A 57671-nucleotide genomic window follows, 5' to 3' on the forward strand; every position below is an offset into this window, starting at 1 on the left:
CGGCCGCCGAAAAATCCTCAATTCGCCCTGTCGTCCACGTCGGCATAAGTGGGGAATTTTACTTCGGCGCTAATGGGGAAAATTCACCCGGCATTGACAGCCGGAAACACCCTCCAGAAGAGGCGATCCCGCTAGAAGTACGGATGTCGCCGCCCCTTGCGCAATTGTCTTACGCAGATGCTCGGGTGTCCTGAGACCACCGGTGTGCTTCCGAAGTCCGGTGGCGATCGCTCCGGGGTTGAGAGCATTCGACGTGATGCCATCGTTGGCCCACTGCCTCGCAATACCGATAGTCATCAGGATGCAGGCCGTTTTCGACTGTGCGTAGGCAAGCAGCGGATCGTAGGGAATGGAATTGAAATCCGGGAACTGGCGCACAAAAACTATCGTCAAGTCAAACACGGACGATCGCATACGCCGCAATAACATCAATGCTTGACGCAGTGAATAGGCAACTGCAGCATTCTGAGAGGACTAAGGTTCAGAGTTATCCAATACGGGGAACGTATCAGGTGAAACAAGCAATTCAGAGTTTGATCGAGGGATACCGTGACGCTGCTGTAAGTCTCGAACTTGAATCGGACCAGCCCAGTTGGGAAACTGACAAAAGCAATCTTCTGTTTGGTATAGAGCGGATGGCTAATGCGGCGCGGTTAATCGAGAAGTTAACCGGTGTGAAGGTCGATTGGCAGAGCGACGTCGAATATGTGATCCGGCACAGTGGCTGGATGTTCACGCATGGACAAATCGCGTACTCCGATAAGCTTGCAGATAAGGAGTATTCACTGCGAGTTGCGACGGAGGGGATGCGGATAGATCATTGCGGCGAGCAAAGGCTGATGCAAGGCCATATTGTCGCGTGACGCAAAGTCGTCGGCAATTTCGGTCTTTGCTGACATCACAACAACCCAGTGGTGAGCGACGCCGACCCCGGTGCACAGCGTGCCGACCAGTGGCGTTTGGGCTCACTCGCCACGCAAGAACAGAAATAACGGCCAGTCGCTCTGGACGGCTAGATCTCTGGCTGACAAAAAGAAGCCATCGCGCGATGGCGGGGCAATGGCGCTGATCCAGAGTGGGCACACGACGTCGAACGCGTGCCAAGGTTCCGTGCCGGCTGACGTTTTTTCAATTCACCACTCGTCTGGCTGTGCTCTGCCTTGGCGGCGCATATCGACCTATGGAAACGAGATATTGAGCTATCTCGAAAATCAGGTGATCCCGTCGACCGTACTTCTCGCCGATAGCTAGGATCTGCGGCTCTGTGGCAATATAATCCTCCGGCGACAAATCGGCATCGCCAAGGAGGAAGCCAGTTCCTCCCATTACGGCGACGATATCGCACCCGATGTCAGCGACGTCCTGGACAAAGTTCGGGATCTGATCTTCGGTCATCGTCTTCATGAGCAACTCCTTCGGGTAGAGCGCGGTTACTATGGCCATGCCATCAGGGTTTGCCAAGTCACACATCTGTGGTTACTGCAGGCAGGCCGCCGCGGCGACGAGTGGGTCTATGTTGGATCGGTCGGTGCCGGCCACACCCTGTTAGAGTGTGGAGAGCCAAGAGAGCTTCAGGGGCTCTAAGCCCTCCACGCGCCGAGAAGGCTAAGGGAGACTGTCTCGGCGATAGAGAATTCACTGCGCACAATAATGTTCCATCGTCCGGAGATGGCAGCGTCTAAGCGAAGCGATGGTGGCAAGCCTACTTAAGAATTCGCACCGCGCGGAATACAAGCCCCAGCCGGCGGCGGCGACGAAGGCGGACTGGCGGCGCATAGCCGAGGGCGACTAGGGTGTGTTCACGCTTTGTCGTACCGATCCAGCAGCATTCTGATTTGACTGTTTTGCTCACGAAGCTTGGCACTCAATTGTTTCCGGAGCTCCTCGATCTCGTCGTCGAGAACGGATGCGCGTTCAGCGGCGGTTGGTTCCAGGGACTTAGTTGCCTCTTCCCCCGCGCGCGGCGCAACTGCTTTGGCACGATCCTTCGGACTAGGTGCGGATCTGATTTTCTCGATGGCTTCACCAGACGTATCGAACCCGTCGACGGTTGGCTTTGCCGGAGCGATCGAGCTCTTCGACGTCTCATCTGGCAGTTCAACGTTTTCTGCGGGCGTGTCGCGGCTTTCGCTTACGCTCGCATTCGGCGACGGTTCTGTGGGTCGGATCTTGGTCCGACTCCCTAGCGGCGCCTTGTCTTCTTCGACCGTGGATTCTTCGGCGTGAGCAGTTATCGAAGTGGCGGCTGTAGTCGCCGGCTGATCCGATGACGTTTCGTCCAGTTCCTCGGGTGGAGGTAACGCGCGACCTTCTGGCGCTTGTTCCTCGTCCGCCCTGGTGCGCGAGGCGAAGCTCTTCAACACCTGCCATGGTGATCGCATCGGCACTTACCCCCGACTCGTTATCGTCGGTGGATTGTACCGAGCAGGTAGCGGGGCTTGCAATGCAAGTCCCGCCCTAAGTGATAGTCAGCGTCACGATTTATATCGGAGACTGCCGGCGCCTCAGACTGTTCCAAGCTTTTTGCGAAGCTCAGCGTTCTCAGCGCGCAGCTTCTCGGACAGTTCCTTGCGCAGCTTCTGGTTTTCTTCTTCCAGCTTCAGCAGTTCCGAGAAACCATCAACCGCTGCAGCAGTGGCTTCCGCCTTGCGCGGCCCGCCGCTCTTGCCTGGCTGGGTCTTCGCAACGACGGCAGGCTTCTTCGACGCAGCCGGCGACTTGGCGGTCGGTGCGCTGGTCGCAGCTTCGCTGGCGTCAGCTTTCTTTTTGCCTGGGCCACGCGTTTTCTTCACTGCTACGCTAACTGACGCACTGGCAACAGATTCCCCGGCAGCTTTGGACTTGCGCGGGGCGCGGGTTTTCTTTTCCCTGGACGCCGCAGACTTATCCGCTGGCGCGGTTTCAGCTGTAGGGGACATACTGGTTTCGTCAGCCATCATTGTAATCCTTGAGATCGATTGAATTGTTTGCGACCGTCTCTAGTCTCTGCCAGTATGGATCAAATATGGTTTCCAACTCATTGACGAAGAAACTATGCACTTTCGCTCCCTTTTTGCCAGTGCTGAGCATCAAACGAAGCGCGTTATTCTGTGCTGTCAGAAAAGCAGGGTCTTCTGTCCAACAGCTTGTCCTCGCCCTCTGCGGGAGTTGACCTTCGCTGTCACGAGACAAGAAGTAGAGAGGGCCGCAAACCGTTCAGTTTGCGGCCCTGTTGTTTACTGCGTGGCCCTGCTAAGCTCGGCGAGGCGGTCGTTGATCAGTAGCATCGATACGCGCAGCGCGGCGGCCGCGTCGTCGTCCGGAAGCTGCCATGCCGCAGCTACGAGCTCCGGCTTGCTGTCTTTCGTCACCTTGGCCGCGAGCGCATTCAGCAATTCTGCTTCGACCTTCGGATCCTCGGCGACCTTCGACAGTTTCAAAAGCTGCTCCGCGGAAAGTCGGGGCAGATATTCCGCGCCACTTGAAGAGCGCGTATCGACGAGCGCCGCCGCCACTTCCTTGCCGCGGGCGTCGATCAGTTTGTCGAAGGCGCTTGGGCCAGAACTCGTGGCGACCAGAGCTTCGGCCGGTAGCCACCAGTTCGGGCTTTTGAGACCTGTGGAGCGTGCTTTATCCCAAGCCTCCGTCGCGTTGCCGTCGACGGACAGAACGAAGGCTAGATAGCGAGACATTACCTGTGATGGATCGCGGGCTGCCGTGGCTGAGTTTGCAACGACCTCCACCTGCTTCGCTTTCTTCGCGTAGACAACGGCGCCCATGATACCGTCGAGGCCGTTCTTCCACCCGTCCGTCTGCGAAACGATGGCGACGGTCTGGTCGAGAACTGTCTCGTCGCTCGAGCCGGTCGCTCCCAGTATCAGAGTTCGGGCCATGCTTTGGGCCAACGCGCTCGAGTCTCCGCCTAGACGAGCGATCGGTTCGCAAGCTTTGACCAGCGGGACGATCAAATCGTCTCGCTTTGCCGCAACCACGATATTGATGGAGTTTTCGCAAAGCGAGACCGCCGGGTGACCACCAGGATCGGAAGTTACCGCCACCTGCGTGAGCGGGACGATCTTTTCGAGGCCCTTTCCGGTATCAACCTGCTCGCGCGCGATCTGAAGGAGCGGCGTGGGGTAGGAGGAGAGACGATCTAGCAGTCCAAGGGCCGCATCCTTGTCGTCTGTGTTCTCAACGGCTGTCTTGACCACGAGGAATGGTGAATCGATGACGGCCGTGGCGGTGGACGCCTGCAAGACCTTCAGGCGTTCCTTGGCCGACAGCGCCCAAGTCCCGGCCTTCATCAGGGCCGTATTGAACGCTTCGATTTCCGGCTCCTTTACTTGCGCCAAGACCGCTTTCTCCTGCTCGGGGCCAAGCGAGGCGATTTCAGCCAGAAGCTCGTTGCGCTTGCTCGGTTCGACATAAGAGGCCAAGGACAGAAGAGCTTCGGTCGGCGGCGGGTTCTCCCTGAAGTTATAGAGGCCAGAAAGCATTCTGCCAGCTAGATTGCTTTGTTCCTGTCCGTCCTTCGTGTCCTTGACGATCCGGGAGATCAGGGTCTCGTGTGTTTTGAGACTGAGCGTGTTGGTGAACTTCGACATAAACCTCTGAAGCGCCAGCGGGTCCTGAAGGGCTGGCGCCTTGAGGAAGATGTCATAGATGACGGTGGTTTCCGCATCTGACCTTCCTGGGATGATTTCCTTTGCGAGGTCCGCTGCAAAGTCCGGATACCCACCGGAAAACTCTTTCTGGACGTTCGGAACCCCTAGCGCCTGCCCGACGCTGACGATGGCGCTATCCGCCTCCGCCTGCTTGCCCAGGAACTGAAGCCGCGTGATGAGACTGACCGCGGTGTCGAGGCTTCTGTTGTTCTTGGTCTTCATCAATTCCGGGATGGCGGCGACGATGATCCCGGTCACGCACGCATCGGTCTTAAGTGCGGCGCAGACGCCTCTGCTTGCCTGCAGCCGTTCGATCTCCTTGGTGAGATCGGGGAAGGACAGCGTTCCGATCTTCTCGCCGGATGCGACCTTTACGGAGACCTGCGTGGTCTTGAGGTCGTCGGTTCCGAGCTTCTTGATCTTATCGGAGGCGGAGAGATATGCCTGATACTTGTCCCAGTCCCCTTTCTGAGCCGCGCCTTGTATTTCGTTGGCGGCGTCGACGAACAGCGCGTTCGCATCTTTCTCGGGGTCGCTGCAGGCAGACAGGCCTGCGAGCGTCATGCCTGCAATTAAAAGACGAATCAATTTCATAATATTCCCCTCTAGTGCCGGTGGCGGGAGGCAAATATCACAAAAAGTAAAACCTGAGAATGTTCTTTTCGATTACATGCTAAACGTCGAGATGTATTTCGGGCAGCAGCTTTTTATCCACCTGCGACCTCCCCTAAAAGTAAGTATAGGGCGACAAACCTGGACGCAGCAGTTCGGTATCGGACAGGTACGACGCCTACGTGCCAATAACGTGGTTCTTATTGGTCGCTTCCTCTTAACAAGTGGACACGCCGAGATCGCCCCATACAGAGTCCTCAGTTCCTGTCGCGAATGGTGACAAGCGTCTGAGTGTAGGCCGGCTTTGCAGAGCGTTGCCGGCCTCGATCGTTGCCGGAGACGCCCTGCAATCTGACTTCGTCATATTCCCCGGCCCCAGAACTGAAAGCAATCTGCGCGAGACAGATGTCTTTCAGCCGATCGCAAATGCTTATTTCAAGCGCTTTGACGCTTTGTGACTGCCGAGATGAGCACGGCAAGCACGATCCCGCATAGGAGGCCGATTCCGCCCGTCAACCCGAGATGTGCGAAGACCATCGACTTGGGCTCAGCGTCGAGAGGATGACTACTTGTAATGACGGACAGGGGAATTTGCATACCGAGCAGTGTTGGCCGGGTGACGATACCCACTGCAATACCGATTACAGTGCAAACTGCAACAATCAAGGCATTCATTGTCAGGACCTTTCTTTTCATCCATCGCTGTTGATTGAAACTCGATGGGCTTGCTTGATGAGAAATCCAGAGCAACATTTCGGCGCTCTGGCGCGTTTCATACCGGAAGTGAATTCTTGATCTTCGGCGCCGCAGAGATCTGTCTCGTCGGCGCCGGCTGAACTTTAGATGCGCGCGCCTACGGCAAGAAGTTGCTCGAGGTTATGCTTCTCGATGCCCTGTTTGATGAAAGCGGCCATTGGCTTCGTTCCATCGCGACGGCTCGCGTTGATGTCGGCCCCCATCGAGACCAGAAGCTTCACCATCGCGAGATCTTCATCGCGATTGATGCTAATGCCCCATAACTTGTCGTCCATAATGTCGACGATCGTTGATGGCGGAACAGACGGCACCTTTGCAAGCATGGCGGTGGCGATCTGGAAATCTCTGCTCTGTCCTGACCTGACGCGGTCCAGCGCAAGCGCCCAAACAGGAACGAGTTCGTTGCGGGCCTGGTAGGCTCCCATCAGAGCCGCGCTCGGCCCATTGTCAACGCAGCCATACTGCGAAATCAAGCCGTACCCTTTCTGGCGGGAATCTGTTATCGGTCCCGTGCCGTCGACAGCTTCGCCTACCAACCCTGGCCCTCTTCCAATGAAGGGAACGGCAATGTTGGGATTAGCGCCGATGTCGAGCAACCACTTTATGTATTCGAAGTTTCTCGCCACCGCCGCGTAGTACATTGGGGGTAGGCCAAGGCAATCGCGCTTGTTGGGATTGGCTCGCACCTGCTCCGCAAACTTCGCATCGTTTTGATACTGCGCTCCTGAGCTGTCCATCAGCATCACCAGCTGCGCGTAGTTGCCCGTGATCAGAACTCGGTTGCTCCCGTCGGATGGCAACCAGAAGCTACCCCACCAAGCGTCGTTTTTCGTTGCGTGCTTATATCCCGGCGAATCTATCCATATTGGAACCGTGATGTCATTACCCGCAAGCCCGAGGAGAAATCCGCGAGCCGTTCCTGCGGTATTGGCGCAACGACGGATAGATTCATCGATCTTCGAGATTGCAACACCTTTATCAAGCACCCCGGCGTCGATGAAAGATTTGACCGATGCAAACTTGTTGCTGTCTTCCGAGCAGACGGCGTCTTTCACGGTATCGAGCAGTGCTACGTTCGCAGAGGCTGCGCTTTGAACCGGGACGGCATTCGCCGCAGCGGCAGGGACCTGTGGTGCCGCTGGCTCTACATAAGCCTGGGCTGCTTGGCCTTGGCCAGACGCGACCACGAGCGGATTGGCGACATTCGCAGCAACTGGCTCCTGATAGGCGGCAGCCTGGACGCTCGGCAGAGCCGGCTCTGCATATGCGGCGGCATTTTGACCAACAGGAGCCTGCGCGTTTGCTTGTGGCATCTCCGGTTCAGCGAACGCCTGAGCAGCAACTGGCCGGGCTCCGGCCGAGCCCGCGGCCCGAGCGACCATTCCTCGATCGATCTGGCCGTTTGTACTTTCATAAAGAGCGGCAATCTCGGCTTCGGAAATCTTGCCGGTTGGCCGACGACCGATCTTACTCTGAAAGTTTGCGATCGCCTGTCTGGTTCTGGCGCCGAAAGAACCATCCGGGACGCCTGCGTCAAACCCAAGCAGATTGAGACGCCTCTGAATCTCGGCCCGAAACGCTTTTCTTTCCGCCGCTTCGTTTTCTACCGTGAATACCTGCTGCTGACTGCGGTATACATCCTGCGGCTGACGTTGTTGCTGCTGATTTTGGTTCTGGACGCCTTGAGCAACCCCCGCAGCGATTACACCGAAAATTCCCCGTACCAAATCGTCATTTGCCTGTGCGCCTGAGAACGCAAGGCAAGTCAAAATGGAAAGTGCCGAAAGAACTGTAGACTTCAGTCTCATTAGTACCGCCCCTTGCTACAAAAACCTCGCAGCCTGCCCCATTCCACTGGATGCACGCCACCGTTTCGCCGCAATCTTTACAACCATAGAGCGGAAATTCAATACTTCCTTCGAAAGCTATTGCGCTTAACCTTACCAACAAGAAATTTTTCAAAACGAATAACGTTTTTCCATATATGGAGACAAAGAAGTAGAGCCTGCATAGCCTGGGATCAGATGTCTATTCTAAATTCTATTTTAGCTGTTTGATCGCCATTTACCTCTGTCAGAAAGGTAGTCAGCGAGTACGAAATTCTACGGGATTATCAACTATCAAGAAACAGCTGACTGCTTTAGCATGGCAAGTGCGCGCGGGAAGCAAACGTCGCCTCGGCTTACTGGGGGACGGCATCCCGATCATCGTGCGAGACAACCGAGATTTCGCCCCTCAAGGTTGAGGTGTCGGGGAAAAACGCGAGTGACCGATCTGTAGGTTGATTTGTTCTTCTCCCGGCGTCACCATTGCGGCCACTAGATCAATTTCGATGGAGCGCCGCCGTGCACAAGCAATCGTTGGAGCACAATGATCGTGTCTCAGACCACGGACAGTTTCGTCTCCAGCTCAGAGAAGACGCATTAATTATCGGGCCAGGCTGGCTCAGCTTCCGCGATAAGTCCCATGTCTCGGCTAGAGATGTCGATCAGTCCCAAGATGACCGGGCCCGGTTCAGACTTATCCCACGGTGCAACGTCCGTGCGTTTGGCGGCAAGGGTGCCGTCTAGCGAGTTGTACCTATTTCCCGCGGTACAATCCGCTTCGATAGTGAGCTGATTGTCTTTGGCGGCAATACCTACCGCGCCATCCCCGGATCGAAAATGAGTATGGCGACCACGCCCTCCCCCGAACCCAAAACGATTGCTCGGTTACGGCCCGGCTCGAAACCTAAAGGTTGTTGAAGGCTATACGCTGCCGTCGATCTTATCAAAACGCGACGCCGTCCTTGTGCGTCCAGACGATGATGTTCGCCGGGCCGGTCTCGTCCTCCAGCATGATGAACATGGTTTCCTTTGCGCTGCCCGGCTTCTGTCTGGCCAGGACGAGATCCGCAATCATATGGAAGCGGCCATCTTTCGCATTCATCGGGGCCGCGCACGTCACAATCCGGCGGGCCTGCAATTCCTTGCGGAGGAATGCGACCGGATGCCAGCGGAGGGTTAACCCGGCATGGGCGTAGCGCTGTGTAGCGCTTAGGTATTCGATTGCCCCGAAACCTAATCAGTTGGGGTTGCTAGTATGGGATTTACCTCCGTCCCTAGACGGTAATGCATTGATCTAGCTGAGGTACTTTGCTTAAATTACGTGAAGGGTACGGGGAATTGCCAGACATGAGAAAGACTGCGATCACGGCGATCTTAGCGGCAGTGGTGGTGTTTTCTGCATCAGCAGCCGCTGCGATGGAAATTGAAATGGAAAGAGGGAACGCAACCTCGAAGATACTCGTCACCGGAACCATCGCGGATGGCGATGCCAAGAAGTTTGAAGCCTATTGGGACGAGAACGCCTACGATTCCTTCAACTTCATAATTTCCCTGGACAGCCCAGGTGGAAGTCTGCTGGACGGCTTAGAAATTGGGCAATTCATACGCAAACAGGGTGCTCACACCGAGGTGCGGAGGTATTCTGGTGAAGTTCCTGGGCAGTATCGACAGGAACTACCAGGTGCACAGTGTTATTCGGCGTGTGCCTTGGCATTTATGGGTGGGATAGAACGCGAAATCCCCGATGACGCTCGAATCGGCTTCCATCAGTTTTACGGTGGCACATTTGCAAGCTCATCCGCGGCGATGCAGCAAACTCAGTTGATATCGTCCGCCATTGCGGGGTACCTGCGAAACATGGGGGCGAAACCCGAGCTATTCGAACTTTTGTCGAACAAATCGCCGAACAGCATGTTCATTCCTACCCAAGCGGAAATCGCGGCCCTCAACATCGTCCAGCAGCCCGGCTTTCACGCGTTCCGTTTGATGCCCAAGGACGGGCTGATCGTGGCGACAGCGGTCGATGAGCAGAATCCTGGCGCTCTTGAACGGGTCTACGAAATCGAGACGCTGTGCTGGAAGCGGCGTCCGATTGTCAACCTCTATGCGAGATCGGAGAAGCAGGGGCTTCCCCCTGAAATGGCTGCGAGGTCGACGACCCACATTGACGGTTTTCGGATCGATACGACCTCAGGCACCTTTGAGTACGGTTCGGACCATCTCAAGCTGTATCCTAACTCGAAGCTTCTTGCCTCGCTTATCATCGATTCCAAAGTGGCACGCGCACTGGGAAGCGGCAGCGGGATGGTGGTTGTAAACAGCTACACCGCGTCAGGGGTGCTTATGGGTGGGCGGATAGAAGCTCCAGCAGGTGGAGACCCAGCAATATTGGCAAGCTTCCGCGACTGCCTGTAATAGAGGCACAATTGGAAACCTAATGATGAAAATCGCGTGCTTAGGCTGGGGGTCGCTCTATTGGAATCCTGGCGACCTCCCTCTCCGCTCGGAATGGCATCTGGACGGCCCGCCGATCCGAGTCGAGTTTATTCGCCAATCCGGAAACGAGCACGGGCGCATCACGCTGGTCATCCATCCTCCGGCCGATGTCGTCACCTCCCTGTGGGCCGAGATGGATTCCGAGGATCCTGACGCTGCGAAGGAACTCCTCCGTCAGAGGGAAGGACGCCCTCACCGACATCACATCGGTCTCTGGCGTGCTGAGAGGCCGGAACCAGGATCGTTGCCCGGACTGTCGGAATGGGCGTCGGCCCAAAAGGTAGACGCCGTCATCTGGACGGACCTGCCGCCGAAGTTTCAGGGCGAGGAAGGTCGAATCCCATCTGTCGACGAGGTCGTCGCCTATCTCCAAGGGCTACCCGCCGAGCCGCAGCAGAGGGCCTTCGAATACATCCGGAAGGCACCCGCGCAGATCGACACGGCATATCGGCGGGAACTCGCCCACCGCCTTCCACACACGGCCGGTGAGTAGCGGACCTCGTCACCTCCATTAGATTTGTGGCATTCCCGCATACTAGGTTGAAGCCGCTCAGCCGATCGCGACCGCCGCTACTGCATACTAGGTTGATGCCGATACGCGGATCGGTCGGTTCAACGTCAAACGCTATTGCGGCCATTCGTTTTTCGCCTGACCATTTCTCCATAGGAAGAGAGAAAAGGGTGGGCTTTTGACGGATCTCAATCACCGCATAATCGTCAGTCGCGGCATCGGGGCAGCTGATCTGGGGCATCGTGACGAACATGCTTCGCGGGTTTCGGCTTTTCAGTCGATGCTCGAGGCAGCGGTTGTGGGCACGACCATGGAGGGCCATGACCGCGACTTCTACCGTGCCGCTGCGGAAGACATTCTTGCTCTCCTGACGCCCGATTGGGTCTCGCGCAAGATGATGTCCGCCTCAGCGCGCTCGGGCCTGTCGGAAGACGCGCATCTTGCCTAAGCGGAAGCGCGAGCGCTTTCCAGTCTATCGCTGTGACAAGCTACCGACGTTCATGAACGCCGGAAAGGAAGAACTTGTTCTGGCGATGCTCCGCCGTTGGCGTGGAGCCGCCGTGCAGACTGCGGCAATCCAATGGCGCTGCTTCTTCGAGCAGGGGCGCTTCGACCCGTTCTTCGATCCGGCAACCGCGTACCGGAAGGCGGGCGTCGCCGTCCGGGCCGCGCTCCTTGTGCAGATCGGAGCTCATTACGGGCTGGACAGCGGAGCGGGCAAGCCGGGAGCAACGCGGCGGTACCCGAAAATGGCGCCTGGTCTCGTCGATCCTTTAGCGGAGTTGAAATCGGAACTGGGCGCCGCACAGGTGCAGATGGTGCGAGAGCAGGTGCTCGGATCGTTGAATAGTTACGTTTCAAACCGTGGCAACGACTTCAAGCAGATCGTTTTTGGGTCCAGCGTCGGTGAGACAACGAGACACATGCTCTTTGTCATCAACAAGGCGCGCGCCTGGTTCGACTTGTCTCGGAAGCTCGTCGGCGGCGGCGTCGAGATACCTGCATCCGCGCGGCGCCTCGCCCGCAAGATCATGTCGCATGTCATGAGCCGACATCGCTCCCCGCGGATGACCAGCATCAACATGCTCGTCGACCAGCGGATCGCGAAGCTGTCGGAAGCGACGGCGGCCACCGGTCACGACATGTGGCTGCGGATGTCGGTCGCCAAGGGCATGAAGATCGACATCCCTCTCAAAGGATTCGAACACTTCGATCAGCGACGCGGGACCCGTGCCAAATCCTTCCAGATCATCAAGGATCGGAACGACTGCAAGATCTATGTCGGTGTGATGACGGATGTGGCCGAATCCTTTGAGGCCTCGCGCGAATACTATGCAGCGACCGTGAAGACAGACGCCGTCGCGCTGGACTTTGGCCTCAATACGATGTTCGCGACCGACCAGGGCGACCTGCTCGGCAGAGGATTCAAGGCTAAACTGCAGGCGATGGACCGGGTCGTATCCGGGATCGCCAAGCACGTGCAGAGATCGGGGCAGAAGCCGCGTTCGTCGAAGCGCTACTGCGCGTGGGTCGCAAAGGTCCGTGGCTTTATCACCACCGAGATCAATCGGGTCATCAATCGGCTGATCGAGGTGCATCGCCCATCGAAGCTCTATCTTGAAAAGCTGAACTTTCAGTCTCCCGGCATGTCGGCGCGGATGAATGGACTGATCCAGAATTGCGGCCGCGCCATCCTAAGGACGAAGCTTGCGGCCATCAGCCAAGAATTCGGCATCGAGGCGACCGAAGTCGCTTCTGCCTACACCAGCCAGACCTGTTCGTGCTGCGGCTATACCGACAAGCGCAACAGGTTGGCCCAGAAATTCCAATGCCGCTTCTGCGGCAGCAGAATGCACGCGGACGTCAACGCGTCGAGGAATGTCGGATCGGAACGTTTCCGGTTCTTTGGTTCTCCGACGTCTGGCTTTCGCCAAAGGATCCTCGACACGCTGGTGAGCCAGCATGTCGAGCGATATTCATGGGAGCGTGGCGCCCCGCCCGACCCGAGAAAGTCAAACCCCTATTTTGCGGGGCAGACGATCGCGGCGAGGTTATCGCTTCAAGAGGTTGCCCAACCTCGGAGAGGCGAAGCTGCAAATGAGAACGAAGAGCTCTCTTCAACCTTATCTGCGGCATAGCCAAAACACTAATTCAGGGCCTCAGAGGTCGCCACAACTGGAGGACGCGCGGATCCTCTTCTCAAGCGCAGCGCTTTCCCTCAGTCCCGACGAACTTAGTCTGATTGACGGTTACGAGTCGACGGCAAGCGGTAAAGTGTTATGCAGACCGTGCGTCCGATGGTTGCACATGAAAGACATTCTAAGTATACGCCGAAAAAGCGAAACCCTGGGAGGAGCGACACAAGTCCGCCTGTCCCAGGGCCCTAACAGTTTCACGGACGTTCCAATTTCTCGGACGCGATGCACGTGATCACAGACCAGAAACTAGAGTAGCTATGGCAGAGAGTCAAGACGCCTACACTTACACCGCAAAAGGTCTCGCCGATCTGGAGACCAGTATCTCCCCGAGGCGCTTCTTCACATACCTCGATCACGCTCAGCGCAATCGCGAGGGGGCGGTAGGCTGGTACCTCCACAACGCGCGACTTTCAAAAGCAATTCGATTCCCACTGGAGGTCGTTGAAATCACGATCCGCAATCGCACTCACATGGCTCTCACCGAGAGATGGGGCGACAATTGGCCAAAGTCAAAAGGTTTTCGCAAAGCCGCCGCTGAGAAGACTTTGGATCGTTTAAAAGAAGTCTATGGAAAATATGGCGAGGGTGCCGCCGTCGACCGGGTTGTCGCCTCGTTGTCGTTTGGTTTCTGGCCCGTCCTTTATAAGGATCGCTATCGCGAGACGCTCTGGCGTGGAAGGCTTGAGAAGTTCTATCCGAATCTGCCAGCGGAAAAAAGCCTTGAGGAAAACCTCTCCGAGATGGATCGGATACTTGGGCTAGCTCTCGAAGTCCGCAATAGGATCGGTCATCTCGAACCCATTTTTAAGCGTGCCCTCTCTCCTGAGCATTCGGAATTCCTAACTCTCGTCGGCTACGCGTGCCGCACTACCTCTGGGTGGCTGAGGCAACACAGCACGCTGCAGACCGTGCTTCGAGAGGGGCCGCTCGTCATGCGTGAACCTTTTTTCCTTCGAAAGGCGCATAAGTCATTTAAAACGATCGCGGCAACGATCCCGGTAAGCGATGCGTCGCGGACGCTGATTGAGGGCGAGAATGGGTTCATCCTTGTCGAAACTGACGTAGGGCCGGTCGTGGTTGACAGTTCCAGGATCGGAAACTGGGTAATGACGAAGTCGGCCGACGGGATCGTCGATCTGGATGGAACCGCTGTTGCCGAGGTGGCAGCGATCGGCGCGGCGACACCGCTAGTCGCGAGGCGAGCCACGCTGAGCGAGCTCTTTGCTGCGACATCTGCGTCTGGCAGTCGGTATGCGATCATCACCGAGGCCGGTAAACTCGGCGAGAAAATTTTGGGTATCGTAGACCTGAAAAGTCTGAACGCTTGACGAAATCTATGATCGAGTGCCGGATCGGAAAGTAAGAGCGATCTATTCATTCGGTAGACACTCTCAACCCCGCCTTTACCGAACCGACTTCCTTATCTTAAATACTACCCAGAGGACCCACTGCTTCGATGTGGCAGTCCATTTCGAGGCAGTGCATGGCAAACACCGAATACCGCGACGCCGTTCGAATCCTTTTCCTTCTGGTAGAGGGTTCGGTCGAAAACCCTGAGATCACACCCGCCGGCTATCCGCGGCGCTTTGAAGGCGAAACCCGCCTTCAAGCCTTGGACTTCTGGATCCGCTACCCCGATTACCTTGCAGATGAATTGCTGGCCCAGTATCTCGAATCCAGCGAGGTGGCTCTGCTGGAAGCCGCTCGCGGGATCTTTGATGACAACGAGCCCTCTGAGAAGGCGATCCCGATGCTGCGCCGCTACTTCGGCGCATACGAGCCATTGGACACCGTGCTGTCAATCCTGGCCGTCGCAGGACTAGTTCGGCCGGTGACCGTGCATCATCCGACCGCAAACCCGCGACATTTTCTTTTGAGCGAGGCCGGGATCGAGCTTGCTGGCAGGATCGCAAGAGAGCACTCCATCTTTGGGTGGTATGCCGCGCGTGCCAAGCTCGTGCTGAAAGTCGCGAAGGGCCGCGGCGGATCCGCCTTGAAAGAACGACAGCACCAGCAAAAAGAATATCACGAAGCGCAGCTCCACGATCTCATTCCGACGATTGCCGATCGCGTCCGTGCCCGACTAGAGGAAATCAAAGCATGACCGCGATCACACGCGACCAATGGGTCTCACAGATTGCCGAGAAGACCGCCAGGAGTGTCGAAGAGGTGGGGTCTCTGCTCAAGCGGCACGGTATTGAACCGCGTTTAACGCACGCAATTCCGAGGCGCCTCAGGCTGGTCAGCCTCAAGTTCGACGGCACAAAGACGGGCGAGTACGAGAGGCCTGTCATCGAGTTTTTGCGCGAGGACATGGGCGTCGGTCTTCACGCGTTCGTCTCCTCAAAGAACTTCAAAGGCAAGACTTCGCTTCTCAGGATAATTCGCTGGGCGTTGACGGGGACCCGCACCCTCCCCTCGGACATGAACGGCTGGTTCCGCACGCTGTCGTTGCGATTCAACATCGATAGCGACGAGTTCGAAGTCCGTCTCGAGGACGCCGAGCGCAGCATCGGCAAGCTCCTAAAGTTTGCGCGCAATAAAGAATTTGTCGTCGCCCAATTCGAAGATTCGAAGACCTTCGCCGAGGCCATGGACAGCTTCTTCTTGCAAGAGCTCGGTCTCGAGCCGCTCGACGTGATCGCGGAGCAGGAGGACGGCTCCGGAAGGGACCAACGGCACGGCTGGAACTGGTTGTTCGGAGCGATGTGGTTCGAGCCGGATCCCTCCACGGTTTTCGGCGGCTCGGACATCACCCATGGCAAGCCTACGCGCATGATGCAGATGTATCTGGGCCTCCCATGGATAATGACGCGGGCCTCGCTGATGGAGGCAAGGAAACGTGAGCAGATCGACAGTGACCAAAAGGCTAAGGCCCAGAAACAAGTTTCCGAGGCGGCCCGGACGCGTCTCAACGACCTTATCAAAAACCGGTCAAAAATAGTAGCCAACCAGTCGAAGGAGCGGCCCGTCGCCGATGTGCAGAGGGCGGTGTCGGACGCGCTGACGAAGTTCATGGCCGCCGCCGAGAAGGTGCGCAAGAACATCATCCTGACCAACGAGATCGACGGTCAGCGCCGCGCCGCTGAAGATGCGGTCACCACGACGTCGCGCGAACTGAGCGCGTTCCTGGAAAGCCAGGCCGCCGGTCATATCTTCCGTCGTCTCAATCCGGTGTCATGCCCTAGCTGCGAGGAGGTCTACGATGAAGACGTCCGCGCGGTCAGGCAGGACCATCATGATTGCATCGTCTGTGGCCGAGCAGAACCTCGCCAACCAGACGACTCCGCAGGCGTCGAGGCCAATCTTCGCGAAGCCGTTAAGATCGCCAAGGATGAGGCAAAGAAGCTTCGTTCTCGGCTCGCCGATTTCACGCGCAAGAAAACGGAGGCCGAAGCCGAACGGGACCGGTATGATCAGGAGTCGCGGCGACTAGAGCAGGAGATGAAGGAAATTCAGTCTCGTCCGGACGGACAGATGGAATTGCTGAGGCTGGACGCTCAGATTGAAGAGCTGGAGAAGATGGCAGGTGCGGCGCCGATCACTGCGGCCCCGGACATCGGGCTTCTCGACGCTGCCATCGCGGCGACCGAAAAGATGTACAAGGAGGAGCAAACCGACGTGCTCGGCCGAGTGTCGGCACTGACGGCCACGTTCGCCCAAACCTTCGGAGTTACCGACCTCCGAGAAGTGAAGTTGAAAGGCAACACGACGATGGATGTCATCTTCGTTGGCGGGCCGAAGACCTTCAGCAAATGTACGTCGGGGGAGAAAACCCGGCTGAAACTCGCAGCAACCCTTGCGATGATTCACGTAGCCGAGGAAAGCGGCATCGGTAGACATCCCGGCGTTCTACTTTTGGATTCAGTTGGGAGCGCCGAAGTCGTCAACGAAGACGTCTCTCAGATCATCGAAGGCCTTGCCAGACTGTCGGAATCCTTGCCGACGGTGCAGGTCTTCCTTGCGGGGATCGAGAACGATGCCATCCTTAGTCATGTTCCTTGCGACAACGTCGTCAAGAATCGAGCGGACGGTTATTTGTGGTAGGCGGTGATGCAGTACGACGAGATCATGGAAGGTCTTCTCTCCCACCAGGAGACGCCGACCGTTGACCGGTTCGGGGGGCTTGATAGGCTCTTGTCGGACGGCGCACGCGTCGGCGCGTCCATGTTCTCGGACATCATCGTTGAGATGGTGCTACCATTTCGCGACGAACGTCCTGCAGATGTCGACGAGTTTCTAGCCGACATTCTGATCGTCATCGACCGCGGCCCTGAGCTGAATACGATTTCGAACCGAATGCTAGCATTGCACTTCGACGACCCGGCGGTCGAGACGAAAGTCTTCAAACGTCTCTTGGGGACAGCTATCGACTGCGGCAGACCGACGGTGCTGCGAAACGCGGCATTAAAGGGTGCCCTTGCCTTTGCACGTGAAGATGCAATACGGCTTGCCAGGTTGGTTGCGGATCTGTCGGAAGTGTCGCCGAACGACGAGCCCACTTTCCTTGCCCATGCCGCGAGGATCGCTGGAGTCCTTCATGGCAAGACACGCAATGCAGCGCTCTCAAATTTCTTGCATGTCCTTGGAAACGTCTCCGATGTAGCCGATCAAGTTCAGTTCGAACTGGGACTGTTGTCACTGCAACAGGCGATCGAAGCCGAAGACACTGCGACCGTCCTGCTTCATCTCACCGATGCTCGACAGGCATTCGACCGCGCCGTTACCTTAAGGGATTCCCGGCACGACGCTCGATCATACCAACTGGCGATTGATCTCCTGATGCAGTTTCACAGGCGGCAGATCCCCGAGAACATTGAGGTGCGCCTTAAGGAGCTACGTGCTACCGCGTTCGCTTATTCGTCGTACTCGCTCATGAGCAGAAGCGATCCGATCCTTGGGTCGATCGCCAGCCAGGTAGCGGCCCTGACCTCGCTTGCCGGCAGCTTGGCCACTCTTACAAGCAGGCTTGACGAAGACGTCTGGCTCGAAGCAGTGGAGATCATCGAAGAGCATCTTTTGTTCGCATACGAGGCGAACCAATCTGTCTTTGCCGGCCGTCCTGGGCGCGGCGTGGACTGCGTGATCAGGCCTACCCTCGAACCACGTCTTTTCGGCAACCGAAATCATGTGCAGCAGTTGTCGGCATGGCTGCGCCGGCATGCATCGAAATTCGACGCCGAGCTAACCGGCGATCTCGCTAGGGCCGTCGAGGCCGCCTACTCGGGAGGAGCTGATTTCCCTACGGTCGCGGAACCCAGATACCCACTGGATTCCGCGCTTCGAGAAAGGGTTCGATCCACTAGCCAACTAGCGTACGAAGATCTTGTCGCCACGGCGTTGAAAAGCTTGCACGTGCACCAATCGGAGAACGCTGGCATTGCTGTTCGCCGCATGCTTGAGACAGTGGATAGCGATTTCGCCACTGTCGAAGACTACGCGTCGGCCGTGGTCCGTGGCCATTTTCTTGCACTCGTCCTTGGGGTCGCAAATTTCCTTGCACAGAAGCTCGACAGCTCGGTGGAGCTCGACCGTTTCTCCGAATATCTCTTCGAGCGGGGGAAGCCGCTCCCTCATGAGAAAGATCTACAACAAGACTTTCTGCGACATGCCCGCTCGGCGGGACTTCCTGTGTCCGACGAACGGAGGGGTATAGCTGGCGGACGAGCGGATGTCGTTTACACGGCGGACGGGGTAGCAATCGTCATTGAAGTTAAGCGTGAGCTTGTCGACGCATCGTTCAGCAACCTTCTCGCGTCCTACGGCGAGCAGACTGTCATTTATCAGGCGACGAACGTCAAACTAGGCGTCATGCTGGTCCTCGATCTTTCCAAGAAGAACAGCAGGCTGGCCCACATGGACACGTGGTATGAGACGCGCATTGGCGATTTACTCAATGATGGGACCGAGCGAGCGGTCCTGATTGTCAAGGTTCCTGGACGGCGGGAGACGCCCAGCACTGCCACGAAGGCTTCGAAGGCCGAACAGGGAAAGCGCCGGATTGTCGACAGGTGATCTGTAGGCGCGCCACTCGTTGAGACCCGTCTGAAGGTGGCGAGGACCAACCAATGCGGACCTTTCCGGATCCGGCCCCAATGATCAATATCCGTAACTGCTGTCTTCGTCCTTGGCTTGGAAGTGCGCCTCTAGCAGGTCTGCAGCGTTTCCCTCGCCTACCATCCGCTTTCCAACGTAGCAGCGCCACTGGTCGACACCCTTTGGTAGAACCAGTCGAATGTCCCGCTCACGACCATCCTCGAACATGAGGACGAGACTGCCACGGCGGTCGCGGTTGAACATAACCTCGGTAAAGTCGACCATGCTGCTCATGAAGCTATCGATGTGTGGCCATGCTTCATCGAAGCGTTCGTCGTAAATGCACTTGTCTGCCGTGGCACCATAAGTTCCGTGGTCACGAATGCTTTCGATAATGTCGTCGACCGCCTCCTCGCTGGTGGCGTAATCATGACACACGACGCCGAACGATCCGTAGTCGTCGAGCCTCAGCCATCCATTGTTGCCGACCTCTTCCGCATCAAGAAATATGCGACAGAGTTGGGCGTCCTTCCAGGTTGTGTCAGTGTTCTCATCTTCCAAAAATTCGAAGCGAACCGCCACGCAAGATAACGACTCCTCGTCGGCCGTCCTGAAGATGATCTGCATCGAGTCGTCATCGTCCCAGTCCAACACGGGCGTCAGCTTTAGTTCAGCCAGTGTCGGACCAAGGCGGCGTCGCAGCTCACGAACGACGTTTCGGAATCGAGGACGGACCTCGTTGATGGTGATGTGATTTGGCATCGGTGTTCTCCATGTCTGGAGCAACATGGTTGAGCGAGCCGACGCTAGGCACCACGCGCCGGCGCATGAAAGCCTTTGGCGACACAGGTAACCGTCCTATGGAAAAGGGTGATCAAGTTCGCCGCTGACGAGTGATGTCATCGACCTCTTCCTCCGGCCCTGGCGTTGTCGCAGTTCTCGAACGCATTGCGGAGCCTCGGGCGAACTTCTGTTATTGTGATGTGTTTCGGCATCTCCATGTTGAGAACAAACGGTGGAGCGGGCCGACGGTAGGCGCCATGCGCCGGCACCGCGCGCGCACTATGAGACCGGCTGTCAACGCCCATGATCCGATGATCACTTGTGAGGGAGAAAACCGGCATCCAGACAGCCGCGTTCGCGCAGCACCCTCTGGTAGCGAAGTACCTCTCGCCAAAACGTTTTCGGGTAGTCCGGGTTGCCGCCGGCGAATGGCCACTCCAAGCTTGGAAAGTGCAGGAGGGTTTTCGATGATCGTGAATTCGTCGGGCGTATATCAAGGCGCCACGAATAGGGGCGTAGCGCATATACAGCAATGGATCCGCAGCAGCCGGGAAGGTGTAGCTCATACTCTTCGAAACGCAGCTAAAGAGTTCGATGAGGATCTGTCTGATATCATGACGTGCTCTAACACGGCGTACGAAAAGCAGTGGGAGCACTTCTCAGCGCTCCGAGCGACGGGCGTATGTGTGCAGCGCGACGAAATCGTTTATAGTTCGGCTCTCATCGGATTAATCGTCATCGTATTCGTTTTCGTGTACGGGATCTTTCCAGACGAATATCGCGGTTATGCGAGTGGCGTCGCATGGTGTGTTCTCACATGCGTCGCGACAAGTGGCATTGTCGCCTGGGCCGGAATAGCTTGGCGATATTTGGCGTCGCGCGAGTTGGGTTACGCGGATTTATTCACCGCCAATAACATGCTGAGCGCCAAAGCGTGGGGCTTCAACGAAGACGCAATTTATGTTTTGAAAAGGGCGGACCAATCCGAAGTGGCGCGGGTAACGCGGATTGGTATGACGCGCATTCGAACTTTCGAGGAAGACGAGAGCGTTCTTGGAAGACGACTGCGACTGATTGAAATTGACGGAACTTGCCATGACATGTACGACCCCATCGGAAGTGGTACGGCTCAACTTTTGCAAAGCGTCATCGAGAGATCATCGGGGAATTGGTGGCGAAACTCATCTGAGCCTGCTCAGTCCGCTTAGGACTGCGTGGGTCAAAAGTTGGCGTCAGAGGTCCAATTGACTAAACTACTCAGTTGCCAAAGAAGTCCTGATGCGATCGCGCTCAAGACTATCGCTATTATGAACCACAAGACGTGTTTTGCGGCTGATGGCTTTGGGGACATCGGGCGCGGCATCACGCCATCTTCTTGGTAGGTCCGGACGACCGTGCTTTTGAAGATGCTGAGCTCTTTGAATGCCTTTTGCAGAGCCCAGCGTGCAAAAAACGCGGTAGGAATCAGGATGATTACGGCCGTATACGGACTCATGTGACGCTTTCTTTCGATGTCTCCAGATGCGTAATCGAAGGCGGTTAACAAAATTGCCGATACCTTGTCGGTTTGGCAGGGGACACTTTTCTTGCGGAGATCGCGTGTCTCGCGGCGCGACCTCGTCCAAATTCACTGGGGAACCGCCGTCCGCGGCGAATCTGCTATGACGGTCACGACAGACATGATCACTGAGTCATCCGCGCGGTTCATCGGTACCGGACCCGAGGTCAGTCTCTACACGATGGAATTCATGACACCTGAACTGCTTTTCCTGCATCGCATGCGGCAACTCGCAATCTTGGTGGACTCCAGTTCTGAGATTGACGTCCTCGATCAAGCTTGGATCCTACGCAGCTTGTTGGTGGATCAACATCCGCTCGCCCTGACAGTGAACACGAGTAAAATCGTCTTAGAGTTCGAGGTTGGGTTGTTCACGGTGCAACCAGACGAACACGATCAGTTGCTTATCCTAGAGGACGGGCTTGATCCGCAGTCCCGGCGGCCAGATGCGCCTTCAGCTAGACTCGACACCCAGGGTTTCCTGAACCACGTGGTGCTTTATCTGAACGGCAAGGCGTACGACATCCGCCACACCATCAAGCTTCCTGCCAATGTGTTTGGCGGAGTCCATCACGACCCGCATCCAAGGCCCCACTTCCAAGAAACGGCAAAGGCGTCGCAGGGGATCGGCCTAGGTGGACATCCTTTGAGCGTTGGACAGCTCAAAGCGATCACTAGAGTAACATTGCGGGCTATGAGCCCCCTTGTAGAAGGCGTGAAAGCCAGATCGTAGGGACAACACAATTGCTTCAAACAAAATCAAGGCCTTTGTGATTTGAGTGAGATTCAAGCTACCCCAAGGATGCATCTCTGTGACGTTTGACCTCAATGCGAGCCTCCGAGAAATCGAAAAGGTCGCCGGCGAGCTTTCAAGCATGCCGACGAATTTCCTGGGCCCGGTGGGTGCCACCATTCCTGACATCGAGTGGTTCGCTCTAGCCGCGATCAAGAAAACGGCCTCGCTCAGCCACGCATTCTGCTCGCTAATCAGGGCAAAAAATACACTATCGGCAGCCGAGCTCGTCAGGCTGCAACTCGATACGGCCCTGCGAATGTTCGGGCTAACCCTCATCTCTGATTTGGAAGCGGCCGGAAGGCATTTGATGAACGATGGAAGCTACCGCAAGCTGCGCTCACACGATAATCAACCTTTGACCGACGCGTATCTTCATCGAAAGCTAAATGAGCGGTATCCGGGTTTGACGGAGGCCTATGAGGATGCATCCGCCTTCGTTCACCTAACCGGGTTACACATCAAAACTGGCCTTTGGCCCAGACCCGGATCGCCCACACTCTACTTCGACCTCTCAGGGACGGATGACAGTCGGCCGGACGAGTGGTTCGCCGATCTGGTAGACGCGTTCGATCAGGCCACGAAGTTGACCGCCGACCTAACATCTTCGTTCATCCGTGCGCGGCGCGTCGCTCGAGTGCCAGCTTGAATGAGACAACTGCTTGCCGCTGCCGGCGGCCGGACGCTTGGAGCGCGGAGATGGCACGAAGATGTTCAGCCTAAGCGGTGTCAGCCTTGAAGACGCGGAAGCCTTCTCGTGCCGCCCCGCGAAGCCGGGCAATGATCAGTTAACCACCAACCCGACCATCTTCCTCTCGTCCACCCGATGTTAATGAAGACTGGTCAAACCAGCTGAGCCAAAAAAAGCGGAGGTCTGCCTGTGCTTTATCAGATGAACGGCCCATTTCCCGCGTCCGACGTGCTCTCGATCGAGGAGCGAACGAGGCCGGGTCATCCTTCGTTCGCGAACCTGCGAGCGACGCGCCTCGAGAAGTGGAAGCGCCGGCCGGACCTGAGCGGTCCGGGCATCTACGGTCTCTTCTGCAAAGGCATCCTTTATTACGTCGGCATCTACACCGGGTCGAAGAAGACTACGTTCACTGGGTCGGCCCTTGATCGTTGGGACATGCACCTGACCTTCTTCTCACTGCGATCGTCGGAGGTCTCCTTCGTTGCGCGCAGTATGCAAAAGATCCTCAAGCTGGATGGGGCGCCTGCAGACGAATATGCGAGCCTTCTTGGCGGCCGGCATCTCTCGCTCGACGAAATCTCGGCCTCGCCTTCGCCGTTCATCGTGCCGAAGCATGCTAGCTGCACCTATAGCAAGGCGCTGTTCGCTACGCGGAACTGGGACGTTTTCGCGCCTGGAAACGAAAGGTCGATGATGGACGACGTCAGTTTCATGTATGCACGTATCCTGCCTGAGGCCGATACCCTGCTGACTGGTGCGGACGCCTATGCCCGGTACTGGTGGGCGAAGTACGAATGGATACAGGCTCGTGAGACGCGCCTCGTCAAAGCGCTGCAGCCTATCTGCAACAGCGCGACCCGCAAGTTCCGAACCGATGTCACGATGGAAGACTTTCGTGCGGCCGTCGAGCTAGAGATGAGTTCCCCGTTGGCGCCGTTCGACGCGGACAGGATGATGTCGAAATTACGCAGGAGCGTTAGGCCAACCAGCGATATTCGCGCGGCCGCGTAGCGCCAGCTTGTCTCCGCCTCTGCGGCAGGTGGACCTTCTTTCCGAAGACGAGAAATTAACAGAGTCGCAAACTGAACAGCTTGCGGCCCTGTTGTCTCGCGGCGACCAATGCTTCGGCCGGCTGCCACCAGTTCGGGCTTTTGATGCCTGCAGAGCGTGTCCTGTCACAAACCTCCGTCGCTTGAGTGTCAGGCGCAATTGCCTCTGTCCCCCCTTAGCCTAAATTGCGTTGTCGAAACCGCATATGATCATACGTAGACTTCGGCATTCACAGTGGTTGTGAAGGAGAGCCTGTCACAAAGACGTTCTCTTGTTGCGAGCATCAGCCGGCATTTAATTTGCGATTTTTTTACCGTTTGGGTTTGCGACCTCGAAAGGACCTGTGTCGTATGCACCTCTCGAAACAGGACAGATCGCATGACCAAAATCGACATGAATGCTAAAGCGCTTTCCGACGCCCGTAAGCGGATCTTGAAGATCCAGGAGGCGATGACGGCCCGCGTCCTAGAGATGGCCGCCGAAGTAGAAAAGCTCATGGCGATCGTTCCTGTTGCCGAAGCCAAGCACTTCCTGAAGGCGCGCTGTAACTTGCCAGCAAGAGAGCTGTCCAGCTACGTCGGATTCGCGCACACCCTCAAAGGATCGGAGGAGGTTCTGCGCAAAAGCCGTGCTTCCTTCCCGGTGGTGAAGGCCCTTGTCGCAGCCGATGCCGAAACCAGACGGGAAGTCATCGAGCGCATGCAGATCGGTGCTCAGGTAGACACCAAGGACGTTGCAGCCATCCGCAGACGCCTTGCGGAAGCAAAGCTCTCGGTCTCCGATATCCAGACGGCTGTGAACAAGAAGATCGTAGCTACCGCGGCGCAGACTCACGTGAAGGCGACCATCACGTCGTTCGAACGCCGGGTCTCCTCTTTTTCAGAAGAGCTCAGGCTTCATTGCAAGAAGGGCAGTTCTTCATCCGCAGTTGTGCAGACCGGGCTCCGTCACGAGGCAGGAAATTTGCTTGCGCAGTTCACTTCTCTGTTCGGAGATGAACTGCCTGCTGTTTCAAGCTTCAAATCGAGGTCGTCAGGTTACTGGATGGCACGCGCACATGAAGTTTTGAGGGACTTCGCAAATGGCACGCTTACCGAGATTGGTCCGCAGCACACGAGCTCTTTGCAGGTGGTCTCGGGGAAAAGCAGGATTTTGTTTGACGGGCGCTGGCGCAAGGCTCTGACCGCGCCCCCGAAGGCGTTTGCTCCACGTGTGATCGAGCTGTGTGCTGGTGCCGGTGGTCTGGCTCTTGGGCTTGAGCGCGCAGGGTTTGAGCACGTCGCACTTATCGAACGCGACAAGCACGCTGCGGCGACGCTTCGCAAGAACCGTCCGGACTGGAACGTAATCGAAGCCGACATCCGGCAGATTGATTACACCCAGTACAGAACAGACAATATCGACCTGCTGGCTGGCGGTCTTCCGTGCACGCCGTTTAGCACTGTCGGCGAAAAGAAGGGAAAGCTCGACGAGAACGATCTCCTGATGGAGGGCGTGCGGGCGGTATACGAGATCAGACCCAAGGCATTTCTTTTCGAGAACGTTGAAGGGCTGCTGCATGCCCGCCATGCGGACTACGTGGCCGCTTTGCTTCAGAAGCTGGCTAAGGCCGGCTATGAAACTACGATAAATCGTATCAACACACGCGATTACGGCGTTGCGCAGGATCGCTCGCGGATCATGATCGTTGGTTTTCAGAAGAACCTGGACTCGCATTTTGTGATGCCGCCGAAATTCCCGCAACTTGCCAAGAACATGGGCGACGTCCTCGCGGACCTCATGGGCGCCAACGGTTGGACGGGCGCTGATGCGTGGGTCCGGATGATGAGAGAGCGGCCTGAGCAGGATCGATTTGGCAGATCACTTGGTACTGGCGCATTGTCGGACACTATTCGGAAATACCAGGGAAGTCCTCAGGAGGGCGAAGCGCGGCGCGCAAAGAAGAACGGGGTCTCATACGCGCCGCCCGCAAAGTCAGCGCCCACGAACGAAGATGCCGCCAAGCCGGGCTTTTTGCCCGGACTTACAACCCGTATGCGCGCGAGACTGCAGGACTTTCCAGATAACTGGCACTTTACGGGCGGACTTCAGAGCGTCACCGATCAAATCGGTAATGCGGTTGCTCCGGCGGTGGGCCACGCAATGGGGCTGGCATTGTCTTCGGCCCTTAAAGACTGGCAGTTCGATTGGTCTGCGATCTTCGAACCTGTGAAGAGTGGCAACCGGCAGCGGGTTGATGCGCCATCAATAGCTGCCGAGCTCAACTTGACGGCTAGTAATCCGAAGGTGGACTTGGCAGGCGCTCTTACCGCCGCTGAAGCGTAGAAGGACGGCACCTCTCCTTTCATCAGTAGATGCGCCGTCCTTTTCTGAGCCCCGAGCCCAAGATTTATTTGTGTAGTCGGGTGACTATATCGTCTGACAGCACGAAGTCTGCGATCGGGGTCTTTGCAACGACGCGGTCTTTCAGAATAGCACGAGCTGTATCAACGATGATCAGCCACGCCCCTGCCATGATGACCGTATCCTTCAAGACCAGCCGCCCGGCGCCTGATAGGTACGGGAAACCATGTTGGGCGTCGCCAAGAGCTGGGACCCAGGCTTCGGGCGTGGTGATGAGAAAGGAAAGCGTCACGATGGGCGTCGCGAAAGAGAGGGCCGCTCCGGCAAGGCCGCCCCATTTAGAAAAGAAGCCGGAGAGCGTCAAAGCCGCGATGATCAGTTCAACAGTCCCCAGTCCGTCGGAGAATTGGTAAGTGTGATTTTCCGTCTGCCAAGCACGCTCTTCCGGCTTCAGTTCGCCTTCTTTGGTCAGATGCTGCTTGTACTCTTCAGGGTGGGCGTAGAAGAACGACATGACAGGGCTGTTTGCGACGAACGGCGTGATGCTGTCGGCCTCATAGGGTACGAACTTCAATAGTCCGATCCAAATGAAGACGATGGCGATGGCGATACGGGTTGCGCCGATGCCGATCCGGCTCGATCTGGAGCTGGCAATCAGTCCGAGGGTATTTGTCAGAATTGCATTCATTGCTGTTGTCCTTGATAGACGAGTGGTCGAGGGCGATCAGCCCCGATGCAGCGATCATCTGCCGTCGGGGACAAATGTTGAACGCTCATCCGTCTCAGCTTTTGGCTCCATCGTATCAATGAGCAAAATATAAACAGGTGTGAAATGGACGTCTTGAGTGAGTTGATCGGTCTCGCGCGTCTGCGCCCTGCTGTGGACGTCCACTGTTTACTAGGAGGACGATTTAGTGTGGGCCACGAGCCGACAAGTAGGGGTGTCATGCCTTTTCATCTTGTCCTCGGCGGCGAGTGCGTCATCGAGCTTGAAGGCGGACGGCGGGTCGAGCTTCAATCCGGCGACATCCTATTACTGACCAGGGGAAGCGCCCATAGTATTGTGAATCGCCATCCAAGCGGCGCGACAACAAATCTCGTGATTGAGGCCGGCCCCTTGATGCAGCGTCGAACAGTTGGCGTCGCCGCGGACGTAGATCTCCTCTGCGGTCATTTTGACTACGATGCCAAGGCAAGCGGGCTTTTGCTCGACACACTACCCGACGTCGTTCGAGTTTCACTTACAGGCCAGCAGTCCGACGTACGGCTTGCTTCGATCGTGGGTATTCTAAAGGACGAGACAGCTAGAGACCTGCCGGGATCGCTGACGATCATGGCCTCTATGTCACTTGCTCTTCTAGCTATGGCCCTTCGCAACGCCGGCCCAGACGTGGCCGGACTTCCCGGCCTTATGAAAGACTTTCGCCTATCAAAGGCGGTCAGCGCCATGCTGCAAGATGCATCCCGACCATGGACCCTAGAAGAGCTTGCCGACATATCGGCGATTTCGAGGGCCACATTCGCCAGGCATTTCAGAGCTGCGTCTGGCATGACTGTCGGCGAATTTTTGACGGAGTTCCGAATGACAAAGGCGGCGGACCTTCTTACGCGGGGATCCTACCCCGTCGCCGAGGTGGCGGAAGCCGTCGGATACGATTCAGAGGCCGCGTTCGGGCGTGCTTTTCGACGAAGCCGAGGCACGACCCCTAGCAAGTTCAGGCACAGTGCCGCTGGCAGCCGATCCTAGGATCCAGCTGGCAGCTTCGCAACAATAGTGGTTGCTAATGAATGTTAAGCCGCACAAGCAGGGCGCAAAAGCAGCCCTGCTTGTGCGGCTCGCTTGAGCTGTGAAGTCTACTTCCCGCTCTCTTCTTCAGTAATAGCGGCAAAAAAAGATTTCACGCTTTCGGTGGTGATGGCAGAGGGAATGCTTACCCTCTCGCCATCGCAAATCAGCACGCCGGTGTTCTTGTCGGTCCGGCAGAGCAATTTCTTGAACTCCTTGACGGGAGGCGTCTTGAGCAAAGGCTGGGCAGGGTCGATCGTGCCAGTAACGCAGTTAGGGCACCCTTTGTTTTGTAACAACGCCGCTATCGCGTTCTGGACATCTGGATCCAACCCGGCGATCCCTTTGCTTTGTAGATTTTCAAACGCGTCTCGGTTCATCGGCATGACTGTCACAGCCTCCTGCGCAGAAAGCGATCTGGGGCCAAGCACAGCCAAGACTGCCAGAACGAATAGCCCCCTCATTTAGATCTCCTTGAGGCTGGAGATCGGAGCGTATCCCAAGAGCTTGTGATAGCCATCGGTTTCGATCGCCGCTACTTTCACACCGCCTGTTGATCCGGGGCTCGCCTGATTTCCGCCAAGGCAATAGATGTAGCTTCCTCCGCCGGCCTTGAATTTTTCTATCACGCTCGGATGAGCTTTGTATTTTTGTGCGTCGACGTCTTTCGGGTCAACGTAGTAGGCGACGTGTCCCTGGTAATTTGGCGCATCGCCGTTACCACCGTTCCGCTTGAAAACAGCAACGTCGCCGGTTTTAGGGCTGTGGCCGGCTTTGACCAATTTTCGAAAACTTGCGGAAGCAGCGCTATCTGTACCCCGCTTACCTGAAACCCACAGCGTGTAGTTCAGAAAAGCAGCACACCATGCGACTTGGTCACCACTAGGTAGAAGCTGCGTAAAGGCGAAGAAATTGACTATCATAGGGTTCGCTGCACCGCTGACTGGCCATTCCTCCCGATAGAGGCGCTTCATCGATTTCCCAGTTGCGTTGTCTTTGACGTCGGTTGCACTCAAATCAGGTAACTCACTATAGTAGTTAGCGACGTCGATAGGAGCCTTGTTTTGTGGGGCTTTTAGCATCAACCGAAAGGCCTTAGCGATATCCTCACCTCGGGTAGCATTGTCTCCAGTCGGACTCGTTACGGACTCCATTTCAGGCGTCGGCGGCCTAAAGTTTGACAGCGGATCAAGATTAGGCGCTTCTTGCGCACTTGCTTGCAAGGACAGCGCCAGAACTGGTGTGGAAACGATAAATCCTCTTCTGCTAATCATGCTTCTCTCCCTCCGAGATTTTGCAGGCATGCATGTGGATCAAGGATTGGCCACCGACTGACAGCTTCTGGGCGTCAGGGGCCGAACATCTGTAGGCCCGGTCATAGATTTGCGCGCTCACATTGTCGTTTTGCCAAAGGACGCTGCAGTTAGAACTCGGCTCCGAACCCTCAGAATATACGAAGAAGGTGACCGACGGGGCGACATCTGACTTTCCAAACGGAGCGACACTGACCGTAGCTGTGCCTTCAATTTGTTTCAGACCGTCGACACAGTCTCGTGCTCTCAGCACCGGTTTCGTTCCGCTCGAAACGTTGCTGCTAAAAACCTTCCTTTCGTCATCGAGCCATGTGCGAAACCTCGAAAGGTTCATCGATACGAAAAAGTGCGAAGACGAGCTGTCGCAAGCGAGTTCGTTTCCGATAAGCGAACTTGCGAGGCCAACAAGTGTAATCCCTCCGCCCTTCCTCAGCTGCAAAATAGCTCCACCGGAATCTCCTTTGCAGGGCGCTGCCTTACCGGATTTAAACGACGTTGCCGTGTAGCTAAAACATTGTGTTGCCGCCCATGCCGGCGCGCAGTCGACGGCTTTCGGCAGATATGAAACCGTTGGAAAGTTGTCATATCGGCCGGCATGAACTGGGTTAGACGAAGCTGTATTGCTTGATACATCTGTTCGCCCGAAGCCCACCAAGGCCAGAGGTGGCACTGTAGCGTCTTCACCAGCAATTTCGATTTCCGGGACCGGTATACGCGCGTCGACGGGAACAAGTGCGAGGTCGGCGATTGTCCGTTCGGGGCCATCGACCTTATCTAGCGCCGCCAAGTTGAACTCGGGGTGGACGATTGGTTGTCCCGCCACTTTAAGCGTTCCATACCAGGGACTAAATACTTCTCCGCGAAATTGGCTGGCGGCAGGTGCACATGCTGAGGCATCAGGCATTCCCGGACATAGGCAATGTGCAGCAGTCAAAAATACGCCTTGCCCTATAAAGATTCCTGAACACTCCACCTTTTGTTGGACAACAAGCGCGGCACTAAACGGGAACTTGGCGGAGGAGAACAACACACCACGCGACTCCCCCGTGTTGTTCGGCCAATCTTCACCAATGATGTGGCTGATCTTTTGGGAATAACCTTGCAGATCTTGCCATTGAATCCGGACATCAGGTGGCGCCTCTCCCCCGTTGGCCGCCGACCAAGATTGAAAGAGACAAAAAGCAGCTGCAAGGGATAACGCGCGCTTCACGTCAAACCGCTCCAAGCAAGTTTGTTTAGGCTAGACCCAAAACATACCATAGCTCGCATCTCAGAAAAACTACCACTATAGGATGACTCAGGATTTTGACTGCGCAGCATCGCCGATGCGATACCGAGACTTCGCAGGGTTCCAAATTCTGCGCTACGGTCGGCCGCCTTCGTGCTCGATGCGCTCAGATTGGTGCCGCATTCTTCTCAGCGATTGCTGATCTTTCGGCGTGTTTTTGGCTTCATGCCCCCCAGAATAGTAAGCAGCTCGTCAAGAGTCGGTTCACAGATGAGCTCGGCGAAGTCGTCAACCGACATGATTACACAATGACGACCTTCGAGCTGGAAGACCTGTGGCGTTCCCCGCCCGGCAGCAACAGCGATGAAGAGCAGTCGATTGCGAGCTTGCCTAGAGACAACACCTGACCACATGCCCCAATCAAGACTTGGAGAGCCGCGTCCATCCTACCATTTTCAGGTCGTGCTCGTAGCGCTACGATTTCGGTCCTCCAGTCACGACCCATGATTTCCCCCGAAAGATAGGAACATTACGCGGGCGGTCTCACCGTCTACCGAACCCTTATCGACAAGAATGGACGCGAGCGCTTCGACGAAGGGCCGATTGTTTGTGACGATGGTGATAGCATTCGCCAACTGCGCGCCTAGGATCACCTCGACCTGTCGGCTGACGGCGGGCGTAGTGCGCCGCAAATGTTCAAGCTCATGCGGATTTTTGGCAGCGAAGTAGTTCAAGGAGCTTCCCATGCCGTAGAGAGCAACCATCGTGGTCGCGAGATCGGCAGCATGGTGCAAATCTCCACCAGAGCCACCTGCACCATTCATATGCGCCCCGAACACCACTCTCTCGGCAGCCATGCCAGCAAGATCCACGGCGATCATCGTCAGATAATAGTCGTTCGTCATGAGACGATCGCCGCCATCGAAATGGGCGGCCCCTCCGATCCCGATTTTTCCGATGCTCTCCATCAACACCACTCCAGTCAGCGCGCCGTAGTCTAGCGCGAGCCCGACGACGACATGACCAGCCTCATGGATAGCGATGCGGCGGCGAAGTTCTCCATCGATCGGCTTCTCTGTAGGAAGACAAGAGAGGGCATTTTCTAGCCAGCCCTCACTACCTCCTCCTCGTCTTACTTTTCGCCGCGTGTCCCGCGCTAACTGAGCAAGGTCTGCTCCGGTGAAACCGGCAGTCTTCCACGCAACCTGATCAAGCTCTTCGACATTCAACTTCCCACCGAAATGGGTCGACAGTATCCCCCTTCGCGCAGCGAAATCCGGGGAGGCAAGTCTATAGTGCCTGCCCAGCCGCCCTGGACGTAGCAACGCTGGATCAATGCGGTCAGGGTTGTTGCAGGCGCCGACAACCACGACGCCTTTCCGCCGGTACGCTCCGTCTAGGCATTCCAGCAAAGCAGCAACGACCTCGGTACAATACTGGATATGGTCGCCAGAAAACTTGGACCGATCTCCGATGCTGTCGAACTCGTCCAGCAGGAGGACACACGGGGCCTGCTCAGCAGCAAGCCTGAAAGTCGACCTCATCGCTGCGAGAGTATCGCCCAAGTGCCCTGCGGCCTGCCACTGCGCCAGAGACGACGCATTAAAGGCGCAGTCGCAACTACGAGCGAGTGACCGAGAGAAGAGCGTCTTTCCCAACCCCGGCGCGCTACTCAAAAGAATGCCGGCATCGACGTCTTCCCACGCCAGCTTCCCATCCTTCCACTCCGCTAAGTCAGCCTTCAGGTCCCGCGCCCACTCGGCAGCCTCTCCATATCCACTCAGCTCTTCGAGCAGAGGGACATTTGTGTCCATTCCGCTCCATCGCACGGCCTCTAACCTGTTCAAGACATCGGCATGCGCCCGTCCGGGGCGAAGCGCTGAAAGCACATTAGAAATCGGATAAGCCAGCATTTGTGCGGCCTTGTCGTGGTCAAGCACGGCGTCATGGTTGGTCTTGACCGCCTCGACGAGCATCTCTGCATCCATCGAAACGATCGGAACGATCTTGTCAGCCGATGCAACGATGAACGCCGGTAACGCGTCCTCCTTTAGAAGAAAGATGAGAACGCGCTTGCTAAGACGGAGTACGACCTTGATGTCGGCATGATCTCGGCGCCCCCGTTCGCTAATGATCTCGCTGCCCATTTCGACGTCAGCGAGGGCCTCTTCGGTCTTCTTTAAATGGTTAAATGCACGTTCGAGATCCTTTCGAGCGTCAGCTGGGATCACGAGCGCCAAAGTGAATGGTGCCCCTTCGAATACTGGAGGGTGGGCTTTTAGCGCGCTCTTCAGGGCAATAGCCCAAGCGCTCGTCGCGAAACCGAAGGGAAGTTTATCAATTGAGTAGCGATCCATCGTCACTGTCTCCCAAACACGCGAACGGTGGTGTGCGGAGCGATAAGTTCTAAGTCGAGGTCGATCGTCACCCAGCGACGGAGAATTAGCGAGGATAGTCCGGCCATCGGGCTTATCTCACGAAACACCGACAGGCACTCTGCCACGGTTGCCGATCCTTCCTGCTCGAGCGCCGCCAACAGACGTATTCTGTCACCTAGCGGAGTCTGGTAGTTGGCATACCTGAGGAGGTCTTTTGCATTCTGCAGGCGGTGACCGCCTCTGATCTCGTTTGCTGTAACGAACTGATGATAGAAACGGCGGCAAGCGGCCGCCTCTGTGACCTCAGGATCGCCTTCGCCGTCAACTACGTGATAGTAGACGTCACGCCCATCGCCGTAACTTGCCATGAGATCGACCGGCGGCCCCTCCCAGCCAACGGCCGAAAGGACTTCGTCCATGCCATATGGTCTGCAACACCATCCCCGGACATCGTCGTCGACGTCCAACAGACAAGCCAAGTCCCGGCTGAGCTGATTCCGGAAGAATGTAGGACTCGAGCACCTAACTTTGCCGTAAGGGTGGTAGCGCTCTACAGGAAGATGGGCTGAATTACGGGCCTCACGACCCATCGCATTCGAAGGATTCATCGTCGTTCTCCACAGCAATCACCAAGGTTTCGCCGCGTTCGCGGCGAGACATTCAGCGTTGTTGTGGTTGTCGACGGGTCCTAATCATGCGAGAACAAATACAGAACTAAAAAACGGGCGTCAAGGCGCCTTCCCAAGATTCTCCTCTATGGTTCCCAGCCGAACAGACGAACGCTCCTGCAGCTCAGCTTATGGAACGGTTCTCCCGGCGGGTGCACGGAATTGATCATAAAATCATTGGAGCAGCACTTTGCAGGTAATTCCTCAGACCAGAACCGCTGGACTCAATATCTTTCTCGTATAGCTTCCAAATACGGCACGCTGATTCCAGCAGACCAGTCATCTTCAGGCGCGACAGAACTTACTCGTGACAACTCCCCCAGGCCGAAAAGAAGGTATCGCTGATCTACTGGGCCTTCTGCGAGAAGCGCGAACATCCGCACGTCAGCCGCCGCCTCCCACAAACTCTAAATTGCTTGAGCTACTCCAAGCGGTATCGGAAGTACGTCGACCAAGGGTCGCCGCGCTGGCGCTTGCCGCCGAGCCCCAAATCGATGTCGAGGCCTACCGCGGCTTCCTAGCTGCACTCCGAAGTGCTTTGGCTACAGTGTCGCATGATGGCCAACTCCTAAATGTCTGGAAAATCGCCGGGCTGAAAAGAAACGAGGTTCGGACCTCGTCCGTACTTGGCTGGATACTCGATCCCCGTGGCTCCCATGGCTTTGGTCCTGCCGTCCTTCACGCACTCGTAGACCGGGCCCGTAGCAAACCGGGCGCAGCGGAGGCCATCCATCGCGTGGATCTCGGCAGACGCTATCATGTCGCTGTGGAACATTCAGCGTTCGAGGAACGCGACAATAGGGTCGATCTGGCAATAACAGGCTCGAACTGCGTGATATTCATAGAGGTGAAGATCGATGCGCGCGAGGGCAAAGATCAATTGGCCCGCTACGCCGCGTTGGCCCGGCGCAAAGCGACCGCTTTGCACAAGCCCGTGGCTGCGGTGCTTTATCTCAGCCAAGCTTCACATCCAGATGTCCCTGATGGAATCGTGGCTATTACCTGGAAGGATGTTGCAGCCGCAATCATCGCCGCAACTTCAGGGATTTCCGAGCGGACGCTCTCCGCACAATTGCTGCGTCAATTCGCATCGCACGTTGAGACACTACACTAGGGAAAACCATGTTTACGAGTGAATTGGACAAGCTCTTAGTACTTCATGTTGGGGATCTGGATGAAGGCGTAAGACGGTTCGAAGCCCTGCAGTTGAAAATCTCGGCCGCGGTCGACAAGGTCATCCAAGAGTGGGCGGAAAGCAACGGATGGGTGAGTTCCAAAGGCAAGTGGGAGGACGGAGAAGCCTTCGTCTGTCCGCCGGATTGGGTCGACGCCGATGGGACCGAATTGGCGTGGTTCGCCCTCGACTACGGTTCGGGTGATCTGGATGATTGGAAATCTGGGAACGACTATTTCTGGGTTACTCGACTCTGCGCGGAGGGCGCCGGGCAGCTTGGAATGCGATTTGGTCAAGATGAATTTCGCAAGACGGCGTGGAAGAAATTCCTTCAACGGAATGGCTCGAAGTTAGCTGACACGAGATTTATCTTCGATGACGAGCCGAGCTTTTTCCTACCGGTCAAAGTTGAGAAGCAAACGCTTGCCGACGGGGCCGAGGAAGAGAACTTCGAAGCAGCCATGGCTCCCTTCGTCGAAGCTTTCGATTACATCAAATCGATAGTTGCGAGGTTCGATGAACTACGGGACCTCATGGCCGCAGAGACCTGAGGATGTAGAAGCTCGGCTCGGCGTGATCAAAGGTCTCTTCATGAAGGACGTCGGCTTAACCCGGTTTTGCCGACCTTAGTCACGCCCAGCCTTCGTCTCGCCAAAACAACATGACAACATCCGCACATGCAGAACCTTAACGCTTCGCCTTCAGTCAGGCGACGAATGCAGCGCACCGTTGGGCGGGACAACCCCTTCGAAAAAGAAATCCGCTCCTGCCTTAACAAGGAAGGCCTTCGATTTCGCATTCACTATCCGCTTCCTGGGCTGAAACGCACGAGTTGCGACATAGCGTTTCCTGGTTTGACGACGGCGATCTTCCTTGACGGCTGTTTCTGGCACTCGTGCCCCGATCACCCGCCGGCAGTCAAGAAAAACGCTGACTTCTGGCTCGCAAAATTGAAGCGCAATCGCGAGCGAGACGAGCGAACCACCCGAGCCTTGACTGACTCGGGTTGGCTCGTCTTGCGCTTCTGGCAGCATGAAAACACTGACAGCATCGTTCAAGCGATAATGTCCGCGGTTTCGGCCAGACGTTCGTCACTGCTTTCCCGCTCTAAGTCGCTCGATAACGTGTAGTGGTCTGCGCGCAAGCTCGAAACTGTCGACCGCAGTGAAGCGGTGATCGAGTTTCAAGGATTGGAACAGCGCTTCCCTGTTCCAAAGCGGATGCACCACAACCCCCCAACGGCTTTGTTTCGCGTCGAGTGAAAAGACCGGGATATCCGGACGCCCGGTTGCCGACGCAACGGCGTTTCCAGGAATGAACGTTTGAGTCTCGTTCGCCAGGATCCACGCGTTGGCCGACCAGTCTTCAAGTTCGAAATAGGTGTAGTTTCTGTCGAAACCGCACTCGTAAGCCGGATCCATCAGGGCTCTGAGATATGAGAGGCCCAGTCGCCAGTCGAGCAAGCCATGGAAGTTCCTGTTGTTATACCGCTGGAGACAACGATAGCACGATGACCCGCAGGTGACCCTGTGGTCTCCTTCTGCGACGGTGTTGCGCGGCCAGCGATTTGGATCTTCCACGATACTTCGCAGCAGCTCGGCCACCGGTATCTGTCGCTCTCCGAGCAAGTGGCGGCAAAACCCCGAGCCGTTAGGTAAAGCGTCAGAGATTTGAAGGTACGGGAGGGGCCTTCCTTCGTAGTTCATTATATTGGGTGACAGCGCGTCGAATTCCTCAGGAGCGATATCGAGATCAAACGCTGCGCGCTGCACCAAAATCTCCGTTGCGGAAACCGCCGCGGCGCGCACGCTTGTCCTCCATGGCGCACGCGGATTTCTAGTAAAGAGCCCGACATCCATATCGAGCAATCGCAAATTTGAGTTCACTCTCACGGGACCAATCTGCAACGAATTGGTGACTTTCGGCGAAGCGAGCCAAGCCGAAACTTCGTCGCCGTTGACTCTGTAACGTGCGGCATCGTCTTCCTCCAAGACGTCGGACGCGATAGCCTGCCCAGCTAGTTTGACCATGGGTTTGAAGGTCTTGAACCAGTCGATTTTTTGCGCGGTCATGTCCACTGCCGGCTCTACAGTGAAGCCGGAAAAATCGGATTCCTCCCTAAACCCTGGGTTCACGAGGTATATTTCCGCCCTCTCGGCGAAATTGACGTTGAGATTTTCGGAGTTGACCTTCCGGTCGGGCGTCCCGAGGCTAGCAAGCGTGATACGCTGACCTACACGTGACCGAAGATTTTCGTTGGTTGGCCGAAACTCGGTTCGATAGGCCGTCGGGACGATGCACCTTATCCCGGCTTCAACGAACTCAGTCTCACAGAATCTGCACCGGTCGGCCTCCGCGGATACTCTGTTCCACGCGCCGCATGCTTCGCAGAAGCGGAGATGGAAGTCCTGCTTGCACCAGTCGTTGTGCGGATCCATCGGCACTCCGAAATCCGTGAGGTGCTCGTCGGGATCCCTCAACGTTCCCGTAAAGCCGATGCATCGATGCCGCAGCTTCTCACGAGTCCTGACGCTTCCCGGCGCAAAATCGAAGATCGCCATGTCCTGATCGCGAGAGACCGCGTCCCACTCCGCCGCACCACTCCCCTTCTTCTCGGTGAGCTCGATGTAGAGGCTACGGGACCGCGTCGGCATGCCGTAGAGCGGAACCAAGCCCCGTTCGGCCAAGGCTGCAGCCAGGCCCGTTCTTAGATCAGAAAACTCTTCCCGCAGTTCCTCGATATCCTGGATGACATTATCGACAGTTACGGAATCGAGGATTTCGTTCACAGCACAGCGTGATACGTCCGCCAACATCGCGGCCATCTGCAACCTGTCGTCATTAACGCGGTCGAGCGCGTCTTCGAGACGGTCCCGCCAATTTTTCGACGCATCGAAATATTCGTTGCAGTACAGGAACTCACCGTGAATATCGCCTGGAATGACGTTGTCTCCGGCCCAGTCGTCACCGGATTCCATACGTAGAAGCTTGAACGCCTTTACGAGCCAAAACTTCCGCAGAAGTCGTGATGGAATATCGACGAGCTTGGTCGTTATGAAAGGCGGCGGCGGCGCTGCCCCAGTGATTTCGATCGGATTGTGAAAGTAGTGAATATCGTGACTTTTGCTTCGGCACACAGTCAGGACGGTCGAGAATGCCTGGCCTCGACGCCCAGCTCGACCGACGCGCTGCTGATAGTTGAAGCGCTGCGGTGGCATGTTACCTTGGTAGACGGCTTGCAGGGATCCGATATCGACGCCTACCTCCATCGTGGTGGTCACCGATAGCAGGTCGGCGGAATCGAAAAGCTTTCGCCATTCGAAATCCTCCGGCGACTCGTCGTCTCGTTTGACAAAAACTTCTTTGAATTGCTGGAGCCGCTCGGCCGGATCTTGTGTTTGTCCGGTCAGCTCCTCGCACTTGAGCCGGAAGAGTTCCTCTCCATTATTTACCGAGCGCATCACGCGGCGCCCAAGGAAATTCCCCTTCGTGATCTCTTCAGCAACGAGAGCGGCGGCACGGGTCAGCTTGTCCCCGCATCTGGTACAATAGGAAAACCCTTCATGCAGGTGGACCCTGCCGCATCTGTGGCAACGCCACGCAGCCGCCTTAGGGTCTGCAGCACGGAAGTACAGACGGCTGATGTCGATTGAGCCATTTCCGCGAGCCTGCTTTAATGCGTGGTGGAGACGATCGAGAAACGCGTCGCATTCCTCCTTTGGATTTTGAAGGATCTTCTTAAGCAATTTAGCGAGCCGGCTATCACCTCGCCCAATCATATCGTGGCCGCTACGCCAATCGACACGTATGTTTTGCTGGAATAGATTTGGAACGATACGGTAAGCGTCCGCGAAAATACGGAGCATAGCATCGTCCCTCGATTTTTCGGAGCTGTACTCTTCTCCCGGAGGAAAAAAGCTAGGCCAGCCTAGCCCGGTTTCTTCGAGGGCGAAGTACGTTTTAGAGAAAAGCAGATCGGTTGCTTCGGGCGGCTGCCCCTTCTGGATCCTCTTCCGCGCCCAGTCGATCTCGTTCATCACCTCGAGCGGAACATCAACCTTCCAATTGACGTCGCCATCCGACGTCTTATCGAAGAACCTGTACCAAGGTCTCCCACCAACACGTGTCTTTCGAGTGTCGGCTCCCTCCACCGGAGTGGATCCGATCGACATCAAAGACGATAGGATCGGCCTGACGTCCTTCTGTGGGATGTTTCGCTGAAATTCGAACAGCTCATCGAGAGGTACACTGGCCGGGAACGAAGACGCGGCTTTCCGACGCCGAAGTGCCGTCATGGCAGCGGAAACGTCCCTCGTGTCTTCGCCGACTTCTACCAATCTCAAGAGCTCGGCCTTGAGAGCGTCGTACTCTGCTTCGTGAGCGGCAGTGTACGTGTATTCGCGCGAAATTTTTGTCGCCGCCGAGATGAGTATCTCGCGTCGCAAGTCGCGTTGGTGCTGAACCTCGACTTCCAGCGCGAGGTTGGCGGCGTCTTCGCGGCTGTCGGAGAAAGCTACGAGTTTGCCGTCGCCGCCCTGGGATTTCAAAGATGCGACCAGTTCCGTCGCCAGGAGTTGCGACGTTTTCCCAAAACCGGTGCGGAAACTTCGCACCGGCGAAAGTCTACCTTCCCTCTGCGTGGAGTTTTTAGACGAGTATCGTCCGGAGTAATCGGTACCGCACTTTGCGCAGCAGTACGGCACCGCTGTACCGTTCTCGTCTCGCTTCCTGGCGTGGAATTTATCGTCCGCCGACCACATAAGAAGGCGGCCCGGCACGTCTCCTTCGGCCTGCGTTTCGGTGATTATACCGGTCACAGGATTGAGGAAGCCCTCAACCCAGCGAAAAGGCGTCCCATCCCTGATCTCAGTTTCGGGATCCCACCGCCGAGGCCAGAAGAGTGCGTAGTCATCGAAGCTGGCATCTTCGAACCTCAGCGACGCGGCGCTCTCGGGAAGCTTCTCTAGCTCCTGGGGCGCAGGCAACAGCGCAATGCGCTTTCCATCAATGCCCGTCTCGGAATTTGGGTCCCCCCTCTTACCGCCGATGTAGAGATCGCCGCATGCCTCGCAATAAAGCATTTCGAACATTCTCTTTCGCATGCCGTCACCGGCAGCTTCATAGTCTTGGCCCCGCTCTATGCTTGGTTTGCCCCAGACGGCTTTCCCATCTTCATCTGCTCCGATCGAAGAGAACATACCTTCGATATTCCGCACGAAGCAATGCATTCGGAAGCCCGGTAGCGAGGAGATGTCTTTCCGTTCGGGCCGTAGATTTTCTGGAAGTATCTCGTCGGGCAGATCTGGGATCGCTCGAAGCGCCAACAAGCCGCGCACGGCCTCCCGATCCTCGCGCCCGAACAGGACCGCTCCAATCTGAGCTACGGACCGGGGTATTTTCCCGTCTGTACGCTCATCGTCCTTCAAGGCAAAGTCTAGCATCTCTGCCGCGGTACGGGTTGCTTGCAATAGTGCCGCCCCGTCGGACAGCGCGGCGCCGCCATCGATCGTCCTCGCGCACTTTAGAAACGCGTCCAGAAACTCTCGCGGAGATTTCCTTCTGTCGACAAGATCAAGCGCTCCCGCTAGTTCTCTAAGTGCGCCCACCGAGGGCTCACGACTAGGAGGGGATACAGGTATCGGACGACCAGTGACGACCGCGTCCCGCCAAGCTTGGTCTTGATCGGCAGCACCAGCGATCCCTGCGCTACCAAACATGTTTTTGAGATATCTGATACTATCTTCCGCGACGTCTCCTTCCATCGGCAGAGACGCGGACGACGAAAGGATTCGGAGCTTATGAGCGTGCTCCGGCTGCGTCAGGCTCAACCGGTCAAGCAGTATCCGAAGGAGGCCTGCCATCTCCGCGCCGGCGGAGCCGCGTATGAGATGCAATTCGTCGAGGACCAAATAGAACCGAGCGTCGTCGTGGTTGATAATCCACTCGCGCGTTGCGGTGATTATTGGTTCATCGACTTCGCGGACGAGCATCGCGTTCAAGATCGACTGGTTGGTGACCAGAATATCGGGTGGCGTCTCCTGAATATCCCAGCGCGAGATCAGTTCGCTGCCATTAGTGGATGGGAAGACGTAGCGAAGATCCTTGTCTTTCGCCTTGCCGCCACCGACGACGTCGAGCGCGATGCGTTCTTGTATTGAACGGTAGCGCCTCATCTCTGCCTTTAGTTCACTTCGTGCACGCCTAGTGCGTTTCGTCCAGTACTCCGAATCCTGGCGCCGTGGATGCTTGCGATATCCCGTCACGGGTGATTTCCCGGTGTACCGGCCGAAAAACAATCTATTGCCGTTGAAGTTCTTTTCCATGACCTCGTGCGCGGCCGGCGAGTCGATCGCCTTGCGAAGTCTCACCATCTGGTCCTCGACCAAGGCGTTCAAGGGGTAGAGTACGAGTGCCCTCACCGCTTGCGGCCTAATAGGACTCTCGTTGCGCCTATAGAGACGGAAGCGCCCTTTATCGTTCAGCCAATCGTCATCGTAGGGCATATGCGGCCGGGGCCAAGAGCATGCTTCCTTCGCCAACTGGGCGAGGATTGGAAGCAAGAAGGACTCCGTCTTTCCGGAGCCTGTGCCGGAGGTCACGATCCCCGGCTGGCCGTCGCGCACGCCGCGCTTAAGCATTTTTAACTGATGGTCGTATGGTGGATAGGCGCCTTTCAGTTCGGGGGTGGTGTCGTCGCGGTCAAACAGTCCGGACAGTGCTAGCTGGACGAAGGCGTTTCGCTCCTGGGGCGAGAAGCCGTGAAGGATGCCGTCCTTGTCCTCCAAGAGCGCCTCCAAACCGTTTTCCGATGTCTCATAGCGCGGAACCACTTCGAAAATTGGGTCTAGCGCAAGCTGTTTCGGGTCGGAAAGAAGGTCGCGACGCGCCTGGGAAACGTTGACGTCATCTATGCGATAGGCCGTGTCGAGATACGCCAGGAACTGATCGATCATCCTGTCGAAGCCACCAATTGGATCAAACATTTTAGCCCTCGATGTTCTGGAAATAGTGGATCAGCTCGTGTCCTGCGCCCTTCCCGAGCGCTTCGGTCCACACGACCCTGGCGAGAAACGTTTTAAGAACCGCGTCGATACGTACTCCCCAAGACGAGGGGACGCGCGACAACATCTTCGCGGTGGCGGCTACGAAACCGTCGTCGGGCAAGTCGAGGTCGCCGAGATGGTCGACCATTTCTGCAAGAAGATCGCTGTCCATCTCGGCGAAAGGCCAGTGCCCTACGAAGGAGGGCGGATTACCTCTCCCGCCGCTGGGTATCTCCAAGGGAAAGATGTATTTCAAAACGGAGTTCGGAACCGATACGCGGGTACCGTCGACGGCGGCGCTACCGAAGAAAGCCAAGTTCGCGGGAAGGCGCCCGAGTCTGCGGCGTTCGATCAGAGAAGGGAGCCAGTACTCGCAGGGACCGTTGGTAATGCCGCAGAACGCTACGGGAATGGTGACATGCGGATGCTGCTGAGCCAACTCGATCGCTGCTGAGAGACCGGACGCCTTGTCATCTATCATGTCGGACAACGTTACCCTCGTAGGGTCGCAGTAGACGACTGCGGCAAGCGCCCCTCCGATAGCAGTTACAAAATCTGCGACGGCAGTAATCGCCCGATCGCCGACGAAAATGGGGATCGGTGTAGTGCTCGACTGCAACAGTACTGCTGTAAGCGCAGGAACCGAGAACCCACTAGTCGCGGCAAGTTGCCGAATAATCTCGAAGCGCTTTTCCGGGGCGGCTATCTCGAGGGGACCACTGCCGAAATTGGCTTCATCCACGATTGGCGGGTGTTGGACGTAGGCCGTGGGTGCTGCGTCCGTTATCGTGTGGACTGCTTTGCGTAGCTCCTCCACATCGGCACGGAGTAGGCCGCCGATCTCCGAGTGCTTGGCAGAGATGGAGTTGGCAGCCGCAGCAATCTTTGCTTCCAGTTCTTCTTGGGTTTTGCTGGCTGCGTCGCGTAGTAGAAGTTCTCGTTGTCCTATTGCCGCTACTCGTGCCTCAGCCTCCACGACACGAGCTTGCATGTCGGTGAGCTTGCGATTTTCCTCAGTCATCTCGCGGTCGATCTGTGCTCTGATGGCAGATCGCTGTCTCTCTCTCTCGCTCTCCTCAAACGACGCGAGGCGATCCCGCCACTCGGGGTCCTTTGCCATGAAGCTAGGAACAAGATCGTTGATCTCGGTGCGACTGGCTAGCACGGCGAGCGCGGAACGTAAGTCCTCCCTCTCCGCGTCGTCTGCAGTGGACGTGATACGAGTGTTCAAAAGTTGAGCGACGTCTCCAGCGGCTTCAGTGGACGAACGTAGCCGCTCCGCCCATTTCAGTGCCGACGCAAGGATCTGAGCCTCAGACCTGAGATCTGCTTCGACTGGCGGAGACCATTTTGGCTGGGAAAGGAAAACAACGACGCCGGACAACTGCGTCAATGAGTCGATTTTCCCTTCCACCGAGCGGACAGGTGCGTTTCGCACGGATATCTTCTCTGAAAACCCGTAGAAGCCTTCGCTGCTGCGGGTGAACCCCGAGCTCAGCCATTTCCCCGCGCCGACCTCAATTGCCTGGACTGCAGCACGCAGTGGGACGGCGAGCTTGTTCTCCGCCAGGAGGGCCAACCCCTTCTCGTACCCAATTTTCCGGAGGCTGAAACCCACCGTAAGCTTGACCGCGTTCGCAAAAGATACCGCATCGAGCTTCCCGGCATTTTTAGGTCTCGAAGCATCCGTCAAGGAGAAGTCGGCGATCTTGGCGCGACCGATAAGCGACGACGTCGAGCTCGACGTGTATGGAACGGTCGGCGCCCGATGGACTATTGCTTTCTCCGTCGTCTCACCGGACACCGCCCAGAAGGAGTCGAGACCTCCCAGGCATATCCTATCGGATTTCGTCTCTTTGATTTTCTCCGTGGACGACGGAGATCCCTCGTCTTTGACTTCTACAACGACTGCAACGTCGTAACCAGCGATGCGCTCCACTCTGTAGACCGACTTACCTGCGACAGACATAATTACCTCGTCCCGCGGACAACACCAGCTGTCCGCACATTTCGATTTTTTGCATCAAAGACAGAGCGGCCCCTATTTGCCGGGGACGCCAGATAGCGTGTGATCCAAGGCGTAGCGCTTATTTCGGAATCTACGATCGATACGAGCCTTCGAAGGGACGAGACCGTTCCCGCGGTGGCCGGGTAAATGTAGCGCCATGAACCGATCCCGAGTTCGAGGCCTGGGTTGGTCGCTGTTCTATCGGAAAGCCAACGCGCCCAGCTTGCAGGCAGATGTATTCTGTTACGGGTTCCGACGATCACCTCGCCGTCGATACGGAAGAGTGACTGCTTGCTTCGGGAAAAGTGCGCCATGATCGCCAGCGCGGGCGACACATAATTTGTGGGAGCGAGCCCTGGAACCAAGGATCGATAGAGATAGGGATTGCGGTGGTCGTCTCCCTTGGCAAGCCTGTAAAGACCCTCCGAGGGCTTGTCCGCGAACTCGAATGCGAAATAGCCACCAGCTTCATCAAGACGTCCGATGGGGTCATAACCATAGACGCCGCTTCTGTCGCCGGGATGGATCGATGCAAGCTTTGCCGACGAAGGGTTGCCGAGCTCGATGCGTCTGAGAAAAATCTGCTGCTGGGCAGCGTCACGCGTCTTGATGAGGTACCGAGGAAGCGACCATCGAGAAGGGCCGTGCGAGACCTCAAGTTCAGCACCTATCCTTGCACAAACCGCCTCAAGACGCTCGACAACAGCTATGGGCGTCGGACCGCCTATCCTTATGATCCTGTTTCCGATCCTTTCAGCGGTGATCTCTCGTTGCAGAAGCCGCCGCGCTGGAAACGAGCGGAGAAGTACCGAGTCGAACCATCCCGAGTCGACAAAGAGGCGTAACGCGTCCCAGCCACTTGGAGCGTCGTTCAGCCCTGCTGAAAGCGCTTTGCTCGCGATGTCATAAGCTTCGCCCACCGAAAGCCCGCGCACTGACCGGGCGTACAGTGCTTCGCCAAGTGTAATCATGTCCTCACAAGCATGATGACGCTCGCCAGGCCAATCCTCCATATCGGAACCAAGCGCGGGAACGGTGTCGTGGTAATATTCGTCCTCGCTGATCTCTAAAGCCTCATCGAAAGCGCGCCGCCGTCGAGGGTCTATTTCATTCGCCGTAGGAACGAGCAGTGTTTCTCTTCGCTCTTTGCCGGCGAAAGCGACAGCCGTTCCGCGAAATGGTCCTCCGAGCACGGACCATCCACTGGGGCCGCTTTGGGTTGCTACTTCCCTGCCGTTTATCTCAATTCTTGGCGGCAAAAGTCCTTGAGAGGAGAACACGGGCGCGAGAGGGGGACGGCCCAGATAGGCTCCACCGATACGAATGCCACCGTGCCAACCAAAATCCTTCGCGCCCGAGGCTGCCTGATCCTTGCCATCGGCTGACACTTCGAGACGAGCAAGAACCCAATCGCTATCGACAGAACGCGAGCCCGTCACATTTCCTGCTCGGGCAAGCTTTGAACGGTGAAGCAGCCTGATCCGCGAGCCATCGTTATCAGTAGAAACAAACCGGCTAAGTCCTACTGGCTCCAGTGGCACGTCACCGATCTTGATTGAGCGGGCGATCTGTCCCGGAACAAATTTGATGGCATCGTCGGGCCCGGTGATCCTCACCTTTTTTCCTAGCGGAGAGACGCGGAACATCTCGAATTCTCCGAACTCGCCTTCCGCTATCTCTAATGCTTCAAGCGCTGCCTGCTCGGCAACGATCCCGTACCATGCGTTCCAGAATGGCGTTTCCATATACTCACGGCCGCCGAATCTGCGCGCGCGGTCAAATAGATCAAAATTGTATTCAAAGGATTGCATGGACCTGTCGGCGATAATCCTCCGAGACGTCCGAATTCGATTGGAGACAAGTAGTGGATTGAGAAGATCTTCGTGATCCATCACCTGTCGCAGCTTCCGCATTGCCGCCTTGTCCCGCCACGTGGGGAAAGCAATCCGCAGGGTTCTGCCGATCTGGCTATGAGGCTTGACTTCAGGCAGCCTAAGCTCGATGCCGTGGTCTCTGAGCAGATAAGCCGCTAGGTGCTCCCACATGGGATTCAGTCCGCGCAAGATCGCACCCTGATACCTATCGTTTAGGTGCCTTTCGAGCATCAAACGAAAGTCTCGCTCGCCGCGCTGTCGCATTTTGACGGAGGTTTGCATCCAGCATACAAGGATCAGAATGCGCAGGTAGTCTGGCTTTCCGCTGGAGGTAGGAGGCGAGAGCTCGCCGCTTAGGTAGTCTCGAAGGAGCGTCCGTCGAGGAAGCGATGTCACAAGCGCTGCTTGAGCTTGCTCAAGATCGCTCTTGCGGAAGAGCTCCACAAGGTCTTCGTCAGAGACGCAAACGCTTCCTATCGGTCCTTCACTCCCCGGACCAAGAAAGAACCTTTCAAGGCACAGTTCCTCAATCCCTGTCACGGGCCTCTCCCAAAACACGACTTGGATTTAGCTAGTTTTCTTTAGCTAGAACATTTCACAGCGAAATCTCGGAACCGGAACCCAACGCCGAGACATCCTCCGGAAACGCCGTTTTGAGCACCAGTTGCGGTCCTTGCAATCGGTCTGCGTCCAATCCCTCGGGCTCGGCAAAATCGAGCCGGCCATGAATTGTCTTTTTGGAGCGACCAAATCGCAGGACGCTTTCGCGCGACGTCTCGCACATCCTGGGCAGTCTTACCGCTTCAACTTCCAACAGTCTCACGTGCAAAAGCTTCATGCGCGCCCTGAGATATCGGACAGGAACCTCCACTTCTATTGCGCATCCTTGCTGCGCCAGCACGGCAAAGACTTGAACGAGTGCCCGGTCAATAGCGTCGACGCCGCCGATCTTGACGAGAGGTGCAGAAAACAAACCTGCCGGCGCCGCAGCCTCAAAGCTTTCGCTGTAGATGCGCCCGATATCCTGATCGAGAAATCGGTCGCGACTCACGCGCCATTCGTCACGTCGACGATAGCGAAACGGCATTTCCGTGAGGCGATAGCCGTTGGACGTGATTTCGTCTGCGGCAATAGGCTCCCCCCAGCCTGCTGGCCAGTAAGTCCCTCCACCATAGCCGTTGCGCGAACGCTCGGAATCGTTCCTGCGATTCGTAAAACGCCGAACCATTTTCGGCAACTTTTTGCCATTGGCCAATGCATCAGCCGTTATTCGCGCAGGAACTCCCTCCCCGCCATCCGCAATGTGCCGGATGAGCTTGGACATAAAATAGGGCGGCACCGCGTTCCCAACCTGCCGATACTGGGCCTGACGAGGCCCGACGAATTCAAAGTCGTCGGGAAAACCCTGCAATCGCGCACCTTCCCGGACGGTCAGGGGACGATCGTGGATCGGATGTGTAAAACATCCTGATGTGACGTTGCCGAAACCTGCGGTGATCGTATAGGCCGGAGCAGCTTCGTGCAGGCGTCCATACAAAGTGGCGTAGTCCGTCAACCGCACCCGGCGGAAGCGGTCTGGCAGCAACGCGGGCGGAACGTCTTTCCACGAACCTCCCTGTGGAACTGTGGCAATCCTTCTGCGATTTATTTCTGTCAGCGTGTTGCAGTGATGGTTCGTCACAATCCCGGATGCGTTGGCCACGAAATTTTGGAACTCGGTCAGGTGCCGGGCATGGTCGACGTGAGCAACGGTTTTCGAAACCATCGTGGGTTCGAGCAAATCGCCGATCGCCTCGGAAACGTTGACGTACTCGGAGAGTGAAGACGTCGCTCTTGGCGCGTGGCTCGGCTTCGGGAACATCGACGGCTTTGGATCGATCGTAGCGACCAAGATGAAGCGATGCCTCAACTGAGGAAGACCGTACTCCGCCATATTAACGACGTCGGCGAACACGTTGTACCCGCGCTCTTCGAACAGCCGAAAGAGTTCCTTCACGATGACTAGGTTGCGACCGTAGACGACACCGGGAACGTTCTCCATGATGACGTGTCGGGGCTTTCGACCTGCAGCAGAGAAGCCGTCGAGCAGCCTTATGAAATGCACGAAGAGGGCGTTTCGAGGGTCATCGAGATGAAACACGCCCATCGTACTGACGGCTTGACAGGTGGGACCCGCAAAAAACCAGTCAATCTTTTCGATGCCTGTTCGAGCGATAACGTCGTTTGCCGAGATCAATGACACGTCGCAGCAATCGACCTGTGCTTCCGGATGAGCTTTTTTAAAGGTGGCGGCCGCGTGCTTGTCGATGTCAAGCGCCCACCTCAGCTCCAGGTCGGGCAGAGCAGCAGCTGCGCCGGCCGACATACCACCGCAGCCGGAATAAAGATCAATTGCAATTTGCCCCATGATTCTCCCCGAATTCAAGCAATGGTAGCAAACGCGTCTAAAGCAATCGACCCCCATTTTGGGGTGTTTTCTAAGTTTTTTGAAGAAGCGACGACTGAAGCTTCCGGTCTGTGCTAGCGCTTCTTTCGGATCGACTTCGGCAACCTCGGTACGACCAGCGCTACGTACTCTCGTGACCTTAAAAGGGGGTCGTGGCCACCAAGTCGGCAAATTCGGAAGGTGGGTGCGGCGGCAATCCCAATCTTTTGCGATTTTCAGGCGCGCCCAGATCCGTTTTGCGGGCGGCGACTTGAGAGCTTATAACCTGATGCAGGAACCCGGTGATTGGTAAACCGGCCATCTTGGCCTGACGGGCAAGTTCGCTGGCGTACTCCTGGCGGCGATCGAACTCGAAGACAAGCTCATCTTTTAGTATCCTTGCCGCGGCATTCAGAGCCGACAGTCCTCCTGCAACTACACAGGCAGCAGAAAGCTGAAGGTCATCGATCCTGTTGCTGTCGACTCGCAGTCGAAGTATTTGGACGGCTGCGGCAACGACTTCCTCGTCCGTAGATCGTACCTCGAATGCCTCAGGCGCGAGGGAACGGTAAAATTCGAAGTCGTGAACTCCGTTGAAGGCCAGGACGGACAAGAGGCCTCTCAGCTCTGTATCTCGATTAAAAGCTTCAACGATAGGCTGCACTGGGCCCTTGAGAGCTCTTGTGCCAGTCCTTCCTAGTTGATCCGCGAGCTTCGCCACTCGAGGGTCCTGCCACACCGTTCTGGAAGCACTGAATATCGTGCGCCGCTCTGCGGTAGGGATGCTTCCGGGGATAAGAACCGAAAAATACTTGTCGACGTAGCGTGTCATCGCTTTCCGATTTCGCGGACTGTCGGTCAGGAGCCACGTCGCCAACCACAACAGACGGCTCACCTTGACCGGATTGGTAGTTCGATCAGCGATATCCATGATATCTGAAAGGCTTAGCCCGTCACTGTTCCCTGTGCGGAACCCAGCCGTGAACGCCGGAATCCCTTGCCAAGCAATACGGGAGTCGATGTAAGTTCCATTCGTCCAACTTTCGAAGTCGGCTTTGCTGGATGGAACCTTCTCAATTCGAGCTTCGGCCGCCTTCCATTCATCAAGATCGCCGAAATCGCCATCCTCTGCCGACACAGCAAGCGTCTCGGCATCTTTTCCTTCGTTAAGTTCGTAGATCAGACTTTGAAGTGGCCACGGCACTCTGAGCCTGGCTATGCTCGTCGAAGTTCGTGAGACAGCCACCGCTCGGATCGCCGATGCTAGCGTGAGTTTGCTTGGCTCAGCGGCAAAATGCGCGATCGCCTTCGCAGTCGGCCAACCGTCGCTGTCGAGGCTACCGGCAGATGCGTATGCTTTCTTCGCTCCGTCAAGGGTCATGTAGCCTGTCGCGAATCCTTTTGCGGCCTGTACCGTGAGATCGTTCGGCACGATGTTAAATCCAGGGATCTTCAGCGCGTCGTACAACAATATCGTCTTTAAGTGTGAACGCTCGACGTCCTCGGGATCATGGTTGAAAAAGCGGACGAAGTACCTCAGGTACATTGACTCGCCAGCTCGTCGCTGGGCGTCGATTACTTTCGGGAAAAGGATCTTGGGAAGGACGGGAGCGGACTCCGCCAGTATGACCATAAGCTTCTTGTGATCGCTCGCGAACACAGTTTCGATCAGCCGAAACGCTTCCGCATTGGTTGAGCCTAAGAGACACAGAATATGAAACGCGTTCGAGACGGCAATGCGATCGTCTGAATTTAGACGTGCGGAGAGTTCCTCGAAGAAAGTCTCCGCATGCGCTTCAGCCGCCATGGTTAGACGCCGATCGAACTGCCCAGTCGTATCCAGCAGCGCGACCGCGCGCTTGACCAACATGGCCTGGAAGCGTGGAGACGATTGCGCAACACTATCAGCGATGAGGTCAAGGGCAAGGCGTGCGCCTGCATTGATATATCGTGCGTCAGGGTCGAGATCTCCCCGTTCAAGGGAGTCGGCAATGTTGATTACCTGCTCCCGCAGGTGCACCGTGAAAGTGGTAGAGAAAATTCGGCTGGAAGCGATACGGAACACATTGCGCCAATGCGCGCTTGAAGCAACCGCGCGCATTCTTTGGATAAGATGTCTCGCCGCCACCGAACATGCTTGCCGCTGCCAAATACTCTTGAAGCGAGCGAACATCGAAGGAAATGCGCCCTTCTATCCGGCTCCCGATTAGTACGAGCCTGTTCGTTGCCACGGCGACGAGGTGGTCGGTCATCTCGTCGATGGCCGAGGTCGGCTGTTCCTCTTCGATCAGCATCGAAGCGATCACTGCCCGAAACTGGGATTCGCTGAAGTAAGAACCAGTCCTGCCTGACACTTCTGACTCGACCTGCAGCAACCACCCACATGTCTGGTGCAGCTTGTCGATGAGGAGCACATGTTTTCTTATGAAATCTCCGGGCGCGCCTGGCTTTACCGACTCGCGATCCCGCAAGAGCCCGTAGTAACGATCAAACAAAGTCCACTTATCCCTCGGAATGTTTCCTTTGAGGAATGAAATGCCGAAGAGAATTGCGACTTGGAGAGGCGAAGATGTCAGCAGGGCCGTACTCGGATCGCGGCAGGCCAGCGCGATGTCCGCCAGAATTTCCTCCTTGCGATGTTCTTCCGTGACTCTGATGTTTGCGAGCTTGGTGGCGTAATCTACTGCTTGTTCGCTGCTGAGGGGCACTAGATGCCAGTGCTCCCAGTGACTAGAGTCCAGATCGTTATCGTACCCCTGGGGCCTCGTAGTCACGAGTGCAAGCACATCCGCCGATGAAGCGTAAACCTCATCCCAGAAGCCCTCGATAGCATGCAACACGGCTCCCCTGTTGGCGGAAGGCGGGACTTCATCCAGACCGTCGAAAACGAACAGGGTCGGGAAAGCCTCGAGCAGTTTCCTGATCTGGGGAACGCCGACTGCTTCATTCGTCTTGGCGGCAAGAGTCTGTGCAAGGAACCCGAGGACAGTGAGGTCTCCATGAGCACGCAATGCGTCAGCTAGTGCCGGTAGCTCTAATCTGAAGGGCAATCTGGCAGGTCCCACCGCTGGCAAACCTAACTCGTGAGCCGCGCGTCTTATCTCATCGACTGCTTGTTCGGTCTCCGGGCCAAGGTTGAGCCCTACTGTTTCTTTTAGCAGCCGCGCCCTTAGAAGCTGGCATAGAAACTGTCCGATGGTGGACTTGCCTTGTCCCGGTCCACCCATAACGACGATCCGGTTACGCTGCGGTCCCGGACGCCTCATCACGCTCAACGAGCTCGGATCGAGTTTGTCGCACGCAATAGCAAGAATGGTTGAGACACATAGCCTCGGGTCATCCTCGTTTTCATCGGCGCCGTAGTCGGGAAATTCGAACTCGGGTTCGGAGTCCCGAGAGACATCGTCGTCCGATCCGATCGTATAAGCTTCAGGCGGCTCAACCGGTACAAGAACAGGCAAATCAACAAATACGTGCTCGAGTGCAACGGGGCGAATTGTGTCGTGTCCAGCGTCGCGGAGGCGTGCATCTCGATCGGAGCGAACATCCTTCGACAAAGCGATGGGAAGGGCCCGTTTCATATCGGTGCCCACTAGCAGATCCATAAGCTGTGCCAGTACGTCGCTCGGCGTCAGCCAAGCTGCGTATGAACGGCGGATTTCGGAAGCGTCGTCCAGCAGAGCATGAAGCTCGTCTGCGGCCCAGACATGCCAGCCTTTGAGACCAAGCCTTTTCGCGAATTTCCGGAAAGTTGCTTCGATCAGATCCTTCCCGCCGATTTGAGGCAGCCCAGAAAGCGTCACGTTAGAGCAGAGAAGATAAAATTCCGGCCGCTTGAGATTTGGTCTATCCAAAAACTTCTGCAGATCTTTGGATAGCTGCCCTGCAAGCCAGCGTGCGTCTTCTATCCCGCCAACGCAATTCTCACGGCACTTCGCTTGCACCACGGTGTAACCATGCCACTGTTTTCCCTCGAAACCTTTCAGCTTTCCCGAATATGTGGCCTCTCTCCCTCCGTCACGTCCGGATCCGAAAACGACGGTGCCAGGGCCGAACTCCTTTTTTACCAAAGCTTGGATCAAGCGCTCGAAAGCTTGGTGAGAAAGTCGGTCAAATCGCATTTTGGCAACCGTGGAAGTGTTTTGATGATCCGCTGGATAACACATGTTGCTACCGCTTCCACGGGATATTCTTACGATCTGCAATCAAGGGCCGCGTTCGTTGCGAGACTGAGGCGCCGGTTAGGCTCGGCTACCCCGTACATCAATGACCCTAGAGGCGCTCTGGATCAGTTGAGCGAAGGCGCGACTGTCGATGCCGTCCGCCTGATTGAGCATTGCGATTAGTGGGTCGTTGATGACCTCGTTGACCGATAGCTCGTTCATCGGTGATGCCACCATAGTACGGTTACGCCACATGACATTCTCGGACAACGTGGGATAGGCCTCGGCCTCGGAAAAGATATTCAAATCTCGCAGCAACGTCTGTCCCGCTAAGTGGACATAGCGGGAGCTTGCTGGGACTGGTGCAAATGCGTTGGCCGGGTGCATATTATGCCTCAATAGCGGTTGACTTTGAGGCGTTGTAATTGTCAGCCATCAACAGAAGCAATCATACGATCGTATGCCGTGGCTCAGACAGTGATATCGGGTATTCGTCACAAATGGTTGAAGCGGCGCGGAAGGCGCCCTGAAAAGATTCCTACCGAAGGCACTTGCGGCCGATCAATTTTGCCCGGACCATTCCTATAGGGTTGGTTTGCGGGGCGCGTTCGGTTGATCAGGACATTCGAAACGAGATTGGATTTGCGCGAAGGCGATAGCCCCGCTTACGCTGTCGTTCTCGACGAATATGCGGCGCTGATGAGCCGCGCCGAGCGTCTGCTGCTGGCGAAGCTTAGAGCCGGCCGTGAATGGACGGGAGATCTCAAAGTCTCATTCTATCAGCACCTCGGTCTCTCGGCGATACATCTCGATATGGCGTACCGACAGCTTCAGGCAAAGCTCAAGTCGGTGGCAGAGCTGGCGTCGGATCGCGCCAAGGATCTGGCGTCGAAGATCGCCAGCAAGCGCACAGACATCAAGCGCAAGGAAAAGGCCCTCGCGAAGGCGATCACGCAGCGCTCCAAGCTTCCGGAAGAGCTTCGAATCCTTGGCGAGAGGGTCACCCATTTCAAGAGAAACCTCGCTGCCGCGAAGGATTCGTTGCATCGAAGGTACTTGTCTGCCCTGAAGCACAGCCTCTCAGAGCTTCACGCGAAGACTGCGGCGTCGGCATCGATCGGTCTACGCATTCATGCACTGCGCGCGGCGCTGCACCAGCACAAGCGACGCCTAGCTATCCTTGAGCATCGCAAAGTCGAGGCTCTGCGGCAGGCGGCGCAGCCGGCGCTGTGCTTCGGTTCGCGCAAGCTTTTCCGGGCGCAGTTTGCTTTGAAAGAGAACGGCTACAGCGAGGCCGGCGACTGGCGCAAGGATTGGGCGTCGAAGCGGTCAGCACAGATGACGCTGGACGGGAACTCTTCGAAGGAGAGCGGCAACCAGTTCGCTCGCCTTCGACGACGCCCCGACGGTCGCTTTAATCTTGAACTGCGGCTGCCGAAGCAACTTGCGCAACGGGCGACGCGCTCCTTCGTTTTCGCTGGTTCTCTCGTATCTTGCGTCGATTTTGCCAACTTGTCGTTCAATCACGGCAATTCGGTCATCCAGCGCGCCATTGATGCCGGTCGGCCCGTGACGGTGAAATTCCTGCGCGACGAGAAGTCGTGGAAAGTCTACGTCTCCGTCGACGATCGCTCGGAACTTAAGGCCGTGGACTTCTCCGGCGGTGCTCTTGGCGTCGACCTCAACGCCGGCCACGTGTCCGTCTCCGTCGTCGATGCTGCAGGAAACCCTGTCGAATCCTTCAACATCCCATGCGTGACCTACGGCAAGACAAGCGACCAGGCGCGGGATACAGTTCGCAAAGTGGCTGCCGAGGTTTTAGCTATCGCCGAGCGTTTCAACGTTCCGGTCGTCAGCGAGAAGCTCGACTTCTCGAAGAAGAAGACGGCGCTGAAGGATTCGAACGATGCGCGCTACGCCCGCATGCTATCGTCTTTCGCCTATTCATCATTCGACGCCGCGCTGGCATCCGCCTGCGTGCGCCGAGGCGTCGGTCATCGCCGGGTCAATCCGGCCTATACCTCCATCATTGGTCGCGTGAAGTTTGCTCGCCGCTACGGCCTGAGCGTCCACGAGGCCGCATCCGTTACCATCGCCCGCCGGGCGATGGGCTGCTCCGAGAGGCTACCCCGTTCCAACGATGGCACCGTCACGGTGCCGACGAACGGCTCTGTCCATGTCACCCTCGACCTACCCGTGAGGAATGGTTCGAGGCATGTATGGACGGAGTGGAACGGACTGAACAAAGAGTACCACAAGAAGGCGCTTGCAGCGCAAGGATCGTCGGGGCGAAGGCCTCGACCCGGAAGGCGACCCAAGACGTCGACCGGGCGGAGCGGAGCACCGCTTCATGGTCTTTCGGCGGAGGTGGGATGTTCCCGCCGGCTGCCGCTTCAGTCACGCGATCCAGGGGTTGGTCGCGTGCCAGGAATAGTTTCCTGAACTACCAGTCGTCGCCATGGTTGAGATCTAGTTTCAACCATTCGTGACGAATACCCGTGATATCATGGGACGGGCGAACACGTGGCGTACATGATTTTCTACGTGCGTGAACAACGAAGAGAACAGAACAGCCCAGTTCTGCCGGCACTCTTTGCGGTCAAATTTTACAATCACCGGGTCCTTGGTTTGCATAGATTTTCTCTTCAGAAAGGGGTCATCCATGTCGAGATATACCCAGAGAGAAAACAAAGAGAACTACGCGACTGGCTTTCCGCTACTGGTGATCGGCAGCGCCATGATCGCAATTGTTGCTTACCTTGCCGTGGGGGCCGCCATCCTGGCACCTGCGCCGATCTCCGCCAGGGTTTACGTCCAAGCCGAGACGCCGTTCTACACGGACGTCAATCGTCAAGACGTCAACGCCGGACAGCACTGAGACGGCGCCGCGCCTTCCGCGACACCGCGCTTGTCATTGTTTCGTTCCGGATGCACTCGGATGGCCGAGTGCCCAGTTGGCAATTGGTGCTCCTGCCGCACCTCAATCATACAAGTCACCAATCGCTCCAGCGCCCATATTTCAATTATTCCAACATCATAAGCACACGCGATCTAATATCGGATTTTATCACGATTGGTGCTGCACTTGAGGACGATTAACATGGAATGGTTTCCGATAGTCTTCTTTACGTTCAAGATTCTTGCGCTGGGTACCGGGATGTACTTCGCGATAAAGTGGCACTACGACCAGCTAAATAAGTCCCAAAGGGGCGCGGCGCTGCGCTCGGGCTGGAAGATGGCTGGAGCGTTCGTGGTATTGCTCGTAAGCGTGGGGCTCATCGCCTTCTACCTGAGCAGAATGCTCGGTTTGGACCTGGGCCTCCAATGAGCGCATTGTCTGCGTAGCGTGTGCGACCACGTGTCCCGATTTCGTTCTGTCCGAACTGCGATTTCCCGATGGTTCCGGAATGACACTCGTTCGCTGGATTGCGAGCCATCTGCCATCAACGAAAATCGTGGTGCATACCTGGTTTGCAGGTATCCCAACTGCGGTTGCCGCAACAAAACCTGGGGCGAGCGATTTCGTGCCCAAGTCTACCGACCAAGATTTCCTGATTAGCATCCTGCTCTTCGGAACCGACAGAATTCCGCACGACTGCCGGATTGAGGCACCAGACCGAATCCGGCGAGAGCATGTCGAGGAGGTCATGAGGATCAGTGGCTCGAACGTCTCAGACGCCGCCCGCAAGCTGCAACTAGACCGCCGCTCGCTTCAGCGAATGCTCAAACGCTTCGAGACAGGGACATCACCACACACCTAGGCAGCCTTGATCGGCAGTGTGAACTCGATGCGGCAGCCTGGCACCCCTGCCCGCGCCAGACGCATTTGACCGCCGTGGCTTTCAATGATGGTGCGGCATATCGAAAGCCCCATACCCATCCCGTTGACCTTCGAAGTTTCGAAGGGCCGGAAAATGTTCTCCGCACGGTTCAAAGAGACCCCAGGCCCGTTGTCGGTCAGCCCGACGGTCATGAATTCTCCGTCGGAGGCAACGTCGATGTTGAGTGTTCTATCCGTGTCCGCGATCCCGCTCATCGCTTCGAGCGCATTGAGAATGAGGTTTACGAAGACCTGTTGCAACTGGACGCGGTCCACTGGCACTGCCGGAGTATCGTCGGGAATTTCCAGTTTTAAAGCGACCTTGTTCTTCTGAAGCTCTCCACGTGTGAGCGAAACGACATCGCCAACTAGCTCGGCTATGGCGATCGGCTCGACCGAAGCCATCTCCTTCCGAAACATCTTGCGAATTCTTGTGACGATCTCGCTGGCACGCCTGCCGTCGTCTATCACGTTTTTGAGGCTCTCTCGAGCCTTGATCACATCTGGTGTCGCCTTCGACAGCCAACGTAGCGCGGCGCCGCCGCTTGCGACGATTCCTGTCAGCGGCTGGTTGACCTCGTGCGCGATCGAGGCTGCAAGTTCACCCATCGTTGTCGCGCGGGCGACATGTTCGAGTTCCGCTTGGACCTCTCTCAAGTGTGCCGCACTTCTGAGGAGCTCGGATTCGACCCTCTTGCGCTCGGTTATGTCCATCGTCGTTCCGACATAACCTGTCACGTCACCTGAAGCCCCGATCACGGCACGCCCGGTGGAGAGTAGCTGGATGATATTTCCGTCCGGTAGCGTCGCCTGGTACTCGAACTGGAAATCTCTTTTTTCGGCAACCGCTTCCTTCATCGAATTCTTGACGATCGCAGCTTCTTCAGGCCGCATTCTCGCGAGCATGTCGTCGATCGTTCCTCCGACCTCTGAGACGTGGTATCCGAAGATGTTGCCATGCTCCTCGGACCATTCGAGCTTGTCGGTCGACACGTTCCACGCCCAGCTACCCGTGCGGGAAATACGCTGCCCTTCCGCCAGCATGGCCTCGCTCTTCTTGAGCGCGTCCTCGGACAGCTTGCGTTCTAGGACGAAGCTCGCGAGCTGGGTGAAGCGGTCAATGGCCTGCCGCTCGCGATCACCCACTGAGCGGGGGGTGTTCGAGTAGACGGCAATCGTGCCGAATACCGACCCGCGGCCAGACATAATTGGAGTAGACCAGCAAGCCTTAAAGCCAAAACGCTCGACCAGATCTCGCGCGCAATCCCAACGTGGGTCGGTGTCGACATTGTCGACCCACACAGGCTCTTGCCGAAAGGCTGCTGTTCCGCAAGAGCCGAACTCCGGACCGACGGGAATTCCACACACTGCCTCACTGAAACCTTCTGGCAGCTTATGTCCGCCACCGGGCTGTAGTGTGCGTCCCTCTTCGTCTTGGAGCATTATCGTTACGAACGAAGCGTCTGTGAGCACAAAAAGCGTCTGGGAAAGGGAA

44 protein-coding genes and 2 pseudogenes (1 of these 46 running past the window's edge) are annotated in these 57671 nt (G+C 56.6%); 23 read left to right on the forward strand and 23 right to left on the reverse strand.

Features of this window, described 5'->3' with window-relative positions; all coding sequences use genetic code 11:
- Positions 1-194: hypothetical protein (locus J5286_RS31445; RefSeq protein ID WP_245206694.1), on the forward strand; the 194-nt coding region annotated here is incomplete at its 5' end.
- Here J5286_RS31445 and J5286_RS30215 read toward each other — a convergent pair.
- A pseudogene (locus J5286_RS30215) lies at positions 100-366 on the reverse strand (SDR family oxidoreductase); the annotation flags it as partial. The gene J5286_RS31445 and the pseudogene J5286_RS30215 overlap by 95 nt on opposite strands.
- Positions 367-512: 146 nt before the next feature.
- On the opposite strand from J5286_RS30215, the gene J5286_RS30220 reads away from it, so the two are divergent.
- Positions 513-863, forward strand: coding sequence for a hypothetical protein (locus J5286_RS30220; protein ID WP_209193684.1), 351 nt, complete (start codon positions 513-515; stop codon positions 861-863).
- 265 nt (positions 864-1128) lie between these two features.
- On the opposite strand, the gene J5286_RS30225 is transcribed toward J5286_RS30220, so the two are convergent.
- From J5286_RS30225 to J5286_RS31450, 7 genes and pseudogenes are all read right to left on the reverse strand, one after another.
- Complete coding sequence (locus tag J5286_RS30225; RefSeq protein ID WP_209193685.1) at positions 1129-1404, reverse strand: Y4lK-related protein; 276 nt, start codon at positions 1402-1404, stop codon at positions 1129-1131.
- A 395-nt stretch (positions 1405-1799) separates the two neighbouring features.
- Entirely contained in the window at positions 1800-2360 is a 561-nt protein-coding gene (locus J5286_RS30230; RefSeq protein ID WP_209193686.1) for a hypothetical protein, read from the reverse strand.
- A 144-nt stretch (positions 2361-2504) separates the two neighbouring features.
- On the reverse strand, positions 2505-2936 hold the full coding sequence (locus tag J5286_RS30235; protein ID WP_209193687.1) for a hypothetical protein: 432 nt from the start codon (positions 2934-2936) through the stop codon (positions 2505-2507).
- Between the two features lie 279 nt (positions 2937-3215).
- Positions 3216-5237 carry a hypothetical protein gene (locus J5286_RS30240; RefSeq protein WP_209193688.1) on the reverse strand — a complete coding sequence of 674 codons (2022 nt, stop codon included), beginning with the start codon at positions 5235-5237 and terminating at the stop codon, positions 3216-3218.
- A gap of 453 nt (positions 5238-5690) precedes the next feature.
- Positions 5691-6008 carry a hypothetical protein gene (locus J5286_RS30245; protein WP_209193689.1) on the reverse strand — a complete coding sequence of 106 codons (318 nt, stop codon included), beginning with the start codon at positions 6006-6008 and terminating at the stop codon, positions 5691-5693.
- An 86-nt stretch (positions 6009-6094) separates the two neighbouring features.
- A complete protein-coding gene (locus J5286_RS30250) occupies positions 6095-7819 on the reverse strand; it encodes a peptidoglycan-binding domain-containing protein (RefSeq protein ID WP_209193690.1) in 1725 nt (574 codons plus the stop codon).
- Positions 7820-8807: 988 nt separating this feature from the next.
- A pseudogene (locus J5286_RS31450) lies at positions 8808-9032 on the reverse strand (hypothetical protein); the annotation flags it as partial.
- A 152-nt stretch (positions 9033-9184) separates the two neighbouring features.
- Between J5286_RS31450 and J5286_RS30260 the strand changes: the two are divergent.
- The 8 genes from J5286_RS30260 (at position 9185) to J5286_RS30295 (ending at position 19057) form a co-directional block, all read left to right on the forward strand.
- Positions 9185-10252 (forward strand): COG3904 family protein, encoded by a 1068-nt coding sequence (locus J5286_RS30260; protein WP_209193692.1) that lies wholly within the window; start codon positions 9185-9187, stop codon positions 10250-10252.
- 325 nt (positions 10253-10577) lie between these two features.
- The gene (locus tag J5286_RS30265) at positions 10578-10826 is read left to right on the forward strand and encodes a hypothetical protein (protein WP_209193693.1); all 249 of its coding nucleotides are present in this window, start codon (positions 10578-10580) and stop codon (positions 10824-10826) included.
- A gap of 196 nt (positions 10827-11022) precedes the next feature.
- On the forward strand, positions 11023-11292 hold the full coding sequence (locus J5286_RS30270; protein ID WP_209193694.1) for a hypothetical protein: 270 nt from the start codon (positions 11023-11025) through the stop codon (positions 11290-11292).
- Between the two features lie 112 nt (positions 11293-11404).
- Positions 11405-12982: a zinc ribbon domain-containing protein gene (locus J5286_RS31675; protein WP_209215410.1), complete on the forward strand. Its 1578-nt coding sequence runs from the start codon at positions 11405-11407 to the stop codon at positions 12980-12982.
- A 317-nt stretch (positions 12983-13299) separates the two neighbouring features.
- Positions 13300-14370: a hypothetical protein gene (locus tag J5286_RS30280; protein ID WP_209193696.1), complete on the forward strand. Its 1071-nt coding sequence runs from the start codon at positions 13300-13302 to the stop codon at positions 14368-14370.
- A gap of 155 nt (positions 14371-14525) precedes the next feature.
- Complete coding sequence (locus tag J5286_RS30285; protein WP_209193697.1) at positions 14526-15146, forward strand: hypothetical protein; 621 nt, start codon at positions 14526-14528, stop codon at positions 15144-15146.
- Complete coding sequence (locus tag J5286_RS30290) at positions 15143-17089, forward strand: hypothetical protein (RefSeq protein WP_209193698.1); 1947 nt, start codon at positions 15143-15145, stop codon at positions 17087-17089. The genes J5286_RS30285 and J5286_RS30290 overlap by 4 nt, the downstream gene beginning before the upstream one ends.
- A 6-nt stretch (positions 17090-17095) precedes the next feature.
- Complete coding sequence (locus J5286_RS30295) at positions 17096-19057, forward strand: hypothetical protein (protein WP_209193699.1); 1962 nt, start codon at positions 17096-17098, stop codon at positions 19055-19057.
- Between the two features lie 84 nt (positions 19058-19141).
- On the opposite strand, the gene J5286_RS30300 is transcribed toward J5286_RS30295, so the two are convergent.
- Positions 19142-19840 carry a hypothetical protein gene (locus tag J5286_RS30300; protein WP_209193700.1) on the reverse strand — a complete coding sequence of 233 codons (699 nt, stop codon included), beginning with the start codon at positions 19838-19840 and terminating at the stop codon, positions 19142-19144.
- A 488-nt stretch (positions 19841-20328) separates the two neighbouring features.
- Here J5286_RS30300 and J5286_RS30305 point away from each other — a divergent pair, with 488 nt between their 5' ends.
- From J5286_RS30305 to J5286_RS30325, 5 genes are all read left to right on the forward strand, one after another.
- A complete protein-coding gene (locus J5286_RS30305) occupies positions 20329-21069 on the forward strand; it encodes a hypothetical protein (protein WP_209193701.1) in 741 nt (246 codons plus the stop codon).
- A gap of 453 nt (positions 21070-21522) precedes the next feature.
- Entirely contained in the window at positions 21523-22152 is a 630-nt protein-coding gene (locus J5286_RS30310) for a hypothetical protein (protein ID WP_209193702.1), read from the forward strand.
- 79 nt (positions 22153-22231) lie between these two features.
- A complete protein-coding gene (locus J5286_RS30315; RefSeq protein WP_209193703.1) occupies positions 22232-22861 on the forward strand; it encodes a hypothetical protein in 630 nt (209 codons plus the stop codon).
- 231 nt (positions 22862-23092) lie between these two features.
- Positions 23093-23914 (forward strand): hypothetical protein, encoded by an 822-nt coding sequence (locus tag J5286_RS30320; protein WP_209193704.1) that lies wholly within the window; start codon positions 23093-23095, stop codon positions 23912-23914.
- A 417-nt stretch (positions 23915-24331) separates the two neighbouring features.
- Positions 24332-26278 carry a DNA cytosine methyltransferase gene (locus J5286_RS30325; RefSeq protein WP_209193705.1) on the forward strand — a complete coding sequence of 649 codons (1947 nt, stop codon included), beginning with the start codon at positions 24332-24334 and terminating at the stop codon, positions 26276-26278.
- A 64-nt stretch (positions 26279-26342) separates the two neighbouring features.
- Here the strand turns inward: J5286_RS30325 and rclC are convergent, their stop codons facing one another.
- Complete coding sequence (rclC, locus tag J5286_RS30330) at positions 26343-26984, reverse strand: reactive chlorine resistance membrane protein RclC (protein WP_280638517.1); 642 nt, start codon at positions 26982-26984, stop codon at positions 26343-26345.
- 144 nt (positions 26985-27128) lie between these two features.
- Here rclC and J5286_RS30335 point away from each other — a divergent pair, with 144 nt between their 5' ends.
- The gene (locus tag J5286_RS30335; RefSeq protein ID WP_209193706.1) at positions 27129-28043 is read left to right on the forward strand and encodes an AraC family transcriptional regulator; all 915 of its coding nucleotides are present in this window, start codon (positions 27129-27131) and stop codon (positions 28041-28043) included.
- A 107-nt stretch (positions 28044-28150) separates the two neighbouring features.
- Here the strand turns inward: J5286_RS30335 and J5286_RS30340 are convergent, their stop codons facing one another.
- The 5 genes from J5286_RS30340 to J5286_RS30360 form a co-directional block, all read right to left on the reverse strand.
- Positions 28151-28546 carry a hypothetical protein gene (locus tag J5286_RS30340; protein ID WP_209193707.1) on the reverse strand — a complete coding sequence of 132 codons (396 nt, stop codon included), beginning with the start codon at positions 28544-28546 and terminating at the stop codon, positions 28151-28153.
- Positions 28547-29356 carry a C40 family peptidase gene (locus tag J5286_RS30345; RefSeq protein WP_209193708.1) on the reverse strand — a complete coding sequence of 270 codons (810 nt, stop codon included), beginning with the start codon at positions 29354-29356 and terminating at the stop codon, positions 28547-28549. It lies immediately after the preceding gene.
- Positions 29349-30605: a trypsin-like serine protease gene (locus tag J5286_RS30350; protein WP_209193709.1), complete on the reverse strand. Its 1257-nt coding sequence runs from the start codon at positions 30603-30605 to the stop codon at positions 29349-29351. The genes J5286_RS30345 and J5286_RS30350 overlap by 8 nt, the downstream gene beginning before the upstream one ends.
- A 512-nt stretch (positions 30606-31117) precedes the next feature.
- Positions 31118-32980 carry an AAA family ATPase gene (locus J5286_RS30355; RefSeq protein WP_209193710.1) on the reverse strand — a complete coding sequence of 621 codons (1863 nt, stop codon included), beginning with the start codon at positions 32978-32980 and terminating at the stop codon, positions 31118-31120.
- Positions 32981-32982: 2 nt separating this feature from the next.
- Positions 32983-33420 carry a hypothetical protein gene (locus J5286_RS30360; protein ID WP_209193711.1) on the reverse strand — a complete coding sequence of 146 codons (438 nt, stop codon included), beginning with the start codon at positions 33418-33420 and terminating at the stop codon, positions 32983-32985.
- A 661-nt stretch (positions 33421-34081) separates the two neighbouring features.
- On the opposite strand from J5286_RS30360, the gene J5286_RS30365 reads away from it, so the two are divergent.
- The 3 genes from J5286_RS30365 to J5286_RS30375 all read left to right on the forward strand — a co-directional run bounded on the left by J5286_RS30365 (position 34082) and on the right by J5286_RS30375 (position 35973).
- A complete protein-coding gene (locus J5286_RS30365; protein ID WP_209193712.1) occupies positions 34082-34783 on the forward strand; it encodes a PDDEXK-like family protein in 702 nt (233 codons plus the stop codon).
- Positions 34784-34791: 8 nt separating this feature from the next.
- Positions 34792-35394: a hypothetical protein gene (locus tag J5286_RS30370; protein ID WP_209193713.1), complete on the forward strand. Its 603-nt coding sequence runs from the start codon at positions 34792-34794 to the stop codon at positions 35392-35394.
- Between the two features lie 165 nt (positions 35395-35559).
- Complete coding sequence (locus tag J5286_RS30375) at positions 35560-35973, forward strand: very short patch repair endonuclease (RefSeq protein WP_209193714.1); 414 nt, start codon at positions 35560-35562, stop codon at positions 35971-35973.
- Here the strand turns inward: J5286_RS30375 and J5286_RS30380 are convergent.
- The 7 genes from J5286_RS30380 to J5286_RS30410 all read right to left on the reverse strand — a co-directional run bounded on the left by J5286_RS30380 (position 35935) and on the right by J5286_RS30410 (position 52743).
- Complete coding sequence (locus J5286_RS30380; protein WP_209193715.1) at positions 35935-41826, reverse strand: DEAD/DEAH box helicase; 5892 nt, start codon at positions 41824-41826, stop codon at positions 35935-35937. The genes J5286_RS30375 and J5286_RS30380 overlap by 39 nt on opposite strands.
- A gap of 1 nt (position 41827) precedes the next feature.
- Positions 41828-43855, reverse strand: coding sequence for a hypothetical protein (locus J5286_RS30385; protein ID WP_209193716.1), 2028 nt, complete (start codon positions 43853-43855; stop codon positions 41828-41830).
- Between the two features lie 2 nt (positions 43856-43857).
- On the reverse strand, positions 43858-46308 hold the full coding sequence (locus J5286_RS30390) for a hypothetical protein (protein WP_209193717.1): 2451 nt from the start codon (positions 46306-46308) through the stop codon (positions 43858-43860).
- Positions 46309-46363: 55 nt separating this feature from the next.
- The gene (locus J5286_RS30395) at positions 46364-48175 is read right to left on the reverse strand and encodes a DNA cytosine methyltransferase (protein WP_209193718.1); all 1812 of its coding nucleotides are present in this window, start codon (positions 48173-48175) and stop codon (positions 46364-46366) included.
- Between the two features lie 178 nt (positions 48176-48353).
- The gene (locus tag J5286_RS30400) at positions 48354-50258 is read right to left on the reverse strand and encodes a hypothetical protein (protein WP_209193719.1); all 1905 of its coding nucleotides are present in this window, start codon (positions 50256-50258) and stop codon (positions 48354-48356) included.
- Positions 50170-52359: a hypothetical protein gene (locus tag J5286_RS30405; protein WP_209193720.1), complete on the reverse strand. Its 2190-nt coding sequence runs from the start codon at positions 52357-52359 to the stop codon at positions 50170-50172. Before J5286_RS30405 ends, J5286_RS30400 begins: the two co-directional genes overlap by 89 nt.
- A gap of 75 nt (positions 52360-52434) precedes the next feature.
- A complete protein-coding gene (locus J5286_RS30410; protein WP_209215411.1) occupies positions 52435-52743 on the reverse strand; it encodes a hypothetical protein in 309 nt (102 codons plus the stop codon).
- Between the two features lie 249 nt (positions 52744-52992).
- Here J5286_RS30410 and J5286_RS30415 point away from each other — a divergent pair, with 249 nt between their 5' ends.
- The 4 genes from J5286_RS30415 to J5286_RS30430 all read left to right on the forward strand — a co-directional run bounded on the left by J5286_RS30415 (position 52993) and on the right by J5286_RS30430 (position 56117).
- Positions 52993-54798 carry an IS200/IS605 family accessory protein TnpB-related protein gene (locus tag J5286_RS30415; protein WP_209215412.1) on the forward strand — a complete coding sequence of 602 codons (1806 nt, stop codon included), beginning with the start codon at positions 52993-52995 and terminating at the stop codon, positions 54796-54798.
- 220 nt (positions 54799-55018) lie between these two features.
- Positions 55019-55234, forward strand: coding sequence for a hypothetical protein (locus J5286_RS30420; RefSeq protein WP_209193722.1), 216 nt, complete (start codon positions 55019-55021; stop codon positions 55232-55234).
- Positions 55235-55456: 222 nt separating this feature from the next.
- A complete protein-coding gene (locus J5286_RS30425) occupies positions 55457-55684 on the forward strand; it encodes a hypothetical protein (protein WP_209193723.1) in 228 nt (75 codons plus the stop codon).
- A gap of 46 nt (positions 55685-55730) precedes the next feature.
- Positions 55731-56117 carry a response regulator transcription factor gene (locus tag J5286_RS30430; RefSeq protein ID WP_348529312.1) on the forward strand — a complete coding sequence of 129 codons (387 nt, stop codon included), beginning with the start codon at positions 55731-55733 and terminating at the stop codon, positions 56115-56117.
- On the opposite strand, the gene J5286_RS30435 is transcribed toward J5286_RS30430, so the two are convergent.
- Positions 56114-57671, reverse strand: the 3' portion of a protein-coding gene (locus J5286_RS30435; protein ID WP_209193725.1) for a PAS domain-containing protein. It continues 2561 nt past the right edge of the window; only the last 1558 of its 4119 coding nucleotides appear in the window; its start codon lies off the right edge, out of view; its stop codon occupies positions 56114-56116. The genes J5286_RS30430 and J5286_RS30435 overlap by 4 nt on opposite strands.

The sequence above is a fragment of the Rhizobium sp. 16-488-2b genome (assembly GCF_017741815.1).
GTDB lineage: Bacteria > Pseudomonadota > Alphaproteobacteria > Rhizobiales > Rhizobiaceae > Rhizobium.

Bases quoted from the DNA above. Each gene is read 5' to 3' on its own strand.
- J5286_RS30225 (WP_209193685.1), bottom strand. From the start codon at position 1,404: ATGAAGACGATGACCGAAGATCAGATCCCGAACTTTGTCCAGGACGTC.
- J5286_RS30235 (WP_209193687.1), bottom strand. From the start codon at position 2,936: ATGGCTGACGAAACCAGTATGTCCCCTACAGCTGAAACCGCGCCAGCG.
- J5286_RS30240 (WP_209193688.1), bottom strand. From the start codon at position 5,237: ATGAAATTGATTCGTCTTTTAATTGCAGGCATGACGCTCGCAGGCCTG.
- J5286_RS30245 (WP_209193689.1), bottom strand. From the start codon at position 6,008: ATGTTGCTCTGGATTTCTCATCAAGCAAGCCCATCGAGTTTCAATCAA.
- J5286_RS30250 (WP_209193690.1), bottom strand. From the start codon at position 7,819: ATGAGACTGAAGTCTACAGTTCTTTCGGCACTTTCCATTTTGACTTGC.
- J5286_RS30260 (WP_209193692.1), top strand. From the start codon at position 9,185: ATGAGAAAGACTGCGATCACGGCGATCTTAGCGGCAGTGGTGGTGTTT.
- J5286_RS30280 (WP_209193696.1), top strand. From the start codon at position 13,300: ATGGCAGAGAGTCAAGACGCCTACACTTACACCGCAAAAGGTCTCGCC.
- J5286_RS30285 (WP_209193697.1), top strand. From the start codon at position 14,526: ATGGCAAACACCGAATACCGCGACGCCGTTCGAATCCTTTTCCTTCTG.
- J5286_RS30290 (WP_209193698.1), top strand. From the start codon at position 15,143: ATGACCGCGATCACACGCGACCAATGGGTCTCACAGATTGCCGAGAAG.
- J5286_RS30295 (WP_209193699.1), top strand. From the start codon at position 17,096: ATGCAGTACGACGAGATCATGGAAGGTCTTCTCTCCCACCAGGAGACG.
- J5286_RS30300 (WP_209193700.1), bottom strand. From the start codon at position 19,840: ATGCCAAATCACATCACCATCAACGAGGTCCGTCCTCGATTCCGAAAC.
- J5286_RS30305 (WP_209193701.1), top strand. From the start codon at position 20,329: ATGATCGTGAATTCGTCGGGCGTATATCAAGGCGCCACGAATAGGGGC.
- J5286_RS30310 (WP_209193702.1), top strand. From the start codon at position 21,523: ATGACGGTCACGACAGACATGATCACTGAGTCATCCGCGCGGTTCATC.
- J5286_RS30325 (WP_209193705.1), top strand. From the start codon at position 24,332: ATGACCAAAATCGACATGAATGCTAAAGCGCTTTCCGACGCCCGTAAG.
- rclC (WP_280638517.1), bottom strand. From the start codon at position 26,984: ATGAATGCAATTCTGACAAATACCCTCGGACTGATTGCCAGCTCCAGA.
- J5286_RS30335 (WP_209193706.1), top strand. From the start codon at position 27,129: ATGGACGTCTTGAGTGAGTTGATCGGTCTCGCGCGTCTGCGCCCTGCT.
- J5286_RS30340 (WP_209193707.1), bottom strand. From the start codon at position 28,546: ATGAGGGGGCTATTCGTTCTGGCAGTCTTGGCTGTGCTTGGCCCCAGA.
- J5286_RS30345 (WP_209193708.1), bottom strand. From the start codon at position 29,356: ATGATTAGCAGAAGAGGATTTATCGTTTCCACACCAGTTCTGGCGCTG.
- J5286_RS30355 (WP_209193710.1), bottom strand. From the start codon at position 32,980: ATGGATCGCTACTCAATTGATAAACTTCCCTTCGGTTTCGCGACGAGC.
- J5286_RS30360 (WP_209193711.1), bottom strand. From the start codon at position 33,420: ATGGACGAAGTCCTTTCGGCCGTTGGCTGGGAGGGGCCGCCGGTCGAT.
- J5286_RS30370 (WP_209193713.1), top strand. From the start codon at position 34,792: ATGTTTACGAGTGAATTGGACAAGCTCTTAGTACTTCATGTTGGGGAT.
- J5286_RS30375 (WP_209193714.1), top strand. From the start codon at position 35,560: ATGCAGCGCACCGTTGGGCGGGACAACCCCTTCGAAAAAGAAATCCGC.
- J5286_RS30380 (WP_209193715.1), bottom strand. From the start codon at position 41,826: ATGTTTGATCCAATTGGTGGCTTCGACAGGATGATCGATCAGTTCCTG.
- J5286_RS30385 (WP_209193716.1), bottom strand. From the start codon at position 43,855: ATGTCTGTCGCAGGTAAGTCGGTCTACAGAGTGGAGCGCATCGCTGGT.
- J5286_RS30395 (WP_209193718.1), bottom strand. From the start codon at position 48,175: ATGGGGCAAATTGCAATTGATCTTTATTCCGGCTGCGGTGGTATGTCG.
- J5286_RS30405 (WP_209193720.1), bottom strand. From the start codon at position 52,359: ATGTGTTATCCAGCGGATCATCAAAACACTTCCACGGTTGCCAAAATG.
- J5286_RS30410 (WP_209215411.1), bottom strand. From the start codon at position 52,743: ATGCACCCGGCCAACGCATTTGCACCAGTCCCAGCAAGCTCCCGCTAT.
- J5286_RS30420 (WP_209193722.1), top strand. From the start codon at position 55,019: ATGTCGAGATATACCCAGAGAGAAAACAAAGAGAACTACGCGACTGGC.
- J5286_RS30425 (WP_209193723.1), top strand. From the start codon at position 55,457: ATGGAATGGTTTCCGATAGTCTTCTTTACGTTCAAGATTCTTGCGCTG.